Here is a 55,848-nt window from a genome sequence, read left to right on the forward strand (position 1 = left end):
TCCGCGAACCACAGTCCGTACGAGGCGAAGAAGCGTACCGGCAGCGGGACGCCGTGCCGGGCCTCCACCCCCTGGGTGGCGGCGTAGGCGGCCAGGCCGTAGGCGCCCCGCGGATCGGAGAGATTCGACGCCCAGGGTTCCGACTTCAGATACATCCCGGACGGCATGTTGTCCCGCCACGCGGCCATCGGTCTGCCGAACACCCGCAGATCGAGGCCGGCCGCGGCGGCGTGCGCGGCGATGGAGAGTCCATAGGGGCCGGCGCCCACCACTACCAGGTCGTACATCGTGTGTCCTGTCCGCTCTCTGTGTCGGGATCTACGGGATCTACGGGGTCGAAGGAATCGACGGGTCGACGGAATCGGCTCGATACGGGGGCAACATGGCGGCGCGGTCCAGGCCGCCCCACCGCCGCCGTACCGGAGAGGCGCGCGACCGTCCGGGCTCGGCCGTACGCGGGGCGGGCAGCGCATGTCTGAGCCGGCGCCACCCCCGGTGGGCCGCGTGCGGGATCCAGGCGACGGCCATGGCGTACGCGGGCAGCGGATCGTCCAGGGCGAACCACGCGGCCTCCCCGGACCGGGCCCGCACCCCGTCGGCCGGGACCGCCCCGATGTCGCGGCCCGCCCCGCCGCCCCGGCACCGGAAGGACGACAGCGTGGACAGGAAGGACAGCAGCGCGTAGTTCTCGACCACGAAGGTCCGGCCGTGCGCGGCGTCCGGCGCGGGGACGGTACGCCCGGTGAGATCCAGATGCAGCGCGCGGACGACATCGGTGCCCGACCGGTCGGTGAAGAGCCGGAACTGCGCGCCGGGCCGGGGGTTGAAGTCGAGCAGATGGTAGGCGCCGGTGGCGCTGTCCAGCCGGAAGTCCAGATCGAGGATGCCGCGGTAGCCGAGCGCCGAGACCAGTTGACGCGCCGTCCGCTCGACGGCCGGGTTCGGCAGCCATCTGCCCACCGCGGTCAGCCCGGCCCCCACCGGCCAGGACCGCTCCTTGCGCCCGGCCGCCCCGACCAGGCACTCACCGCCGCTGCCGCTGTAGCCGTGGAAGAACCAGTCGAGGTCACGGCCGGGCGGCAGGAACTCCTGGAGCAGCAGCCGGCTGCCGGCCTCGGCGCTGCGCCCGTACAGCTCACGGGCCTCCTGCGGGGAGCGGACGACGAGGGTGCTGCGCAGCCCGGCCCCCTCGGGCAGGAGCCACGGCCGGCTCCACTTCGCCACCACGGGCAGCCCGAGCGACCGGGCGGCCGCTGCGGCCTCCTCCGCGCCGCCGGGGATCACCGTCCTCGGATGGGGGATGCCGAGCGCCCCGCAGATCGCGACCAGTTCGGCCTTGTCCGCGACCCGCTCCGGCAGCCCTGACGGCTGTTCAGGCAGCAGATAGCGGCCGGCCAGCCGCTGCTGGAGCCGCCCCACGGTGATCGCGCTCAGATCGTCCATGGCGATGAGCACGGCCGGGGTGGCGAGCCGGTCCGAGATACCGAGCAGCAGCCGCTGAACGTCCGACAGATCCGTGCCCAGGCCCGGCCGTAGATGAGCCCCGCGCAGATAGCGGGAGCGCCCCACGGGGCTGCGCGTCGCCTCGATCACCGCGTGTACCTCGATCCCCGCCCGGCCGAGGGATCTGACGGCGCCCAGCGTGCCGTGGTGGAACGGGTTCCGGTCGAGCCGCACGAGTACGGCGGGAACGCGGGTGTCGAAGCTCGGCACGAGGGTGCCCTTCCTTTCGGTAACCCATGCGGGGGATGAAATGCACGGACGGACTACTGGGACGTCAGGCCGGACTCCCGGTCGGCGTATTAGAAATACTTTTGGATCAGCGTGATCACGACGATCATTGATCGCGGCCACGGAAAAGGGTCCAACTCATGAGGAGCGGACATGTCTCATCGACGTCGACGGCTGACGACCACCTGCCTGAGCGTGGTCGCGGCCGGCCTCCTTGCTTCAGGTGCGGCGCTGTCCGATCCGCATCACGCGCCGGATCCACAACACACACCAGACCCGAACCGCACGGCCAAAACCCCTCAGGCGCCGGAACCCGCGATGGGCGCCTATCTCGGTTATGGCCCGGACGGCGTGCGGCGCATCGCCGAAATGGAGAAATGGCTCGGCGGTACGGAGTTGCGGGTGGGGCACACCTATCTCCCCGGGGATGTCTGGCCCAACATCGAGGGCACCCCGGACTTCCTGAAGGACTGGGCCGAGTGGCGAAAGGCGCGGGACGACCGGATGTTCGTCCTCAACGTCCCCATGCTCGAAGACAATGAGGCGCACCTCCCGGACTTTCTCGTACGCTGGGAACTGCGCGAGGGCGCGCGAGGGGAATACGACAGCCACTTCAAGGCCCTGGCGGAGCGGCTCGTACGCCTCGGTGTGCCCGACACGGTGGTCGTGCTCGGCTGGGAGATGAACGGAACCACGTACACGCATCGCTGCGGGCCCGACCCCACGGCGTGGAAGCAGTACTGGAACCGCATTGTCACCACCATGCGTGCCGTGCCCGGGCAGAAGTTCCGTTTCGACTTCGCTCCGAGCCGCGGAAGGGACGCCATCCCCTGGACCGAGTGCTATCCCGGCGACGACGTCGTGGACATCATCGGCATGGATTCCTATGACCAGCCGCCGGGAGAGAATTTTGACGAACAGGTGAATCAGCCCTACGGGCTCCAAGAACACGTGGACTTCGCAGCCGCACACGGAAAGGCTATCTCTTATCCCGAGTGGGGCCTCTTCCGCAACGGCGATAATGCCGAATATATGCGCCGGATGCTGCAATGGATCGACACACACAAACCGCTCTACAACACCATCAGCGATTACTGCCCGCACGGCGTATGGCAGTGCACCGATAATCCGGAGTCGTCGAAGGTGTTCCACTCCACGCTGTACGGACGGCTCCCGGGGGCCGCGTCGACGGCGCCCGCGGCCCCCACGCCCTCCGCGTCCCCGTGAACTGACGGGAACGCCGACGCCTCAGACCCCGCGCGGGGGCGGCGGCAAGGTCAGCCCTTGTCGCCGCCCCCGTCTCCCTTCCGCCGGAGCCGCTTGACGAGCGCCGCCGCCCGGCCGCGGCCCGCCGCCCGCGCGACGAGCAGCTGCAACGACGGCGCCAGATAGGGCCTGGCCAGCAGAAACCGCTGATTGCAGACGGTCTCCGGGCGCCAGTGGTGCTTGTACGGCTCATTGCCACGCAGCATGCTCAGCGTGGCGCGGCCGCTCGTGCTGATCTGCTGCGCACCGCTCCGCAGCAGCATCGTGGCCACATCCACCTTCCTGGCGCGCAGCATCGGGTCGGCGCCGTACAGATAACCGCCCGCCAGCTGGCTGGACATCAGGGTGAGATCCGCGGCCACCACCTTCCCGGCCAGCCGGAATTCGGTCACCATCGCGTCGCCGCACACGACCATGGACCGCACCGACCGGGTCAGATGCTCCGAGAAACGCGCGCTGAGATGCTCGGGGGTCACCCCACGGCCCTGCCACTGGAGCCGGTGCAGCTCCAGCAGCCGTTCGACCGCTGCCGGGATCTCGTCCTCCGGCACCACCCGCTCGTCGATGCCGATCGAGTCCAGCTTGCGCAGCTTCGCGCGGGCGCGCTGGGCGCGCGCGGAGGGGAGCCGCCCCAGCAGTTCGTCCATGGGGACGGCGGGCAGTTCGAGGCAGGGCGAGTCCGCCAACCGCCGGCGCGGCCCCGCCCAGCAGGCGTGGACGCGTTCCGCCGCGGCTCCGGGCCGTACTTCCCGCAGGTCGATCACGGCGGTACGGGCCGCTCGCGCGAGGGCCTTCGCCAGCGCGGCGGCCGCGGCCTCGGCGCAGCCGTCGTCGAGCAGGACGTCGGAGAAGTCGGAGATGCTGCCGCCGAGCTGCACGAAGACGGGGAAGGGGCGGTGCACCAGCATCAGCGCGGCCGCCGCGACCAGGTCCTCGCCCCGGCGTACGAGCACGACCCGCAGCCGGCCGGGCCTGCCGTACGACAGCCACCAGGAGTGCAGCCAGCTGTGGCTCTGGAAGGGCGTGGCCGTTCGGGAGCGGCGGTACAGCGCGTCCCACGCGGGGGCGAGTTCGGCGAAGCGGCCGGCGTCCCGGCACAGCTCCGTGGTGAACACGGAGCCGGACACCGACGCGGCGAGGGGGGCGGAAGGGGAGGTCGAGAGGGGAGCGAAGGGGACCGCGGATCTCCGTGGTCCCGATCCGGCGGCCCTCACACCGTTTCCGAGTGTGGTTGGGAGGCCGTCGCCGGGCCGGGCACGGATACGTGGACCTGCTGGGGCCGCCGCCTCGGACGGACCAGCATGCCGAGCCCGCCGAGCAGCCCGCCCGCACAGCCGCCGACCAGGGCCGCGAGCGGCATCGAGGGCGAGGACGGGCTCGTCGGCCTGACCGCCCGCGAGAACTGGAGCACCCGTACGTTCGTGGTGCTCTGCATGTTCGTGCCATTGGCGATCAGCGACTCTGCGACGGCGTCCGCCATGTGCGCCGCGGTCGACGCGCGCGAGGCGGTCGCCTTCACGGAGATCATCGGGGCGTCCGGCGAGGTGGCCGTCTGCACGTTCTTCTTGAGGATCCGCGCCGAGACCCCGGCCTGGACCTGCGCGTCGGCGACCAGCGCGACCTGGGAGGCGACCCGGCCGTACGCCGTCGCGAATCCCAGCGCGGCGGCCGGGTCGGCCCCCTCCGCCGGTACGACGACGACATAGCTGGTGGCCGTGTACTGCGGGACGCGGACCGTCCCGTACGCACCGCCGGCCAGCGCGCCGACCAGGACGGCCACGGGAAGGATCGACCGGAAGGCCACCTTCCGCAGCAGGGACGGCGCCGGTGTGACCGGCGCGGCCTGACGCCACGAAGGATTCGCATGCTGGGTCATGTTCAACTCGCTTCTCGGGTGGGGGCCGGGCCGTGGACGGCTTTCTCGTAGACGGCCATCAGCTGTTCGGCACTGTGGGAGATGTCGTAATGGCGCGCGGCGGCGGGCACCGGCAGCCGGCGCGGCCCGGTCTCCTGGAACGCCCGGAGGGACATGTCCTGGAACTGCCGCAGCTCGGCGGTCAGTTCGGGTACGGAGCCGCTGATCCGCCGCGCTCCGGGCGCGGCCTCGGCGGGCAGGTCCTGTAGGGCGGGGCAGGTGACATGGAGCACCGGGAGCCCGGCCGCGAGAGCTTCGACGACGGCGAGCCCGAAGGCCTCGTCGGGAGAGGTCGACACGAAGACGTCCATGGCCGCGAGCAGCGCGGGCAGATCGGTCCCGCCGGAGGACCCGCCCGGCCGCCCGCCTGATGGCTCATCGGATGATCCGGACGTCACGCCGGATGCGCGCGGGAGCGGCGGCGGGTCCTGGCACGCGCCATGGAAGAGGATCCGGCCGGCCGCTCCCCGCTTCTCGGCCAGCCGCCGCAGCCGGCCCTGCTCGGGGCCGTCACCGATGAGGAGGAGGTGCGCGCCGGGCAGATCGGCGACGGCCCGGACGAGCGTGTCGAAGCGCTTGCCGGCGGCGAGCCGTCCGACGGCGCCCACCACAAAGGCGTTCCGCGGCAGTCCGAGCCGGCCGCGTGCGGCGCGGCGGGCGGTTTCGTCGAACGCGAAGCGCCCGACCTCGATGCCGTTGGGTACGACATGGATACGGTCGCGGCGCACCCCCCAGCGCTCCAGCCGCCGCGCAACAGTGGCGGAGACGGCGACCGTCGCGGTGCCCAGGCGCTCCCCGGCGAGATACAGGGCGCGGACGCCGGTGCTCAGCGGCCGCCCCTCGATCTGTACGGCTCCGAGGGAGTGCTCGGTCGCGACGATGGTCCGTACGCCGGCCAGCCGGGCCGCGAACCGCCCGTACAGACAGGCGCGGTAGAGGTGCGTGTGCACCAGGTCGTACTGTCCCTGCCGCACCAGCGTGGCCAGCCGGGGCAGCGCGCCGAAGTCCCGGTTCCCCGCCATGTCGAGATCCGTGACGGGCACTCCGTCGGCGACGATGCCTTCGGCGACCGCCCCGGGGTTGGTCAGGGTGATGACGGCGCTGTCGGTCGGCAGCTCCCGCAGCAGCAGCCGCAGTTGCTGTTCGGCCCCGCCGATGCCGAGCCCGGTGATGATGTGCAGCACCTTCACGGAGTGGTCCTCTCCGCGCGTGGCTCCGGCACCCCGGGATACGCGCCGGCCGGGACGGGCTCGCGGCGCCAGCGGTGCAGCCGCCGTTTGATGTGCAGCCGCAGGCTGGTGTCCCGCTCCCCGACATGGACGCGGGGCAGGGCGAGCATGCCGGTGAGCGGCCCGGGGCTGATGGCGCAGGCGTACGTGTAGCCCGCGGCGCGTACGGCCTCCATGGCGCGTGCGTCGACCGTGCCGTACGGATAGCAGAAGCCGGTCACCTCGGCGCCGGTGATGGCGCGCAGGAGTTCCCGGCTGCGTCCGGTCTCGCCGGCGAGCAGTCCGGCGGCGGCCCCGATGAGATCGGTGTGGCGCAGGCCGTGGGAGCCGATCTCCATGCCGGCCGCGGCGGCCCGCCGGATGCCGTCCTCGGTGAGGAGCGGTTTGCGCGGGCCGAGCCGGTCCCATTCGTTCGTACCGCCGAGGAGGCCCGGCAGGACGAAGACGGTGGCGCTGAACTCGTACCGGCACAGCAGCGGCACGGCCTCGTCGAGGAAGTCGGCGTACCCGTCGTCGAAGGTGAGCCCGACGAGGCCGGCGCCGCGTCCTTCGGCGCGGGCGCGCAGCAGCCGCTCCATGCCGACGCCGGTCAGCCCCCGGCGGCGCAGCCAGCGCAGCTGCCGGTCGAGCCGGCCCGGTGAGACGGTCACCTGATAGGGGTCGTCGGAGCAGTCGGCGACCGAGTGGTACATGACGGCCCACAGGGGGCCGGAGGACGTGCGCCGCGGCCCCCGCGATGCGGAGGGGGGGCTTGCGGACACCGTGTCAGCGGGCATGCGCGAGCTTTCGTGTGAGGGGGCGGAAGAGGATGTCGATCTCGGGAACCCGCAGGGCGCGGGCGATGACGAGGAACACCGCGGCGACCACGACGCAGGCCACCGCGGCGCCGACGACGGGTGAGGGGATGAGGGCTCCGCAGAGCCAGCCGGAGCCGGTGGCCGCGGCGGCGCCGGCGCTGAGTTTGACCAGGCCGCCGCAGACATGACGGAGCCGCACGGGCACGCTGTGGCGGCCGACGGCGCCCAGCATCAGGGCGGCGGTGACGGTGATGCCGAGCGCGTTGGCGGCGGCGATGCCGAGCACGCCCCAGACCTTCACCAGCAGGGCGCCCGCGCCGGTGGTCAGCGCGAGCCCGACGATCATGGCGAGCGCCGGGAACCACAGTGGGCGCGCGGCGGAGAAGTAGCAGCGTACGAGCGCCCCGACCAGGGTGTGGCCGAGCAGGCCGAGCGCGTAGACCCGGATGACGGAGGCGGTCGCCGCCGTGTCCCCCCGGTCGAACGCACCGCGCTGGAAGAGCACTTCGATGATCTGCGGCGCGCAGGCGACGACCGTGGCGGCCCCCGACAGCACGATGACGGCGGCCAGCGCGAGATCGTGCTCGACCCGCCGCCGCGCCCGGTCGGTCTCCCCCGCCGCCATGGCGCGGGCGACGACCGGGAAGGTGACGGTGCACAGCATCAGGGAGAGCGTCATCGGGATCTGCGCGACCTTCTGCGCGTAGTTCAGATGCGAGATGGCGCCGGCGGGCAGCGGCGCGGCCAGGAACCGTTCGATGAGGACCTGCGACTGCCGGGTGAGGGCGAACACGATGACGGGGGCGATCAGTCCGAGGGCGACGGGCGGCCCGCCGCCGGCCGCCTGCGGCTCCTGGCCGGTCACCGGCCGGCGCTCCTTCAGCCTGCGCCACAGGGTGGGGACCTGAACGAGCATCATCAGCACCCCGCCGAGGGCGACGCCGATGGCGGCGGCCCGTACCCCCCAGCGGTCCCGGAGGGCGAGCATCGTCGCGATGATGCCGGCGTTGTAGGCGGCGTAGATCATCGCGGGCGCCACGAAGCTGCCGTGCGCCCGTAGCGCGGCGCTGAAGTACCCGGCCATGCCGAAGGTGAAGGCGCTGGTGGCGGTCAGCCGGGTGCAGTCGACCGCCAGCCGCGGGTCTGCCAGGCCGGGGGCCAGCGCGGCCACCACCCAGGGCGCGGCGGCGATCAGCAGGGCCGCGCCCGCGCTGAGACCGAGGAACAGCCTCGGCAGCGTGGTCCGCATCAGGAGCCGTACGGGGTCCGGCGAGGGCTGGGTGGCCCGGCGGGCCAGCGCCAGGCTGAACGCCGGTACGAGGATCAGCGCCATGGCGTCCTCGATGAGGAGCGTGGCGGCCATCTCGGGCAGGGTCCAGGCGACCAGGAAGGCGTCGGTGTCGGGGCCCGCGCCGTAGAGATGCGCGATGGTCTGGTCGCGGAGGAGACCGAGCAGCGCGCCGACGGCGGTCAGCAGGGCGGTGAGGAACGCGGCGCGCGCCAGGAACCGGCCGGAGGAGCTGGAGGAGGAGGCGGAGGAGAGCGAGCCGGGGCCGCCGCCCGTACCGCCTTCGGCCGCTGCCTGCGCTCCCGGCGGTACGGACGGCGGCGGTACGGCGGGGCCCGGTGCGGGTACGGCGGGGCCCGGCGGCGGTACGGCGCGAGAGGGCGGGGGCACCGCGGGGGACGGCGCGGGCACCGCGGAAAGGGATTTCCTCGTGTCGGTCACGCCGGGGCAGCCCCGCCGTTCGCCCGCCGGTCCAGCGCCCACCAGGCCGCGAGGCCGAGCACTACGGCCGTCAGCACGGTCGAGGGCCCGCCGATGTCCGCGTACGTGAAGTCCACCAGCTGCCAGATCAGCAGCCCCGCGGCGGCGAGGGCGCAGTCGCTGCCTCTGCGGGAGCGGCGCGCGCCGGGCAGCCGGCGCAGCGCGCACACGAGCAGCGCGGCCCAACTGCTCGCCAGCGCGACGAGCCCCAGCAGTCCCTGCTCACTGAGGACGAGCAGGTACATGTTGTGGGGCGACAGCAGGGGCTGGCGCTGGAAGATCCTTCCGGCCCCCTCGGTGTCGCTGCCGGAGGAGAGCGCCAGCGAGGCGTGGCTGTCGCGGTGGGCGGGGAAGCCCTTCAGCCCCACGCCGGTGACCGGTTGTTCGCGCCACATGTCGGTGGCCGCGGCCCACATCGTGTACCGGTCGGTGACGGACTGGTCGGGCGCGTCGGCGACCCGGGTGATGCTGTCGAGGCGCTCGGTGATCATGTGCGAGCCGACCCCGAGACCGCCGACGAGCACGACGCCGAGCGCGCCGGCGGCGAGCATGATCCCGGCGGCCCTGCGCACTCCGGAGAGCGCCAGCTGAAGGACGAGCGCCACCGCAGTGGCGATCCAGGCGCCGCGGCTGAAAGACAGCGCGAGCGGGACGCAGAGCAGTCCCGCGCAGACGAGGGCGACGGCGCGCTGTCCGCGGGGCGCGTTCCACTCGTCGGCGAGCGCGAAGCCGACGGCGATGACCAGTCCGTACGAGACGACGGTGGCCATGCCCATCACATCGGTGGGGCCGAACGTACCGACCGCGCGGATGTCCTCGCCCATGTACGAGGCGCCGGTGCCGGTCAGATACTGCACGACCCCGACCGAGCCCTGCGCCAGCGCGAGGGCCACCACGGACCCGGCGACGAGCCGGAAGTCCGCGCGGTCGCGGACGAGCAGCAGCAGCGCGGCCGGCACCAGTACGAAGATCTGCAGATAGCGCGCCACCCCGGGCAGGCTGGACGCCGGGTCGTGGGAGGTGATCGCCGCGACGGTCACGCCCAGCACCGGAAGGCCGAGGACCAGCACGGCGGTTCGGGTCAACGGGCGGGCCCGCTCCCGCAGGACGCGTACGAGGCAGTACAGGACGAGCAGCGCCGAGGCCACGTCCGCGGCGTTCCCGGAACCGCCGGAGGCGTCGGCGGCCGAGACCGACGGTACGGCGAGCAGCGCGATCACCGCCACGGCGGGCAGCAGGGGCGCCGAGCGGCGCAGCACGGCCCGCCACCGGCCGGCGGGCCGGCCGTCGGACGGATATGGGTGACGGGACGTCAGATACGGGAGGCCCGTGGTGCCGGCGGCCATCAGCTGCCGGCCGGACGGACGAGGGAGGCGGCGGTCCGCAGAAGAATGCACACGTCCTGCCACAACGACCAATGGTCGATGTAGTGATTGTCGAAACGGGACCGATCCTCGATGGAGGTGTCTCCGCGCAGCCCGTGGACCTGCGCGAGACCGGTGATGCCGACGGGCATCCGGTGCCGGGCGGCGTAGCCGGGGAGGGTCTTGCTGAAGTTGGCGACGAAGAAGGGCCGTTCCGGCCGGGGGCCGACCAGGCTCATGTCGCCGCGCAGTACGTTCCACAGCTGCGGCAGCTCGTCCATCGACGTACGGCGCAGGAAGTTGCCCACGGCGCTCATCCGGAGGTCGTTGGCGATGTTCCAGCGGGTGGCGGCCTCGTGCTCGTCGACCGGGCGCAGGGTGCGGAACTTGAGCAGGGTGAAGGGGCGGCCGTTCTGGCCGACGCGTTCCTGGTGGAACAGCACATCGGGGCCGTCACAGAGCCGCACGGCGAGGGCGCAGGTCAGCAGGACCGGGGAGATGGCGAGCAGCACCGGGGCCGCGACGGCCACGTCCAGCAGGCGTTTGGCGACCGAGTCGTGGCGGCGCGGGGGCGGCGGCTCCAGGCGGCGGCAGGGGAATCCCCAGAGGTGCTGCGGCATGGCGCCGGGCGCGGCGGGGGTGTCCCAGGGGCCGGCGCCGACGAACCAGGTGGCGCAGCCGTACTCGTGGAACAGCGCGACGAGCGAGGCCGACCGGTCCGCGCCGTCGCCGGAGTCGATGAACACGGCTTCCCGGACGCCGTTCTGGATGACGGCGCGGTGGATCTCCTCGGTCGAGGTCAGCACCGGCAGGGCAGGGGCATTCGTACCGCTTGTGCCGCTGGTGACGTTCGGGCCACTGCCGTCCCGGCTGCCGCTGCCGTCTCGGGCGTCTCTGCCGTCCCTGGTGTCTCTGCTGTTTCTGGAGTCTCTGCTGTCTCTGCCGTCCCTTGTGCCTCTGCCGTCTCTGGCATCTCTGCCGCTGTGCGCTTCCCTGCCGCTGCCGCGCGTGTCCTCGCCCTGGGCGGCGGGGGCGGCGATCCCGACGGGCCGCAGGCCGTACTCGGGATGCTGGGCGAGCAGCGCGGTCATCCGACGCGCCGCCGTGCCCGTACCGACGACAAGGGCGGACCGCGGCTGCTCGCGCGTCACCGCGCGCCTGCGGGCATGGACGAGCGAGCGGCAGCAGCACGCGACGGCGAGCTGTACGGCGCCGCCGCCGAGCAGGGCCGCGAAGCCCAGGCCGTGTTCGGGGAAGAGCGCGGCGAGGACGGCCGCGGCCGCGCACCACGACACCGCGATCCGCGCGGCCAGCGCGGGGGCCCGGTCCAGGAAGGACAGGGTGACGCCGGGGCGGTAGAGCCCCGCGCACGCGTTCAGTACGGTCACGCAGGCGATGAGCTGGACGGCCAGGACCGCGCCGAGCCGCCCGTAGTTCAGGACGGCGGCGGACAGCAGGGCCGCGAGCCAGTCCGCCGCGATCAACGGCAGGCCGAAGCGCGGCGGGGCACCCGGCGTACGGCGCGGCTGCGGGGCGACGCGGTCGGAGGTGCGCCGGGGTGGGGCGATCGAGACGCGCCGCACGCGCTGTTCCGCTGTCCGCGCGCGCCCGGACGGCGGGGGCACGCTGGTGCTTTCCGTGCTCACTGGGGAATCGGCTCCCTGCGTTCGGGGCGCGGCACGACGGCGACTTCGCGGTACACGTCCGCGATGGCCCGCGCGGTCCTGCGCACGTCGTGGGTACTGAGTACGTGATGACGGCCCTGACGGCCGATAGCCTCGCGCAGCGGCCCGTCGCGGAGCAGCGCGCTCACGGCGGCCGCCAGCGCGGACGGGTCCTCGGGAGGGGTGAGACAGCGGGAAGCGCGGCCGGGCGGCAGGCTCTCCCGCGCGCCGTCCACATCGCTGAGGACGACGGCCTTCCCACTGGCCATGGCCTCCAGCGGGGCCACCGCCATGCCCTCCCAGCGGGACGGCAGGACGACGAGATCGGCCGCCCGGTACCAGGGCGCGGTGTCCGGTACGGCTCCGGCGAAGAGCACCGAGGGCGGGGCCTGGGCGCGCAGCGCGGCGGCGTCGGGACCGTCGCCGACGAGCACCAGCCGCGCCTGCGGCAGCTGCCGGACGACCGGCGACCAGGCGCGCAGCAGGATGTCCTGGCCCTTCTGCCTGCACAGCCGGCCGACGCAGACCACGACGGGGGCGGCCGCCGGCAGCGCCGCCAGCAGCGGAAGAGAGGCACGCGCGGCGGCGGCGTCGGCGGACATGGGGTACGCCGGCGCGAACCGGCTGACGTCCACTCCGTTGTGGACGACGGACCAGGAGGCGTCGATCCCGGCCCGCTCCCCGGTGCGCCGCTCCGCGTCGCTGACGCAGACGACGCGGTCGGTCCAGCGGATCGCCCGCCGCTCCCACTGCCTGGCCAGCCGGCCGGTCACTCCGCCGACCGCCTCGAACGACCAGGCGTGCGGCTGGAAGACGGTCGGCACCCGGCCCCGGACGGCCAGCCGGCCGGCGAGACCGGCCTTAGCGCTGTGGGCGTGGACCAGATCCGGGCCGATCAGCTCGACCAGCCGGGCGGCCCGCCGGATCTCATGGAGCAGACCGGGTCCTGGGCCGCGCGTCGCCCGCCACGCGTGGACCTCGGCCCCGCGCCCGGCCGCCGCCCCGGCGAGCGGTCCCTCCTCGGGGCAGGCGACGGCGACCCGTACTCCGGCGCCCACCTGTGCCCCGACCAGATCCAGCACCACCCGGGCCACTCCGCCATCGACCGGCTGGACGAGGTGGAGCGCCGTGAAGCCGGCGCCGGGCCGGGGCCGTTGTGGCTGCACGCGCAACTCTTTCCACTCGTGGACAACAGGAAAGCGATCTCTGGAGAGCGATCTCTCGAGCGGGGCCCGAGGCACACGGATCTCAGCGGATCGCGGTGGATCACGGTGGATCTCAGCGGATCATCAGTTCCGTACTTCTGCCTCTACGAAAAACGCACCGAGCCAGACGGGGTCACGCTTGGTGTTGAATCGAACGCTCAGCCGATCGCCGCCGGAGGCCAGCACACCCCGCAGATCGAACACATCTGAGTCATAGCCCAGCGTGTTCGAATAAGCAGGCTGTCGTTTAATAGGAGTAATTCCGGAATCCGTGATGCTGGAATTCAACACGTCACCGGCCGGATTGCCCTTATTGCCGAGCGCCATCCCATTGCCCCGGTTGGTTTTCACGGTGAGCGACTCTCCGGCGATTCCCCGGTCCCCGTCATACGCGACGACCCCCAGACGCCCGGCGGCTCGCGCGGGCATGCGCATGGACCCGAAATCGATTCCGACGGTCTGCCGGTTCTTGTCGAGCATGTCGAATCCGTCCCAGACCGAGAGATGACGCAGCGGGGCGCCCTTTTTCTCGTACGCGACGACGAGCGTCCAGCCGCCCCAGGCGCCCGCCGCGGACCGCCCCATCGCGACATTGATCTGCGCCACCGTGTACATCCCCGAGCCGCTCGCGCGGACGAGGCGTGTCACATTCGCCGACGCCTGGAAGGCATCCGCGCCGGACGCCGTACGGTGCCCGATCACCGTGTCCGCCAGGACTTCCCGGTACTTCCCGCGAGGCTCGGCGAGGAGGACACGGCCGTTGTCCCGCGGCGGTTTCTGCTCCCCGACCCGGAGGTTCCCGCCCCAGTAGAGCCGCGCGTAGCTCACCCGGGCGCCGGCCGGCACGCGGAGCTCGGCCCTCGTCGAGTTGTAGGTGTTCGGGTCCTTGTCGACGTCCGTGTAGAACATGTTGAATTCATTGTTGGACGCACCGGCGCCGGCGCGGGCGGACGCGCAGGCGGAATCCCCCTTCGGGGTGCGGCAGGTGATGGCCGAATTGGCCGCCCGTACGATCCCGCCGCGCTGCACCGCGTGATAGCGCTGCGCGAAGGGGATACGTGACTTTTCCTTCACCCCCGGCTTGGTATCGACGTGCGGAGCGGCCGACGAGGGAAAAGCCGCCGCCGACAGCACGAGAGAGGCCAGGGCGCACAGCAGGCCCCGCCCCACGGTAAGAACCGCTGAATTCCGCATATGTGTTCTCCGTCTCGAAGATCGAAACAAGAACGCACCTTTACAGAGCGCGGACTGAAAATCACGTCAGACGCGCTGAAACGCACTGAACGTACAAAACGATTCCTGTACAGGGTCACTGCCCGTACCCCCGCCGCGGGCCCGGCCGCGCGCCGGGGCGCTTCACTCATTCGGGTGCGCAACCGACCGGCGCCCCGGGCGTTGATGCATGAGTCGGGCAATCGCGTCCGTCAGTTATGTCGCCCCTTACGACCGAGGAGCCCTTCTCCATGTCGCGTATCGCGAAGGCTGTTGTTCTCTCCACCGCGGCGGCCGCCGCTGTCGTCGGCGCCTCCGGTGCCGCTTTCGCCGACAGCGGCGCGCACGGCGCGGCTGTCGGCTCCCCGGGCGTCATGTCCGGCAATGTCGTCCAGCTCCCCGTCCACACGCCGATGAACGTCTGCGGCAACACCGTCAACGCCGTTGCCCTGCTCAACCCGGCCTTCGGCGGCGCCTGCGTCAACGCCTGACGGCGTTCGGTGTCGGCATTCGCTGACGGCCTTCGCTGACGGCGACGCGGACGCCGTCGCAGAGCAGAGCCGCTCTTACCCTCGGGGGCAGGGCGGCTCTTCTGCTGCCCGGACACCGCCCTCATTCGGGTGGCCCGCTCAGAATTCCCTCCGCACGGAGTTTCCGCCGCGCCCGGGAATCGTTACAGATGTCGAGGCCACGCAAAGGAAACCTCCAAGAGGCCTGTGCGAAGCGAGAGTTGCCTCGCAACAGAGACGCTGAAAGAAGGATTCAAGAATGAAGCCCATGAAGGTTGCCGCGGTCGTCGCCGGTTCCATGATGGCGCTGGGTGCCGCCACCCCGGCCTTCGCCGCCGACGCCCTGACCCCCACCAGCCTGAACGGCGGCCTCGACACCGTGGCCGGCCAGGGTCTGCGCGACGCCAAGCCGCTGAACACCAACACACTGGACACCGAGCGGGAGGGCTCGCTCCTCAACGCGGTGAAGACCACCACGGACGGGGTGAGCAAGGCGCAGCAGGGCAAGAAGCTGCTGGGCGGGCTTCCGCTCGGCAAGTAGCCCCGTTCTTCCTTGAAGGGCGCCGCCCGGTCGTGACCGCGTCGTCATGATCGCCCCTCCTGGCGACAGGTCGTGAGGAGGGGCGGCGGCCGGGATCGGGGCTGTCGGGGCCGGGGTCGCGGTCAGCTGGTCCAGAAGTCCCACCAGCGGGTCAGGACAAGCATCCCGATGACGCCGATCCACAGCACCGGCGGAGCCCAGTGGAACTCACCCAGCGCGGCCCGGAAGCCGGCGGGGGCGGGCAGGATCCGGTGCTCGATGTTGTGGGCCGTGACGTAGCAGAACATCACGATGGTGGCGACCCAGGCCAAGCAGCACCACAGGCACAGCGAGTTGATGTTGTAGAGCGACTGATACTGGAGCCAGGTGCAGAACCCGACGCCGAAGAGCGTGCCGGCGTTCAGACCGAGCCAGAACCAGCGCCGGTGACGCGCCCCGGCCAGCAGCCCCATTCCGACGCAGATCACACCCCCGTACGCCACAAGTCCCAGCATCGGATTCGGAAAGCCGAAAACCGACGCCTGCTCGCTCTTCATGATGTTCCCGCAGGAGACCACCGGATTCAGGCTGCATCCCGGGATGAAATTCGGATCCTCCAGGAGCTTGAACTTGTCGAGGGTGATGACCCACGCGGCCAGCACTCCGGCCGCGCCCGTCATCACCAGCAACAGCGCGAATGCCCGACTGCCGCCCCATACGCCGCTCTTGCCGTCCGCGCTTTCGCCGGCGGATACCTTCTCGGCCAATACCGTTGCCATGACGCCCTCCCCCTCAGCCACGCAGGCTGCGTACCGGCAGCAGGCAGTGTGCGGCGGCGGAGAGCATTTCCTCGTCGCCGACGAAGGCACGCAACTGCTCCTCGCTGACCGGCTTTCCGGGCGTTCCCTCGGCCCACGGCCGGGTGGCGACCAGGAAATAGACCTGCCCGTTCTCCCGCGCGTCCTGCTCCCACTCCGGAGGGACGGCGCACTGCGCGTTCAGATACGGCATGGTCAGTACGGCCCGCCCCGCCTCCACCAGCAGCGTGATCGGCATGCCGCGCGCCTGCGAGGCATCGACCAGATCGCCGCCCGGATTCAGCCCGATCCCGCCGAGAACCGTACGCATCGCCTTTTCACCGGCCTCCGGACCGTCGTGCCCGTCACCGAGCGAATAGGCCAGCAGAAAAGGCGCTGTGCGTTCTCCGGTGGACGGCTCACTCGTCCAGGCGATCACCGAGAGGGTGCCCAGCAGGGAGGCGTACTGAACACGGCCCGACGCGGATTTGGTAGAGGTCATGCTTCGGCACAGTACTGGCCGCCAGGCAATTTCCGTGAGCTCGCATCACCCGATTGGGTTAGCCCGTTGGCTACTTCCGGCCGCCACTCACCCGATTTCGCTCCCCAGTGCGAGACTTGGCACAGGGCGCGCTGGCCGGTCGCGCCTTGTCCATCCGTGTTCCATGGGAAACTCCTTGACCACTCGCATCCCTGGGAGGAATCGAAATGGCGACATTCGCTCAACGGACAGCGCCACAGGGCGGACAGCGGGAAAGGCCGGATCTCGGAGACCCGTCGTTCTGGCAACTTCCCCATTCCGCACGCGTACAGGCATTCGCCGTCCTCCGCCAACTCGACGAACCCCAGTACTTCGTCGAACGTCCCAGAAGCCGTTGGCGGCCGGAGCGGGGATTCCACGCGCTCGTCAGACACGCCGATGTGGTGGAGGCGAGCCGTAACCCCCAGGTGTTCGCGAGCGCGCCGGGCGCCACGACACCCGAGCCGGCCCGCTGGGTGCGCGCCCTGTTCGGGGACTCCCTGGTCAATGTGGACGCCCCGCACCACACGCAGCTGCGCCGTATCGTCTCCCGCGCCTTCACCCCACGGATCCTGAGCCGCACGGAGGCGGACATCCAGGCGGTGGCGGCCCGCATCGTGGACGACGTCCTCACCCGGCGGCCGGACGACTTCGTCACCGCGGTGGCCTCGCGCATGCCCTTCGAGGTCATCTGCAATCTGATGGGCATCCCGGAGCGGGAGCGCCCCTCGATCCTCGCCCAGGTGAACCGCGCCTCGGGCGACATCGGCGTCGCCCGCAGCCGGCTCCGGATGCCGGGAAAGGGCCTGCGCGCCCTGGCCTCGATGCAGGGCATGGTCGCGGACCTCGGCCGCGAGCGCCGCAAGAACCCCACGGACGATCTCATCTCGGCGCTGGTCAGCGCCGACATCGACGGCCAGGCACTGACCGGACGCCAACTCGGCGCGTTCTTCTCCCTGCTGATGGTCGCCGGCGTGGAGACCACCCGTAACGCCATCGCCCACGGCCTGGACCTACTGACCCGCCACCCCGACCAACGCGCCCTGCTGCTCGACGATTTCGACCGCTTCTCGGAAGGCGCGATGGAGGAGATCGTGCGCCACTCGACGCCGATCATCCAGTTCCGCCGCACCCTCACCCAGGATCACCGTATGAACGGCCACGACTTCCGCCGCGGCGACAAGGTCGTGCTCTTCTACGCCTCCGCCAACCGCGACGAGACCGTCTTCCCCGCCCCGGACACCTTCGACATCACCCGCACCCCCAACCCCCACGTCGGCTACGGCGGCGGAGGCCCGCACTACTGCCTGGGCACCTACCTGGCCAAGCAGGAAATGAAGGCCCTCTTCCGCGAACTCCTCACCCGATCCCCCAACCTCACCCCAGGCCCCCCGGTCCTGGTCCCCTCCAACTTCGACAACCGAGTCCGCTCCATGCCCTGCGCATACACCACCCCCCAGCCGTAACGGCGTCGCCCCCGAGCCACCAACAGCCCAGAGCCACCACTCTGGCCGGCACGATCGACGTTGTCCCCCTCTCCCCCTGCACGGAGCAGCGGCTCACGGAAGATCAGTCCCACCAGAACTCCCAGCAGTGGATATCGACGAGCCGATCGGCGTACGCGGCCAGGGTGCAGGGGCGTGCGCGTTGCCAGATGTTGTCGGGGCAGAACGCGAAATGCTCGGCGGCGACGAGCAGGGCATCCTCCGTGCTTTTCGGAGGCGCGGCGATGCTCAGATGGAGGGTGTCGGAACCAAGCCCGACGACGCGCGCTCCGAAACGCCGTTCCCAGTCGCTCACGACGGCGGAAACGGTGGCGATGTCGTTGCCATAGTTGGCGGGTCCGTCCCAGCCCACAGCGGTAAGGGCGTCGGCGCCCGAACGAGCAACGACAAGTCCCAGACGCGACAGCGGCCGACCGGAGGCGAAGTACCCGGCGTACTCGGCGGCCAGCCGATCGGGATCCGTCGCCGGCTCACAACCAGGTGCGAGCCCTGGCCACACCTGCCCGAAAGGGGCAGTAACAGCCCGGCGCTCGTCCGGCGAGAGCATGTCGTCGTCCTCGTCGACTGCGGTGTACTCCGTCCACCACTTCGCAAGAAGCTCGGCCGGGTCATGGAGGTCCGGAGAAGACATCCGCTCGGGAAAGATCTCACCGGATCCCCAAGGGACGGAACTCGGCGTCACCAAGCTGCCTTGAGTCAAGCAGTAGGGGCCACAGCCCGGAGTCGGCGTGTTCGGCGTGGACCCGTGCCCACAGCTCCGCGGAGACCGGCCCGTCGCTCAGCCACAGGGCCTGCACATCTCCGTCTCCTTCATCGGACGTAATCATCCGGCCGGGCGGGACCGGCACATCGGCGGGCAGTAGCTTCTCGGGGTTCACGAGCGGGATGCTAGCCCTGAGGACAGACATCGCGGTGTGCACCAATGGTGCTTGATCGTTTCCCGATTTCGTGCGGCCGCCTGCCGAGAACGGGCCCGTTGACCTCCATGGCACCCGTCGGCCCGGCCCGAGATGCGGTGCCGACGGGCCGTGTCCTGGATCTGGACCGTGTTGGGCACCGAGGAACACCACCGCTGCGTAGTGATCGATGCCCACGGCGAACAGCAGTCGCGCCGGATGCCGGCGATGCGCTGTTAGAACAGGGGCTCCTCGGCGAACGCGCCGTTCCAGAGTGACTCGACCGGTTCGGGCCCGCGCTCCTCCAGCACGGCCAGGCGCTGCGCGGGCCTCTTCACGCCGGTCCTGCCCAGCAAGCCGCCGTGCCCGAGCTCGCGCGCAGAACCACTCCCCGCTGCGAGCCTGGAACTCCACCTCGTCGGTGTGGCCGAGCTCAAAAAGGCGGGACACCAGGTGCGGCGCCGGGTGGGGCTCTTCGTCGTTCCTGGAGCGTTGCGAATGTGAAGCCGTCGTACACGGGTTGTGAAGACGCCGCAGCGGCGCCCATTCTCCGGGACGGGCCTGGCCGGGCGAATGGTGGCTCCTGCGGCTACGATCATTACGGCCCCTCGAACGAGGCAAGTTGCTGGGGCAAATGCGGGAAGTCCGTCCATATGGGGGTATGTGTGACGTTCGACGAGGAGTGGGCCTCCGTGCGGTCCGCCGCGGTGGAGCAGCAGGAGACGCGTATGCGGCTCAACCAGCTCCCGGCCGACGGCGGCGGCGGATCGGGGAAGCGCCTCCACGTGGACTCGGCCGAGCTGCGCGGAAGGGCCGGCAAGGCGGACACCGTTCGCACGGACTTCATCAAGACCGACAACGCCGCCCGCAAGGAGACCGGGGAGGTCGGGGCCGGTCTGAAGGGCTTCCACTCGGCGCCCGCGTTCAAGACCTTTTCCACGCGCTGGGACGCGCAGATGAAGTACGTGGAAGGGCTGTTGCAGAACGCCGTGGCAGGAGGACTCCGGGAATCCGCCGCCGAGTTCGACGCCCGTGAGCGGACCGAGAAGGACCGGCACAGCAGGGGCGGCGACAAGGCCGGCAGCGGCTCCGACCGAAATCTCGCCTGAGCGATCGAGGGGATCCCGAATCGATGCTTGACTACAAGACTCTCATCGCCGCCGACCTCGCGCCGCTCTCCGAGGCGGTCGCGAAGTGGGCGAAGCTCCCCGAGGAGTTCGGCAAGGTCGGCAAGCTGTACGACACCACGGTCGAGAAGGGCCTTGCCGAGTCCGACTGGAAGGGCGAGGCGGCAGAGGCGGCGATGGACAACGTCTCGCTGGTCGGCAAGCAGATCCGCGCCGCCACGGACGAGGCCGCGGACGTACACCGCCTGCTGAGCGACGCGTACGACGTCTTCTCCCACACGCAGTCGAAGCTGAAGACGGTCAGGAGCGACATCGAGAAGGACAAGTACCTCTCGATCAAGCCCGACGGCGAGGTCTGGTTCGACGCGCCGGCGGACACGCCGACCGAGCATCTGGCGTCCCTGAACAAGGGCTACCAGGAGTCGATCCAGGCGTACCGGACCACCATCCGCAATCAGGTCACGGCGGCCGAGGAGGCCGACGACATCCTGTACTGGGCGCTGAGCCAGGACTACAACGGGCACAACAAGGGCTTCGACTCGAACACGTACGACAGCCTCAAGGGTGCGAAGGCGGGCAAGGAGCGGGCCGACAAGGACCGTGACGCCCTCACCGAGCTGGCCGGGGTCAAGCGTCCGTACACCCTGGACGAGATCAAGCTGATCAACACCACTCTCTCGAAGCACGAGGGCGATCCGTACTTCGCCGAGCAGTTCGCCACCGGTCTCGGACCGAAGAAAACGCTCGAGTTCTGGACCAGGATCGCCGACCGTACGCAGTACGGGGACGACATGACGAAGGAATCGGCGAAGATCCAGCAGAGCCTCGGCTACACCCTCGCCACCGCCTCGCACTCCACCAGCCCCGCGATGGAGAGCTGGAAGAAGGAGATGATCGAGCTCGGCGGCAAGCGGGTCGAGATGGTCGACATGAACATGGGGACCATGACCAAGGGGCCGTACGGCTTCCAGGTCATGAGCAGCCTCATGCGGAACGGCGACTACGAGAAGGACTTCCTCGGCGACTACGGCAAGGGCCTGATCGGCTTCGAGAAGTCCCACAAGGGAACGGACCCGAAGGAGCTCTGGCAGCCGGACGGCTACGAGACGTACCTGAACTTCGGGGCGGGGACGGACCACGGCCTGGATCCCATGGCCGGGTACATGGAGGCCCTGGGCCACAACCCCGATGCGGCGAAGGAGTTCTTCAGTTCCAAGGACTGGGATGCCTCGGGCAAGGATCTCAAGGCGATGGATCCGGAGCTCAAGTACCTGCTCGAGGACCGCAAGTGGCCCGACATGCCCAACAACACGAAGGGCAGCGATGACTTCGACGAGCTCGGACACGCCATCGAGGCGGCGACTCTGGGTGTCCCGTACGACCAGCCGGAACTGGGGTTGCGTCGCGACGATACGACGGCGAACGTCACCGAGCAGGTCATGAAGTACGTGGGAGGCCAGCCCAAGTTCCTGGACGACCACAAGGGCATGGGGGACAGTCTGGCCAAGATGGGCGCGGGCTATATCGACGATCTCAACTGGGCGTCGTCGAACTTCGGAAACGCCGTCACGGGTCAGGGACTGCGGGACTCCGCCTTCGGCCACAACGGGCCTGGGCACATCGAGCTGCTGGACACGACGGCGGCCTCGTTCCTCGCTGTGGCAGGCGGCGACGAGGACGGTTACAAGATTCTGTCCATGGCGCAGCAGGAGTACACGGCCAGTGCTCTGCGGGCGCATCCCGAGCCGAATGGCGAGGTCGCCCAGATCATCGCGACCGACGCCAAGATGCAGGGCATGTTCGACCAGGCACGGGCGAACGACATCCATGCGCACTACGGAGAGGCCACCAAGGAGGCGGAGCGAAAGCTCGCCGAGGCCACCGAGTGGAAGAAGTTCGGCGTCGGAGCCGCCGTGGCCGTGGGAGTCGGTGCCGTGGCACTTCCCTTCGCGGGGGTCGCCGCCGGCGGCGCCGCCGTGGCCGCGTTCGCGGTGCCCCAGGTGGCGGGTGCGGTTGGCGGCGCCGCTATGACGCAGTTCGGCATCGACCTCAACCGCGAGATGGAGAAGAACGGCCCGGACTTCTCGCAGAAGGAGCACATGGACCTGAAGACCTTCACGACGCTTGGAGCGGCCCGAGCGGTGACGCCGATGGACGCGTACATCGCGGCCAACGGCCTTGAGGGCACAGAGTGGGCGAGGCTGACCCACAGCGGCGTAGAGGGCAAGTACAACGACGGCTCGGCCGCCATCACGCGCGTCACTGCGGACCCGAAGGGATGACGATGAGGCGGATGGCGTGGCAGGTCCCGGGTGGCCTGGCAATGGTGTTGACACTCGTGGCGTGTGGGGGCGGCGGCGAGGAGCAGGAGTCGGCGCAGAAGAAGACAAAGCCGGCGACGGAGGTGTGCGGGGGGCTGTCGCCGAAAGCGGCGCAGGCGCTGGAGCGGATCTCGGAGACGAAGCAGTTCGAGGACCGCTGGTACAAGACGGCGGACAAGCTGAAGGGTCTCCTGCACAACCGCGACCTCGACGGCGGTGGGGAGCAGACCGACTGCGTGATCGAGCCGGACGTGGCCGACCCCGACGAGAGCCCGTCGAAGATGACCGTGCTGTACGAGGAGATCGAGACGCTCCCGGCGCCTCAGCCGCCGGGGGTCGCCCTGCTGAACCTTCCGGTGGGCCTGCGCGCGGAGGGCGGAGACGCGAGTGCCGACCTGTGGTTCGCGTGCGAGGTGGCGGGTGTCGGCAAGCCGATCGTCCACGCAAGGCTGGTCTACGGCTCCCGGCCACGAGAGGGAAGTACCAAGGAAGCGAACATCCGGGTCCTCCAGGACCTCTCGCGGCGGCATGCCCTCGCGATGGGCTGTCCCGATGCGGGGGGCATCCCGAATCCGAAGGGATGACGATGAGGTGGCAAGCGCGAAGGCACCGCGGCTCGGTGCTCGCGGGTGGGCTGGTGCTCGGGCTGACGCTCGCGGCATGTGGCGGCGGCGACAAGGAAGAGACGATCAAGAAGACGGTGCCGGCGACAGAGGTGTGCGGCGGCTTGTCGCCCAAGGCCGCGCAGGCATTGGAGCAGGTCTCGGAGACGCAGCGATTCGAGTATCGCTCCTACGGAACGGCGGAGATGCTGAAGGATCTCCTGCACGATCCCGACCTCGACGGCGGCGGGGAGCAGACCGACTGCGTGATCGAACCGGACGTGGCCGATCCCGACGAGAGTCCGTCGAAGATGACCGTGTTGTTCGAAGAGGTCGAGAGGCTTCCGCTCCCTCAACCCGAGGAAGTCGCACTGGCACGCCTTCCGGTCGGACTGCGGGCATACGGCGACTCCGGCAGTGCCGAGCTGTGGTTCGCCTGTGAGGTGCCGGGAGTCGGAAGGCCGATCGTCTACGCGCGCCTCGTCTATGGGCCCCGGCCGCGCGAGAAGAGCCCCAAAGAGGCGAACATCCGGGTCCTCCAGGACCTCTCGCGGCGGCAAGCCCTCGCGATGGGCTGTCCCGATGCGGGGGGCATCCCGAGTGTCTGACGTAAGTCGGGCAGCCCCTGAGCCGGCACGTTCCGAGTAACTGGAGATCGACACGTCGCGAGACCGCAGGAGCCTGCCTCCCCACGCCTGCGGTCCCCGCGGCTTCCCGGCGGCCGGGCGGGCTGACTTTCACACAAGCAGGATCTCGTGAGCCATTCCGGGCAAGGATCGCTTCCCGCTCTCTCAGGAGTGGCGGTGATAGGCCTTGTTGGCGATGCGCCAGCCGTCGTCGGTGCGGACCAGCAAGAAGACGTCAGTGAACATGTCCGCGCCGTGCGAGAGCGTCATGGTGGCGGTCGCGACGGTGCCGTGGACATCTATGGCGTCGATACGGCGGGTGCGGGTCGCTTCGTCCGGTGCCGGCCGGCCCTTAAAGAGGGTGCGGTACTCGTCCAGGCGCCAGGAGACGAATGCGCCGTCCCGGATCCCTTCGATGTGGGCGGTGGGAAGGAACGCGTCGCGGAAGTGGGCGGGGTCGCCGGTGGCGTGTCCGCGGATGTAAGCGCGGAGCGGTTCGAGCACGGCGTCCTCCACGGCGGGGACCGTGGCAGCGACGGCGATATCGGCCTCAAGGGCAGCAGGAGCGTCGGCCAAACCCGTTGCGCTGCGCAAGGGGGTGTCCGACGCGGCGGCCAGCAAAGCCATGTCCTTGTCCAGCGCACCGATCGTGAATTCGGCCGTGGCAGCGGTTGGCTCACCGAGGAGGAAGGGTCGCTTGCGGGCCACGAGCCCGCCGAGCTGGCCGAGTTCAAGGACGTCCAGCGTCTGGGCACGGGGCAGGCCGAGGGCGTGGGCCTGCCGCAGTGAGTCACGCAGCGCGAGGACGGCGCCTGCGAGGCTGTTGTTGGCGATCAGCTTCAGCGCGGCGGCGGTGGAGGCGTCGTCCACCTGCCGGACGGTGCCCAGCGTTTCCAGCACCGGTCGGACTCGGTCGAGTGCGTCCGGGTCGGCGGCGGCGAGGATCCGCAAGGCACCGGCGGCGGCGGCCGGCACCGAGCCGAGCACGGGCGCGTGAACGTAGGACGGGCCGAGTTGCCGGGCCAGATTGGACGCTTCCGCGGGGGCGATGGTGCTGGTGTTGAGCACGATCGTGCCCGTTCGCAGTGAGTCACGAATCTCGTCGAGGACCTGCTGGCAGGCCGGGCCGTCGAACAGTGCCAGGAGTACGAGGTCGGCCCGCGCCACGGCCTCGTTCGGGTCGTCGGTCATCTTGACGGTGCCTGATGTGCGCCCTGAGCGGGTCCAGCCGACGACGTCCCAGTCCTGGGCGGCCAGTCGTGTCGCGATGGCGCCGCCCATGCGCCCCAGACCGAGGACGGCGATCGTGTGCGGTGTGGTCATGCGCGCCATGGTGGTGCACCTCGACAGGTGCGACAAGCGCAGATCTCGCAAGCCGTCTCTGCGGAACTCGCATACCGTCCGGGCATACTGTCGCCATGGATTTGACTGTGTGGCGGGCCTTCGTGACCGTGTGCCGGGTCGGATCGCTGTCGGCGGCGGCAGCCGAGTTGAATCACACACAGTCGGCCGTCTCCCGGCAGATCGCCGGTCTGGAGCGGCAACTCGGCGTCTCTCTGGTGGAGCGCCATGCGCGTGGTGTGCGCCCGACGCCGGCCGGTGAGGTATTCCGGCACCATGCCCTGGCCACGCTCAACGAGGCCGACCGCGCCGTTCGCGCGGCACGAGAATTTCACGACGGGGTGTGTGATCGGCCCCTGGCCATCGGAGCGACGCCGTCTCTCGCCGCGGGGATCGTCCCTGAGGCCGTCCAGAGCCTGCTGAAACAGGGCGGATCCATCAGGTGGAGCCTGCTCCCCGGTCTCAGCGCACAACTCCACAGCCGTGTGAGCGCCGGCGATCTCGACATCGCTTTCGTCACCGACGCTCCGCCGGGGCTGGCGGTCGACCCGCGGGTCGAACGCCGGTTCCTCGGACTGGACGAGATGGTCGTCGTCCTGCCCGCCGGCCATCCGCAGGCCGGGCGCGGGCCGGTGCGCATTCAGGCGCTGGCCGACCAGACCTGGGCCGAGGACAACGACGGCTCTGCGGCGCTCCTGCACCAGCACGCCGCCCGCGCCGGAGTCAGCGCCCGCATCGACCTCACCGCGGCCGATCTACCCGGCAAGCTTGCCCTGGTCGCTACCGGTCACGCGATCGCGTTGATCCCCGGAGTGCTGACGTGCGCGCTGCGGGCCGATGTCACCACGGTCGGCCTTGTGGACCCCCCGACCCGCGGCATCTACGCGATCACACCGCGCCGTGACCCCCACCCCCGCGCAGCTCCCCTGCTCGAACTACTCGCCACAGCCTTCGCCTCGGTCCGTCCGGCCCGGGCTGCGCACCCAGACCTCCCAACGAGCCCCGGAAACGACGAAATCCCGCCTCTCGTTTACGGGCAGTGGTCGGTCAGCGGGCTCGGCCCACCAGGCCGCGCGGGCGGACGCTAGGGTCGTGAACGTGTTGAGCTCATCGGTGAGTAGGGACTTGGTCGTCGTCGGCGCCGGCATTGTCGGCGCATCGGTGGCTTATCACGCCGCCCGGGCGGGCGCCGCGGTGACGTTGGTCGACGCCGGGCGGCCTGGCGCCGGCGTGACGGCGGACTCGTTCGCCTGGGTCGGAGCTTCTGGCGTGCGTGAAGGTCCGGCCGCCGGGCTGCGGGCCACCACAACGGCGGAGTACCACCGACTCGGGGCCGAGTTGCCGGGACTCCCGGTGACCTGGTCCGGCTCGCTGATCTGGAACAGGGAGGACAGTGCGCCGGACGCCGGGCCCGGGCAGACGATCGTGGACGCGGCCACCGTGGCGACGCTCGAACCCAACCTTCGGCAGCCTCCGGAGTGGGCTGTCTGGGCGCCGGGGGACGGCGCTGTTGACTCGGTGGGCGTGACCGAGCGGCTGGTCGCGGGCGCTCGCACCCATGGAGCCCGGGTAAATCTGGACACGCCGGTTACCGCGGTCCGCCGGGATACAGCAGGCCGGATTGCCGGGGTTGAGACGACAGCGGGCCCCCTCTCCGGTGCGACGGTGGTGCTGGCGGCCGGAGTTGCCACGGCCGCGCTGGGCGCACCGCTCGGCGTGCGCGTCCCGGTCGAACCGTCGCCGTCGCCGCTGTTCCGGCTCAGCGCCCCGGCCGGTCTGGTCCGCACCGTGGTCAACACCGAGGACTTCGATCTTCGGCAGGTCGCCCCGGACCGGCTGATCGCCGCCGCGGACTCGCCCGAACGGACCCTTGCCGCCGTCCGGTCCACTTTCCATGGCGCCGGGAGCGTCGAGCTGCTCAGCACTCGACTCGGCGTGCGCCCAATGCCGGCCGACGGTGAGCCGATCGTCGGCCCGGTCGCCGAGGTCCCCGGCCTCTACTTGGCGGTGATGCACTCGGCGGTCACGCTCGCCCCGGCCGTGGGCCGCCTGGTCGCACGGGAGTTGGTCGACGGAACCGTTGAGCCGGCTCTGTCGGGTTGCCGCCCGGATCGCTTCTCGTGGTGAGGCACTCCTTGCGCTCGTGCGATGCCGCTCTTCTTTATGCCGTAGGTCCCACGGCCTTCACCTCCCGGCCCTGACCTGCAAGGGGGCTCCGTGAACTGGCTCACCGAACGGGCTGGCCCCGACGAACTCACCGACACCGACTTCGACGCCACCGGCCCACTGCCCCCGCTCAGCAACCCGGCCGTCGTGCTGCCGAAGGTAAGCACCGGGCGCCATCCTGCGCACCCAGACCTCCCGACCAGCCCAGAAACGACGAAATCCCGCCCGATCAAAGTGATCGGACGGGATTTCGTGATCCGTTTACGAGCTAACTCGTGAACGGCTTGTTGTGGACCTGAGGGGATTTGAACCCCTGACCCCCTCGATGCGAACGAGGTGCGCTACCAGTCTGCGCCACAGGCCCTTGCAACGAGTGAAACCTTAGCACTCCCGCCGCCGTGCTCGGAAATCCGTTAGGGCTGGTCACTCGTTGGCGGCGCGGGGGCGGTCGCCTTCGTCGTACTGGTCGAAGAGGGGGGTTCTGCCGTGGTCGCGGGTGCGGCGGGGTGGGGGGGTGCGCTGGGGTGGGGGGGCTTCGGCGGTGGGCTCGGCCGTGGAGGAGCGGGCCGCGCTCCAGGTTTCCGGGTCGCCGACCTCGACGCCGCTGGTGGCGCGGGGGGCGACCGGGGCGGTGACGTACGTCGGCAGCGGGACCGGGACCGGTTCCCAGCTGTCGCCGCGTGCCGGGCCGCGCTGGCGCTGCTGGTCCACCCACTCCGCGTGGTCGGTCTGCTCGACCAGGGCGCGCCGGCCGGCCTCCTGGGGGGAGACCGTGGGGGCCGGCTCCGGCTCGGGGCAGGGTTCGGGCTCCTCGTCCGGCTCGCCGGCGGGGGCCGAAGCGGGCTGGTGGCGGCGCGGGCGGTTCTCGCGGAGGCGCTGGGCGGCGGCCTCGGCCCTGCGCCGGTCCATGGTGAACGCGAAGCGCCGTCGCTCCTGGGCGCGCAGATGCACGATGTACACGCTGAGGAGGACAGCCGGGGCCGCCGGCGCCCAGAGGAGGCCGAGGCCGCCGACCGCCGCGACGACCGCGCCGAGCGTGAAGGCGAGGAAGAGGACCACGGTGGTACGCCGCCGGCGCGCGAGGACCTGCGAGCGCTGCGCGCGCCGGGCGCGTTCCGCCGCGGCGTTCGACGCCGCGCGCGCCGCCGCGCCCGACGGGCGCGCGCGCCGCTCGGGCTCGGGGCGGGCCGGGGCCGGGGCCGGGGCCGGACGGGGCACGCGACGGGACGGCGCGGACGCGGGCCTGGCCGGTGCCGGAACGTCGGCGCGGATGTCCATCCGGGCTTCCGTACGGGCCGGGGGCGCGGCGAAGGACCGGACGTCGACGGAGCTCATCGACTCCGTGCCGGCGTCCGGTGCGACGTCGGACCCCGCCTCCTCGGTGACGCGCCCCTGAAGCTCCTTGGCGTAACGGCGCTCCATGGCCGCCCTTCCGGACAGCAGCCGGATGGCGGTGCTGAAGCGTTCCGTCGGACGTGCCTCGTTGAGCTCGTCCTGCCTGCGGAGCCACATCGGCACCAAGTAGGCGGCCCAGGCCCCGACGATGACTGCGTAGATGAGGCCGCTGCTGCTCACGGTTCACACCGTAGAGGGGTTCGCGCGAGGGCATCCGCCAATTGAGTCGGTGTGTCGCACGATCGGGCTGATATCCCGGACTTTTTTTGTGATTGTTCAGATCAGTTCATGGCTATATGCCGATCAATATCGAACACATATTTCATTTTCTTGTTCCGGGTCTCGCCCGGCGCCAGCGGCGGAGCAGTCCGTCCGGCACCTCTTCGGCCGTGAGCACGAAGACGAGATGGTCCCGCCACGCTCCGTCGATGTGGAGATAGCGGGGGCGCAGCCCCTCCTCGCGGAATCCGAGTTTCTCGACGACCCGGCGGCTGGGCCCGTTCTCCGGGCGGATACAGATCTCGACGCGGTGCAGACCGACCATCCGGAAGCAGTGATCGACGGCGAGGGCGACGGCGGTCGGCATGACGCCGCGGCCGGCGACCTCACGGTCCACCCAGTAGCCGACATGCCCCGAGCACATCGAGCCCCAGGTGATCCCCGCGACCGTCAGCTGGCCGACGAGCCGCCCCCGGTACTCGATGACGAAGGGCAGCATCCGGCCGGCGTTGGCCTCGGCGCGCAGATGGCGGACCATCTGCCGGTAGGTGGGGCGCTGGGCGACCGGGCCGCCCGGGGCCGCCGGCGGAATCGTCGCCTCCCAGGGGCGCAGCCAGTCGCGGTTGCGCCGGTTCACCTCACGCCACGCGCGCTGGTCGCGCAGCCTTATGGGGCGGAGGGTGACATCGCCGTCCACCAGCATCACGGGCCAGGCCGGGTTCATCCGGAGGTACGGGCGTGATCGCCGCCGTGGATCTGGTCCACGGCATGGACGAGCAGCCGGCCGAGCACGGCGAGACCGTCGCGTACCCCGCCGGTCGAGCCCGGCAGATTCACGATCAGGGTCCGCCCCGACACACCCGCCAGGCCCCGGGAGAGCGCGGCGGTGGGGACCTTTACGAGGCCTCCGGCGCGGATCGCCTCCGGAATGCCCGGGATCTCGTAGTCGAGAACGCGCCGGGTGGCGTCCGGGGTGCGGTCCGTGGGCGAGATGCCCGTGCCGCCGGTGGTGAGGATGACGTCGTAGGCGTCGGCGACGCCCTCGCGCAGTGCCTGCTCGACCGGGTCTCCGTCGGGGACGACCTTCGGTCCTTCGACCGTGAAGCCGAGCGCGGTGAGGCCGTCGACCAGGATCGGACCGCCCGTGTCGGCGTAGACACCGGCGGCGGCGCGGTTGGACGCGGTGACGACCAGGGCGCGGTACGGCTCCGAGCCGCCCCCGGGTCGAGCACTCACGGGCCGACCACCCTCGGGCAGACCACCCCCGGGCCGATCACCCCCTGGCCGACCGCTCGCGGCCCCGTCGCTCGTGGGAGCGCTCATGCGGCACCCCCGTCCGGCGCGGGCGTCTGCGGCGTACGGGCCCCCGGCGCAGGAACCTCCGGCCGTGACCAGTCTCCCGACGCGCCGCCGGTCTTCTCCTCGACCCGTACGTCCGTGATGACCGCGGCCTTGTCGACCGCCTTCACCATGTCGATGACGGTGAGCGCGGCCACCGAGACGGCGGTCAGTGCCTCCATCTCGACGCCCGTACGGTCCGTGGTCTTCACCGTCGCCAGGATCTCGACGGCGTCGTCCGCGACCGAGAGGTCGAGAGTGACGCCCGAGACGGCGAGCGGATGGCAGAGCGGAATCAGGTCGGGGGTCCGCTTGGCGCCCATGATGCCCGCGATACGGGCGGTGGCGAGGGCGTCCCCCTTGGGCACTCCCCCGCCCCTGAGCAGTTCGACGACGCGCGGTGAGACCAGCACCCGGCCACTGGCGCGGGCGGTGCGCGCGGTGACGTCCTTCGCCGAGACGTCGACCATACGGGCCGCACCCGCCTCGTCGATATGCGTCAGGCCGCCTTGCTGAGGGGGTGGTGGTCCGGGGGTCTCCCCCCGGGAAAACACAGTCATTCGCTGTGGCGCTCCCAATCCGGGCCCGACAGGGCCTGTGTGGGCAGACACGGTACCGCCACCGCACGGCGATCAGCCGATCAGGACCACGTCGAGTTCCGTGCCGGGGTCGACCGAGGTGGACTCCTCGGGGATGACGATCAGCGCGTCGGCGTGGGCGAGGGCGGCCACGAGATGGGAGCCGGAGCCGCCGACCGGGGTGATGGCGCCCGCCTCCGCGTCATACGTACCGCGCAGGAACTGGCGGCGGCCGGCTGGGGACGACAGCGGTTTGTCCGCCACCAGCGTGGCGCGGACGGTCGGGCGGTGGACGTCCTCCAGACCCATCAGGGTGCGGATCGCGGGCCGGACGAACAGCTCGAAAGAGACGTACGACGAGACCGGATTGCCCGGGAGGGCGAGCAGCGGAGTGTGTTCCCGGCCGATCGAGCCGAAGCCCTGCGGCTTGCCGGGCTGCATCGCGAGCTTGCGGAAGTCGATACCGCTGCCAGCCTCGTCCTCGTCGCCGACGGAGGAGAGCGCCTCCTTGACGACGTCGTACGCCCCGACGCTGACGCCGCCCGTGGTGACGACCATGTCGGCGCGGATCAGCTGGTCCTCGATGGTGGCGCGCAGCGTGTCCGCGTCATCGGTGACAGCGCCGACCCGGTAGGCGATGGCGCCCGCGTCCCGGGCCGCCGCGGTGAGCGCGAAGCTGTTGGAGTCGTAGATCTGGCCCTCGCCCAGCTGCTCGCCGGGCTGGACCAGTTCGCTGCCGGTGGACAGGACGACCACGCGGGGGCGCGGGTGCACCCGTACCGTGCCGCGGCCGATGGCGGCCAGCAGCCCGATCTGCGGCGGCCCCAGGACCGTACCCGCCTCCAGCGCGAGGTCACCGGCCTGCACATCGCTGCCGCGCGCGCGGACATGGCCGCGGGCCTCGACCGAGCGGTACACCCGCACCTCGCCGCTCGCGCCGTCGGGACCTTCGCCGGCCGGGCGCATGGTGGTGGCCGCGCCGCCGCCCGTACCGCCGTCGGTCCACTCGACCGGGACGACGGCCTCGGCACCGGGCGGCAGCGGGGCGCCGGTCATGATCCTGGCGGCCTCGCCGGGGCCGACGCGGGGCAGCGAGCCGCTGCCCGCGGCGACATCACCGACGACGGTCAGCGAGGCGGGGAACTCCTCGGTGGCGCCCGCGACATCGGCCGTACGGACCGCGTAACCGTCCATGGAACTGTTGTCGAACGGCGGCAGCGCCACCGGCACCGTGACGTCCTCGACGAGGACGCAGCCCTGGGCGTCCGGCAGTTGCAGCTCGATGGGGTCGAGCGGCCGGACCGCGGCCAGGATGTCCGCGAGATGCTCATCCACCGACCAGAGCTGCTCCTGGCCGGTGGCCGGTGCCGATTCTGCCGTACCGCTCAAGGCGCTACATCTCCTCGCTGACGTAACTGCGGAGCCAGGCCCGGAAGTCCGGGCCCAGGTCTTCACGTTCGCATGCGAGTCTGACAATGGCACGCAGATAGTCGCCGCGGTCGCCTGTGTCATAGCGGCGGCCCTTGAAAACGACGCCGTGGACGGGTCCGCCGACCTCCTCGTCCGCCGACAGCTGCTGAAGGGCGTCGGTGAGCTGGATCTCACCTCCGCGGCCCGGCTCGGTCTTGCGCAGTATCTCGAAGACGGCCGGGTCCAGGACATAGCGGCCGATGATCGCGTAGTTGCTGGGCGCGTCGGCGGCGTCGGGCTTCTCGACCAGGTCGTGCACCTTGACCACGTCGGCGTCGCCGGTGGGCTCGACCGCGGCGCAGCCGTAGAGATGGATCTGCGCGGGGTCGACCTCCATCAGCGCGACGACGCTGCCGCCCTCACGCTCCTGGATCTCGACCATGCGGGCCAGCAGGGGATCGCGCGGGTCGATCAGGTCGTCGCCCAGCAGGACCGCGAACGGCTGGTCGCCGACGTGCGGTGCGGCGCAGAGGACGGCGTGGCCGAGCCCTCTGGGGTCTCCCTGACGCACGTAGTGCATGGTGGCGAGGTCGCTGGACTCCTGGACCTTCGCGAGGCGTTCGGTGTCTCCCTTGCGGGTGAGCGCCTCTTCGAGCTCGTAGTTCCGGTCGAAGTGGTCCTCAAGAGGGCGCTTGTTGCGGCCGGTGACCATGAGGACGTCGGAGAGCCCGGCGGTCACCGCCTCTTCGACCACGTACTGGATCGCGGGCTTGTCCACGACCGGCAGCATCTCTTTGGGCGTGGCCTTGGTGGCGGGCAGGAACCGGGTGCCGAGGCCTGCGGCGGGGATGACAGCCTTGGTGATCCTGGGGGGCGACTGAGTCATGCGGAGCACAATATCGGTCTCGTATGGGCGGAAGATGATGCTCCGGTTAACTTTCGACTCATACAAACACATACGAGAGGTTTGTGATGTCCGGTGAGTGAGGACATGCGCGGAAAAGCAGCCGTACGAAGTGAACTCCTCGCCGCGAGACGCCTGCTGTCCAGTGAAGACGCGCGGAAGGCCGCCGCGGTTCTGGCGCGACGCGCATTGGATCTTCCGGAACTGGCCCGGGCCCGTACCGTCGCCGCCTACGTCTCCGTAGGAAGCGAGCCCGGCACGCGCGCGTTGCTCGACACCCTGCGCGCGCGGGGCGTACGGGTACTGCTGCCGGTGCTGATGGCGGACAACGATCTCGACTGGGCGGTGTACGCGGGGGCGGAACGTCTGGTGCGCGCGGGACGGGGCCTGCTGGAGCCCGACGGTACGCGGCTCGGCGCGGACGCCGTGCTGGACGCGGAGGTCGTGCTGCTGCCCGGCCTCGCGGTGGACGGGCGCGGGATGCGGCTGGGCCGGGGCGGTGGCTCGTACGACCGGGTCCTCGGCCGGCTGGCCCGCGCCGGGGCGGCGCCCGCGCTGGCCGTCCTGCTGTACGAGAACGAGGTGGTCGCGCGGGTTCCTGAGGAGCCGCACGACCACCCCGTACAGGCAGTGGTGACACCGGAGGGCGTCAGGCGCTTCGACGCCCCGGCCGGACGCCGTCAGCACCAGGGCTGACGGCGTCCGCAGCCGGGACGGACGCGGCGCGGCGCCGTCAGCGTGTTTACGGTGTGAGCGTCAGGGTGTCGGTCGTGCCGCGTTCCACCACGTTGACGCTGTAGGACCAGTCGAGCAGCTCGCCCTTGGCCCACTTGTCCGTCTGGTCGGTGTAGTGCGCGCTGTACGCGTGCCCCGAGGCGCCCGTCAGGTTGATCCACCGGGACTTGTCCCAGTCACCCACATTGACGACCATGCGCATCGACGGAACCCAGATGACCTCGTAGCCGCCCGCGGCGTTCCAGCCCGTCGCGTCGACCGTGGCCTCGCCGCCGCCCAGATTCCACGGGCCGCGGTTGAGCATGAACTGCAGGAAGCCGGGTCCTTCGGTACCGAGGGTCTGGTTCTTCAGCGTCAGCTGGTGCAGCCGGCCCCAGTTCCAGCTGGAGATGTCCTTGCCGAGCTTGGCGGTCAGCTCCCAGCGGGCGTCCACCATGGCGCGCTCGAGCAGCCCGTCACGGGTCTTGATGTCGTCGTCACCGCCCTTGCCCGGGGTGCTCCACCACGCGTTGTCCTCGTCCTTGATGATCTTCCGTACGACCTCGTACCAGCGGTCACCGCCGTCCGGCTGGGCCGAATCCGGGTCGCGCTGACCGCACTCGCGCACCACCTTGTCGAGATCGTCCACCGGCCCGGTGCTGTCGGCGGTGAGGACATTGAGGCACTCGCCCTTGACCCGCACCTCCTTGGGCAGCTTGTTGCCGAAGGCGAGCTTGAGGACATTGCGCCAGACCGCGTTGAAGTAGGCGGCGGCCGCCGAGTCGGGTTCCTGCGTGCCGTCCCAGCCTTCGAGGAGCTTCTGCGCCTCGCGGATGGCGGGGTCCGAGACATCGATCTTGAGCAGATAGGGCATCAGGACCGTGGCGATCTGGCTGCTGTTGTCCATCTGCATGGTCTGCATGTCGTCGGTCGAGATCTTCCCGCCGTCCTTGATCTTCGACTCGATCAGGTCGTTGATCCGCTGGCTGCGGGCGCCGTAGCCCCAGTCCTCGGTCAGCGGGTACGGGTAGGTGTCGGCGTCTATGACGGCCTGGTTGGCGGTGACGATGTAGCCGCGCTTCGGGTTGTACTCGTACGGCAGCTCATCGAAGGGGATGTACCCCTTCCACTTGTACTTCGGATCCCAGCCGGGAGCCGGCATCCTGCCGTCGAACCCGTCGGCGCGGACCGGGATCTTCCCCGGCGCCTGGTAGCCGATGTTGCCCTTGGTGTCGGCGTAGATGAGGTTCTGCGAGGGGACCTCGAAGTGCTCGGCGGCCTTGCGGAAGCCGGTGAAGTCCTTGGCCTTGTTGAGCTCGAAGACCGCGTCCATGGACTTGCCGGGCTGTAGCGCGGTCCACTGGAGCGAGACGGCGTAGCCGTCGCCGCGGTCGGGCGCGACATCGCCGACCGGGGCCTTGTCGCCGACCTTCTCCAGCTCGCCGTCGCGGTCGGAGACCACAGGGCCGCGGTCGGTGGAGCGGACGGTGATCTTCCTGGCGGGCGCCCCCGCGATCTTGATGGTCTCCTCGCGGGTCTTGAACCGCTTCTGGCCGTCGCCGTACTGGTAGGAGTCGCCGTCGACCTTCTCCAGATAGAGATCGGTCACATCGGCGCCGAGGTTGGTGAAGCCCCAGGCGATGTCCTGGTTGTGGCCGATGATCACGCCCGGCATCCCGGAGAAGGTGTAGCCGGCGACGTCGTACTGGCAGGTCGCCGAGACGCTGCGGCAGTGCAGACCCATCTGGTACCAGAGCGAGGGCAGCTGGGGCGCGAGATGCGGGTCATTGGCGAGCAGCGGCTTGTTCGTGGTCGTGTACTTGCCGGAGACGACCCAGGAATTGGAGCCGATGCCGTTGCCGCTCGGGCCGAGCAGCGCGGGGATGTCGTCGAGGGTGTCGGAGAGGGCGTCGAGCCGGGAGTCCAGGCTCTCGGCGGCGCCGGCCGGGCTGTTCGTGCCTATGGCGTTACCGATGCCGGTTCCGCCGGTCCCGGTGCCCGTGTTTCCGGTGCCGGTGCCGGTACCCGTACCCAGACCGGTCCCGGCGCCCGTGCCGTCCACCGCCTGGCCGCCGGGCTCGGCGTCGGGGTCGTACTTCCCGGTGATGGGGTCGATGCCGCCCTCGGCGACGATCGGCTTGTTCCTGTCGTACGGATACGACGGGTACAGGTCCTCGATCTGGTTCTTGCTCAGCCGGCTGGTCAGCAGCGAGCGGTCGATCTCGTCCTGCATGTTGCCGCGCAGGTCCCAGGCCATGGCCTTGAGCCAGGCCACCGAGTCGACGGGGGTCCACTTCGCGGGCTTGTAGTCGTTCGTGAAGTTCAGCGCGGCGTACTCGACCGAGAGGTCCTTGCCGTCCTTGCCCTGGAGATAGGCGTTGACGCCGTCCGCGTACGACTGGAGGTTCTTCTTGGTCTCCGCCGACAGCATCGTGTCGTACTCGCGCTGAGCCACCCCGCGCCAGTCGAGGGTGCGCAGGAAGGCGTCGGTCTTGACCTGGCCGGGACCGAACATCTCGGAGAGCCGGCCGGAGGTCATATGGCGCCGGACATCCATCTCCCAGAAACGGTCCTGCGCCTGGACATAGCCCTGGGCGCGGAACAGGTCCTGGTCGCTGTTGGCGTAGATCTGGGGGACGCCGTAGCTGTCGCGTCTGACGTCCACGCGGCCTGAAAGGCCCTTGAGCTCGATCGTCCCGGTGGTCTGGGGCAAGGAGGCACGGACCGTGCTGACGCCCCAGTACGTGCCGTAGCCGATACCCGCGACAAGCGCCAGCACCAGGACGATCACGATCAGACGGGCGCGTCGCCCCTTCTTTTTGGTGGAAGGGGGGGCTGTGTTGGCGGGCATCGCTGTCCTTCGAGGGGCAGGGTGGTCCTGGGAATGCTGGAGCAACCATAGGCGCAGCCGTTCCCCGCCCCCGACGCGGTGTCATGTTGTGCGACTCATCGGACGATCACACAGGGCTCGTACTGGCACTCGACGGCGTCAAGAAAACGTTAAAGATTAGGTAAGGTAACGAAAGTACCGGCCGCCGGAGGAACGATCCGGCGCGCGCGAGGGGAAGGATCGGCCGCTGACTGTCCACCAGCTCAATGAACTCCTGCTCATCAGCTCGCTCGTGCTGCTGATCGCGGTCGCCGCAGTACGGATCTCGTCCCGGAGCGGGCTCCCCAGCCTGCTGCTCTACCTCGGGATCGGGATCGCCATAGGGCAGGACGGCATCTTCAACGTCAAGTTCGACAACGCCGGACTGACGCAGGTATTCGGCTATGCCGCGCTCGTGGTGATCCTGGCCGAGGGCGGCCTCGGCACCAAGTGGAAAGAGGTCAAACAGGCGCTGCCCGCCGCGGTCGCCCTGTCGACCGTCGGGGTCGCGGTGAGCGTGGGGGTCACAGCGGCCGCCGCGCACTATCTGGTCGGTCTGGAGTGGCGGCAGGCGCTGATCATCGCCGCTGTCGTCTCCTCGACGGACGCGGCCGCGGTCTTCTCCGTGCTGCGCAAGGTGCCACTGCCGTCCCGGGTGACCGGGGCGCTGGAGGCGGAGTCGGGTTTCAATGACGCCCCCGTGGTGATCATTGTGGTCGCGCTCTCCGCCGCGGGCCCGGTGGAGCACTGGTACGTCCTGGTCGGCGAGATCGCGCTGGAACTGGCGATCGGCGCGTGCGTCGGACTCGCGGTGGGCTGGGTGGGCGCCTTCGGCCTGCGGCATGTGGCCCTGCCCGCGTCCGGCCTCTACCCGATCGCCGTCATGGCCATCGCGGTCTCGGCGTACGCGGTCGGCGCCACGGCGCACGGCAGCGGCTTCCTCGCCGTCTATCTCGCCTCGGTGATCCTCGGGAATTCCAAGCTGCCACACGCGCCGGCCAACCGCGGCTTCGCGGAGGGCCTCGGCTGGATCGCGCAGATCGGCATGTTCGTCCTGCTCGGACTGCTGGTGACGCCGCACGAGCTGGGCGACGACTTCTGGCCCGCGGTGATCGTCGGACTCGTGCTGACCGCGGTGGCACGACCGCTGGCGGTCCTGATCAGCCTGCTGCCGTTCCGTATCCCATGGCAGGAGCAGACGCTCATGTCCTGGGCCGGGCTGCGCGGCGCGGTGCCCATCATCCTGGCGACCATCCCGATGGTGTCGGGCATCGAGGGCAACCGCCGGATCTTCAACATCGTCTTCGTACTGGTCGTGGTGTACACGCTGGTGCAGGGGCCGACGCTGCCCTGGCTGGCGAAGGCGCTGCGGCTCGGCGGCTCCTCGGACGCGGCCGATCTGGGCATCGAATCGGCGCCGCTGGAGCGGCTGCGCGGCCATCTGCTCTCCGTGGCGATCCCCAGGGGGTCGAAGATGCACGGCGTGGAGGTCGGCGAGCTGCGGCTGCCGTCGGGGTCCGCGGTGACCCTGGTCGTACGGGACGGAAAGAGCTTCGTACCGCTGCCGGCGACCGTGCTGCGCCGGGGCGACGAGCTGCTCGTGGTGGCCACGGATCCGGTGCGGGACGCGGCGGAGCGGCGGCTGCGGGCGGTCGGACAGGGCGGAAAGCTGGCCGGATGGCTGGGAACGGGCGCGGGTGCCGGTACGGGTGCGGGGACGGGCGCGGGCCTCGGCGGAAGACCCGGGTGAGCCAGGAAGATCCGGGCGCGGGCCTCGGCGGAAGACCCGGGCGAGCACATCGCGTAATCGCAGGTCTACCGGGATGACGCCCAAACCTTTCCCAGGTGGCATGAGATTCGTACCTGTACGATGAAGGCACATTTGATCGACCAACTCTGCCTGACGCAGTGCTGGCGCGACCGTATGGCGGCCGTGGCGTTTCCCGTAGTGGGCCCTGGTATCTACCGCAGTTCCGCGCAAGAGGACAGCTCTCGGCCGCGCCCGCACATCCGGGGGCTCGCTACCAGGTGGCAGAAAGGCAAGGGCCGTGTCCCGCAACACGGTCGATTTCGTCGAGGGCACCGAGGCGGCCTCAGGCGCTGACGGGTTCTCCCGCACCGGGAAGATCCCGGGCGCCGAGGGGGCCGCGGTGCCCCGCCCGGGTTACGGGCGGCTGCTGCGCACCCCCGGCGTCTGGACGTTCCTGCTGCCCGGCTTCGCCGCCCGGCAGCCCTTCGCGATGCTGACGATCGGCATCGTCCTGCTCGTCCAGCACACCACCGGCTCGTACGGCAGCGCCGGGGCCGTCGCCGCCGTCACCGGCGTGTCCATGGCGCTCTTCGCACCGCAGGGCGGCAAGTTCGCGGACCGGTTCGGACAGCGCGCGGTACTGGTACCTGGCGTGCTGCTGCACACGGTGTCCGTGGCCGCGCTGATCGGGCTCGCGCTGGCCGGCGCCCCCCTGTGGGCGCTGTTCGTCGCGGCCGTCCCGACAGGGGCCTCCGTCCCGCAGGTCGGACCCATGGTGCGGGCCCGCTGGGCCGCCGTACTGGGCGGCGCCTCGCCCACCTCCCCCGGTTCTCGGGCCTATGGGTCCACAGGGGCTTCGGCGCTGCTGCCGACGGCGGCCGCCTTCGAATCCGTGACGGACGAATTCACCTTCGTCATCGGTCCTGTGCTCGCGACCGCGCTGTGCACCGGGGTCCACCCGGCGGCCGGGCTGATCGCGGAAGCCGTGCTGACGCTGGCCGGCGGGCTGCTCTTCGCCGCTCAGCGGCATACGCAGCCGCAGCCCAACGGGCGCGGGGCGGGTGCCTCGGCGGCGGCGCGCACGTCCGCGCTGTCCGTGCCGGGGGTACGGGTACTGGTCGTGGCGTTCCTGGGGATCGGTTCGGTCTTCGGCGGGATGCAGGTCTCGCTCACGGCCTTCGCCGCGGAGATCGGCGACCCCGGCGCGAACGGTGTGCTGTACGGGATCTTCGCGGCGGGCAACATGCTCGCGGGGATCGTGTGCGGCGCCGTCGCCTGGAAGGTCGGGCCGCGCCGCAGGCTGATGGTCGGGTACGCGGGGCTGACGCTGGCCGCCTCCACGCTGTGGGCGGTGGACTCCGTGCCACTGCTCGCCGGACTCGGGCTGCTGGTCGGACTCTGCATCGCGCCCGCGCTGATCACGGGCTACACGCTGGTGGAATCGCTGGTGCCCGCCTCGGCCCGCACCGAGGCCTTCACCTGGCTGACCGGCGCGGTCGCGCTGGGGCAGGCCGCGGCGGTCACGCTCGCCGGACAGCTCGCGGACGCGCACGGGGCGAGCGCGGGATTCGTGGTGCCGCTGCTGGGCACGGCGCTGGCGCTGGCCACCCTGGTCATGCTGCGATCACGGCTGGCTCCGACGGTCCCAGGGCTCGTCGCGATGCGTGTGATGAGTCACCGCGCGCCGGTGACAGTGGACTGATCGCGCGGAATACGTCACTATGGAGCGTCGTTAGCACTCATTGAGTGAGAGTGCCAGGAGGAGCAAGTGCCGACCTATCAGTACCAGTGCACCGAGTGTGGCGAGGGCCTCGAGGCGGTGCAGAAGTTCACCGATGACGCCCTTACCGTGTGCCCCAATTGCGAGGGACGCCTGAAGAAGGTTTTCTCCGCGGTCGGCATCGTCTTCAAGGGCTCCGGGTTCTACCGCAACGACAGCCGTGGCTCGTCGTCGAGCAGCGCGCCGGCTTCGGCGGGCGCCGCGGGCTCGGCCTCTTCGGGCACCAAGTCGTCGGAGTCCAAGACCGCTGCCGCGGCCTCGGCCTCCTCGTCGTCCTCCGGTTCTTCGGGCGGCTCCGGGTCGGGATCGGGCTCCAGCTCGTCCAGCTCGGGCTCTTCCAGCTCCGGATCGTCGAGCAGCTCCAGCGGTTCCTCGGCCGCCTGACGGCCGTCGGATCCCGCTCCACCAGGACCTCGCCGTTTCGTATGGGCGGGGTCCTTGGCGTATGTCCGTGCGGCTAATGTGATCGCCATGGCGAACGCAGAAATCGGCGTGATCGGTGGCTCGGGCTTCTACTCCTTCCTGGAGGACGTGACCGAGGTCCAGGTAGACACCCCGTACGGACCGCCCAGTGACTCCCTCTTCCTCGGCGAGATCGCCGGCCGTCGGGTCGCGTTCCTGCCCCGGCACGGGCGCTCCCACGACCTCGCACCGCACCGCATCAACTACCGCGCCAATCTGTGGGCGCTGCGGTCCGTCGGTGTGAAGCAGGTGCTGGGGCCGTGCGCGGTGGGCGGGCTGCGGCCGGAGTACGGGCCGGGCACGCTGCTCGTACCCGATCAGCTGGTGGACCGTACGAAGGCACGCACGCAGACCTACTACGACGGGGTGCCGCTGCCGGACGGAAGCGCCTCCAAGGTCGTCCACGTCTCGCTCGCCGACCCCTACTGCCCCGAGGGGCGCAAGGCGACGCTCGCGGCGGCGCGAGGTCGCGACTGGGAGCCGGTGGACGGCGGGACGCTCGTGGTCATTGAGGGACCGCGCTTCTCCACGCGGGCGGAATCGCGGTGGCACGCGTCGATGGGCTGGTCGGTGGTCGGGATGACCGGGCACCCCGAAGCCGTACTCGCTCGTGAACTGGGCCTCTGCTACACCTCCATGACGCTCGTGACGGACCTGGACGCGGGGGCGGAGACCGGCGAGGGGGTCTCCCACGAGGAGGTCCTCGAAGTCTTCGCCGCCAATGTCGACCGGCTGCGCACGGTGCTCTTCGACGCGGTGGGCGGACTGCAGGCGAGCGAGACGCGGGACTGTCTGTGCACGCACGCCCTGGACGGGATCGACACGGGGCTCAAGCTCCCCTGAACCCACGCTCCCCTGATCACGCGTGAACCATGCGCGAGGGCAGCGGAATTGCCCCGGCACCTGCGGGAACCACTCGCGCGGGTGAGGGACTTGTCCACAACCGGCAACTGATCCACAGGCCGCGGCGGGATCGTGGCGGACCGTGGATCGTGAGGACCGATCGCAGAAACTCCTCACGGCAGGCGGTGGTTGCCATGTCCCGTCCCTTCGCGGACGATCCGTCGTTTTCTCCTCCCTTCACCCGCTCCCCCTCGGATCCGACCCACTCGTCGGTCTCGTCGCTCTCCTCCGGCCCGTTGATCTCGTCCGGCCCGTCCGGTTCGTCGGTCTCGTCGTCCGGCCCGTCCGGCTCGTCGGCGCCGGAGCCGCGCGGCGTGCCGCCGTTCGATCCGCTGCGGGTGCGCGGCTCCGGGCAACGGCTGCGCCGGGCGGTGCTCAGGCGGCGGCGCGCGATGGCGGCCGGGCTGGCCATGACGGCTGCCGCGCTGGCCGCCGGCGGAGCGGGCGGCGGGGTCGGTGCGGCGGCCGACGCCGATGCCCGTGCGGAGGCCGCGGCCGGTGCCATCGGCGCGGGGCCGCCGCCCGAGCGGCAGTCCGCTCAGCGGCCCGCGAGGATGAGGTTGGTGTCCGCGCCGGTACGGATCGCCGACGCGGCGACCGTCCGGCTGCTGCGCCCGGGAGACCGGGTCGATGTGATCTCGGCCGCGGTGTCCCCGCTGGGCTCGGCAGGAGCGGCGGAGTCAGAGCCCGAGGCGCGGGTGGTGGCGACGGGCGTCCGGGTGGCCGAGATTCCCACGGTGGACGCGACCGCTTCGGACGGCGGAGCACTGGTGGTGCTGTCCGTGCCGCGTGCGGTCGCGGCGGCGCTGGCCGGCGCGAGCGCCACATCACGCCTGGCGGTGACGTTGTGCTGAGCAGAGCGGCGCTGGGTCGAGCGGTGCTGAGCCGAGTGGTGCTGAGAGCGAGGGGTCGCGCAGGCGAGCTGTGGCGTCGCCTCGTCGCGTGTGCGGATTGGACAGCGCGGGCAGGCGCTGCCGTAGGTTGCGGGACAGCTTGTCATCCCTACCGCACATGTGAAGAAAGGCTCACTCGTGAGCAAGGAGAAGGAGAGCGTGCTGGCGGGCTTCAAGGCCTTCCTGATGCGCGGCAACGTGATCGACCTCGCGGTCGCGGTGGTCATCGGCGCCGCGTTCACCAACGTCGTGAACTCTCTCGTCAAGGGCATCATCAACCCGGTCGTCGGCGCGTTCGGCACGCAGGACCTGGACCAGTACAGCTCGTGTCTCGAGGCGCCGTGCGCGACGAACGCCGCCGGCGAGGTCGTCAAGGGCATTCCGATCATGTGGGGAACGGTGCTGAGCGCGGTCCTCACGTTCCTGATCACGGCAGCCGTCGTGTACTTCCTGATGGTGCTGCCCATGTCCAAGTACCTCGCCAGGCGGGCCAGGCAGCAGGCCGCCAAGGAAGAGGTCCAGGAGGTCATGGACGTCAGCGAGCTGGAGGTGCTGAAGGAGATCAGGGACGCCCTCATCGCGCAGCGCGTCCCGGGACAGGCCGCCGCTCCAGGACAGAACCCGCAGAGCCACCCGTAGCGGCCCGCTCCCCCGCCGGGGCTCAGATGTGGTGGGGCGGCTTCTCGTCGAGGAAGCGGGCCAGGTCGGCGGCGCTGTCGCCGCTCCCGGTGGACCGGTCTCCCCAGCCACGGTCCGTGTCGTCCGAGGACTGCTGGTCCAGCGGATCGTCGAAGATCAACGCCGGATTCGGACGGGGCGGCCGTGACTGCTCCGCGCCTCGCGGCTCGGGAGTGGGGGCGGTGCTCATACCCCCAGCGTACGGGGGCGTGTACGGGGCGGGGTGCGCGCGCTCGCCGCTTCCGGTGCGCACGCTCGCCGCTGCCGCCGATACGCGTGGTACGGATGGGCTCCATGGCACCCAATGACGCACTGACCGATGTGGCCGGCCTCAGGGTCGGGCACGCCCGCGTGGCCGGGGAGCGTGCCCTCACCGGCACCACCGTCGTCCTCGCCCCGGAGGGCGGCGTGGTGGCCGCCGTGGACGTACGGGGCGGGGGTCCTGCCACCCGGGAGACCGACGCCCTCGACCCGCGCAATATCGTCCAGCGCGTCGAGGCGATTGTGCTGACTGGCGGCAGCGCGTACGGACTCGACTCCGCGTCCGGCGTGGTGGCGTGGCTGGAGGAGCGCGGACGCGGCGTCCGGGTCGGTCCCGATCCCGCCCAGGTGGTGCCGGTCGTCCCGGCCGCCGGAGTCTTCGACCTCGGGCGCGGCGGCGACTGGACGGTCCGCCCGGACGCGGAGACGGGCCGCGCGGCGGTGGAGGCGGCGGCCCGTACGGAGAGCGGGGCGCCGGTCCCGGAGGGCGGGGTGGGCGCCGGGACGGGCGCGCTCGTCGGCCCGCTCAAGGGCGGGATCGGTACGGCGAGTACGGTCCTGGACTCCGGGATCACCGTCGCCGCCCTGGTCGTGGCCAACGCGGCGGGCTCCGCGGTCGATCCGCTGACGGGCGTGCTGTACGGGCGGTATTTCAGCGGCCGGGTGGAGTATCCGGCGCCCGAGGTCCATGAGGCGGCGCGGCGGCGCCTGGCCGAGCTGCGCGAGCGGAACGGTCCCGCACCGCTCAATACCACGCTCGCCGTGGTCGCCACCGACGCCGAACTGACCCGCGCCCAGGCGCAGAAGCTCGCGGGTACGGCGCACGACGGCATCGCGCGCGCCGTCCGTCCCGTACATCTGCTCAATGACGGGGACACCGTCTTCGCCCTGTCGACGGGCCGGCGGGCCCTCACCGAGGAGGATCCGCTCGCGCTGAACGAGGTGCTCGCGGCGGGCGCGGACGTTGTGACCAGGGCGATCGTGCGGGCCGTACTCTCGGCGGAGAGCGTTGAAGGGCCGGGGGGCGCATTTCCTTCGTACCGCGAGCTGTACGGCGCGACCGAGGGGATCGACTCTCTTACGGGCGGCGCGAGTTGAGGGGGCGCGCGGGAACTTTACGTACGCCCTTATCGTTTTCTCAAACTTGGGACACGATGTCACCCCTAGGGGCTACGTTATGCAATCACCAAGTGACATGCGGCGACGGCCTGGAGACCCACCTTGAACGATCCGTACGAGACAACCGAGACGCACCTCGAGCGACTCCTGGGTCGGGCACTCAACTCCTTCGACCTGCCTGACGCGTTGGTCGAGCGGCTCGACAATGCGCTGGCGCACGCCAGCTCGCTGTGTTCCGCGCACCACAGTGCGGGGCGGCACCGCGAGACCTACCGGCACGCCTATCTCCTGGCGGACGGCAGCGCGCTCACCCTCTGGGAGCTGGTGCACAACACCGGCCGGGACGGCACCCGGCTCCACGAGCTGTACATGGACGAGTCCGACGTCCAGCTCGCGGCGGCCCGGCTCGACCGCCCCGGCGGCCCGGAGGCGCAGCGGACCTCCGCCACCGGGTCAGAGGGACAGGAAGGGCTGGACGGACCCGAGGCGCGGCCTCATTCGTCCGGGCCGCCGCTGGACGATGTCGCGGCCGGTCTGCTCGCGGAGCTGGAATGCGAGCGCACGGCCGAGATCGACGCGCATCTCGCCCTGATCCGCGGCCTGCGTGCCTTGCCCTCGACCCCGGCCCCGCGCCACCGGATGTACTCCGCGGACAACTCCCCCGACCACGCCCGCCGGGTGCTGCGCCGCGCGGAGAACGCCGACCGGCCGGGCGAGGACACGGCGCGACTGCTGCGGACGGCATTCGCGCACCACATCACGCAGGTCTTCGGCCGTCAGTGCCAGGTCGACGGCAAGGACGCGGGGTTCATGCTCTACGAGCACGCGTTCCTGCTGATCGACGGCAGCGAGACGAGCCTGTGGGAGGTGGAGCACACGGCCACGCCGGACGGCCGCCATATGTGCGAGGTGTACACGGAGGAACGCACGGCGCGCGAAGCGATGATGCTGCGCGCACAGGTGCAATGAGCTGAGGCCCGGTGAGGCGCCGGGCCGCGCCGTGCGGTGCGGCGCCGTGTGGTGCGGAGCGGCCAGGGTGAGGCCGTACGCCGGCGGGGTGCGCGGCGTACGGCCGTGAGGGCCGGGCTCAGGCGGCCACCGGCACCTTGGCTTCCGCCGCCGCTCCCCCGTCCCCGGCCGCGCCCGCCGCCGCGCCCTGCTCCGGACGGCCCGTCTTCCGGGCTCCCTTGAGCAGGATGACAAGTCCGGTGCTGACCGCCGTACCCGCCGCGATGGCGACCAGGTAGAGCACCGGGTTGCCGATCAGCGGGATCACGAAGATGCCGCCGTGCGGGGCCCGCAGGGTGCACTCGAAGGCCATCGACAGCGCACCGGTCACGGCGCCGCCCACCATCGCCGACGGGATCACCCGCAGCGGGTCGGCCGCGGCGAAGGGGATCGCGCCCTCGGTGATGAAGGACGCGCCCAGCACCCAGGCGGCCTTGCCGTTCTCCCGCTCGGTGCGGGTGAACAGCTTGCCGCGCACGGTCGTGGCGAGCGCCATCGCGAGCGGCGGGACCATGCCCGCGGCCATCACGGCGGCCATGACCTTGAGGCTGCCCTCGTTGGGGTTGGCGAGACCGCCGACCGCGAAGGCGTACGCCACCTTGTTCAGCGGCCCGCCCAGGTCGAAGCACATCATCAGGCCGAGCACGACGCCGAGGATGATCGCGTTGGCCCCTGAGAGTCCGGACAGCCAGTCGGTCAGTGCCTTCTGGAGCGAGGCGATGGGTTTGCCGACCACCAGGAACATCAGGAAGCCGACGATCGCGGAGGAGAGCAGCGGGATCACGACGACCGGCATGATGCCGCGCAGCGGGGCCGGCACCTTCAGCCGCTGGATGGCCATCACGGTGCCACCCGCGATCAGGCCGGCGGCCAGACCCCCGAGGAAGCCCGCGTTGATGGTGAGGGCGATGGAGCCGCCGACGAAGCCGGGCACCAGACCTGGGCGGTCGGCCATCCCGTACGCGATATAGCCCGCGAGGACGGGCACCAGGAAGCTGAACGCCAGACCGCCGATCTGGAACAGCAGAGCGGCCCAGCTGGTGTGCTCCGTCCAGATGAAGTGCTCGGCGACGGACGGCGCCTTGTTGATGGTGTAGCCGCCGATGGCGAAGCCGAGAGCTATCAGGAGCCCGCCCGCGGCCACGAACGGGACCATGTAGCTCACGCCGGACATCAGCCACGTGCGCAGCTTGCTGCCGTAGCCCTCGCCGGGCTCGCCGGCGTTGTCCACGGGCGAGGCGTGGCCGGTTCCGGCCGCGGCTCCGGTGATCTCGCCGCGTTCGGCCTTGCCGCGCACCTCGGCGATCAGTTCGGCGGCCCGGTTGATGCCGGCCTTGACGCCGACGTCGACGGTGGGCTTCCCGGCGAACCGCTCCTTCTCCCGTACGGGCACGTCGTGCGCGAAGATCACGCCGTCGGCGGCGGCGATGACGGCGGGGTCGAGCCGGTTGAACCCGGCGGATCCCTGGGGCTCCACGACCACCTCGACGCCCGCGACCTGGCCGGCCTGTTCCAGGGACTCGGCGGCCATGTAGGTGTGCGCGATCCCGGTGGGACAGGAGGTCACGGCGACGATCCGGAAGACATGACCGCCACCGGACGAGTCGCCGGACGGGTCGCCTGACGCGGTGGCGACCGTTCCGTCGCCCACACCCGCCTCTACGCCCGCGTCCGTACCCGCCTCCGCGCCTGCCTCCGCGCCTGCCTCCGCGCCTGCGCCCGTCTCGGTGGCCGTGGGCGGCGCCGTGGCGGCGGCATCGGCCTCCGCGCCCGTCTGCGGCTCCTCACCGCTGATCAGGGAGGCTGTCGCCGTCGCGTCCGTCGCCGTCCGCAGGGCGGCGGTGAAGTCCGCGTCCATCAGGCGGCGGGCCAGGGCCGACAGGATCGTCAGATGGGCGTCGTCGGCGCCGGCCGGGGCCGCGATCAGGAAGATCAGGTCCGCCGGGCCGTCCGGGGCTCCGAAGTCGATGCCCCGCGCCGAGCGGCCGAAGGCCAGCGTCGGTTCGCTGACATGAGCGCTGCGGCAGTGCGGGATGCCGATGCCGCCGTCGAGGCCGGTCGGCATCTGCGCCTCGCGCGCCGCCACATCGGCCAGGAAGCCGTCCAGGTCGGTGACCCGGCCCAGGGTCACCATCCGCTCGGCCAGCGAGCGGGCCGCGGCTTCCTTTGTCTCGGCGGCCAGGTCGAGGTCGACCAGGTCCGCGGTGATCATGCCGCTCATCGCGGACTCCTTTGCTCGCATATCGCGCAGGTCAGGTTCAGAAGGGTCGGATTCAGGCGGGTTGGATTCAGCGGGAGGCAGAAAGAAAGCGAACGGGCAGAACTCATGAGGCGGGCTCCGTGAGGGGACGGTCCAGCGGGACATCCGCGGTCACCGTGACCGCCGACGGGTCCAGGTCCGCGGGCGACGGCATCACGCTGCCCGGCAGCTGCACCGCCGCCGCGCCGTGCGCGACGGCGGACGCCAGGGCGTCCGGGCCTTCGCCGCCCGCCGCCAGGAAGCCGGCCAGGGAGGCATCGCCCGCACCGACATTACTTCGGACGGCGGCGACCGCGGCGAAGCCGAAGTACGTCCCCGCGTCCGAGACCAGCAGCTGACCGTCCGCGCCGAGGCTGGCGAGGACGGACCCGGCGCCGTACGTCCGCAGCTCTTCCGCCGCCTTGACCGCGTCGCCCACCGTGACGAGGGGGCGGCCGACGGCCCGGGCGAGTTCCTCGGCGTTCGGCTTGACCACATCGGGCCGCTCCCGGAGCGCGGCCAGCAGCGAAGGACCTGAGGTGTCCAGCGCGATCCTGGCCCCGGCGTGATGGGCGCGGGCGACCAGCTCGGCGTACCACTCGGGGGCGAGCCCGCGCGGCAGGCTGCCGCAGCAGGCGATCCAGGCCACGGAGTCCGCGTGCGTACGGACCTGGGCGTGGACCTGGGCGTGGATCTGCGTACGGACCGTGGAGAGCAGCGACTCCGACTCGGCGGCGGTCAGCTCGGGCCCCGGCGCGTTGATCTTCGTCAAGGTGCCGTCGGGCTCGGCGAGCGCGATGTTGGAGCGGGTGGCGCCGGCGACCGGCACCGGAGCGACCTCGATGCCCTGCCCCGCGAGGAGCTCGGCCACGAGCGCGCCCGGCGCACCGCCGAGCGGCAGTACGGCGACCGTGCGCCGTCCGGCCGCGGCGAGGGCCCGCGAGACGTTGACGCCCTTGCCGCCGGGGTCCATGCGCTCTGCGGTGGCCCGCAGCACTTCGCCGCGGTCGAGGGCCGGGACCTCGTACGTACGGTCCAGGCTCGGGTTCGGGGTGACGGTGAGGATCATGCGGCGCGTGCTCCTAAACACTCAGCACTTCGGCGCCCGCGGCCTCGACCGACGCGGCGTCCGAGGGGCTGAGCCCGCTGTCGGTGATGAGCAGATCGACATCGGCCAGCGTGCCGAAGCGGGCGAAGTGCTCCTGACCGTGCTTGGCCGAGTCGGCGAGCAGCACCACCCGCCGGGCGGCCCCGATGAGCGCGCGCTTGACGGCGGCCTCGGCGAGGTCCGGGGTGGTGAGACCGCCCTCGGGCGAGAACCCGTTGGTGCCGAGGAAGACGACATCGGCGCGGATCTCCCCGTACGCCCGCAGCGCCCAGGCGTCGACGGCCGCGCGCGTGCGGTGCCTGACCCTGCCGCCGACGAGATGGAGGTCGATGCCAGGGTGGTCGGCGAGGCGGGCCGCGACGGGCAGCGCGTGGGTGACGACAGTGAGCCCGCAGTCCAGCGGAAGGGCCGCCGCGAGCCGGGCCACAGTCGACCCCGCGTCGAGGATCACACTCCCGTCCTGCGGCAGCTCGGCGAGCGCCGCGTGCGCGATGCGGTCCTTCTCGTCGGCGGCGGTGGACTCGCGCTCCGCGAGGTCGGGCTCGAAGTCCAGCCGCCCGGCCGGTATGGCCCCGCCGTGCACCCGCCGTACGAGCCCGGCGCGGTCGAGGGCCTTGAGATCCCGCCGTACGGTCTCGGCGGTGACCTGGAACTCCTCGGCGAGCGACAGCACGTCGACACGGCCGCCCTCACGGGCCAGGCGCAGGATCTCCTGCTGACGCTCCGGTGCGTACATGTGGGTTTACGTCCGTTCCGTGCCCGAACCTGTGGTTTCGCGGACACGCTACGCCCGGATTTCCAGAAAGTAAACAGATCTGGGCGCGGTACGGACACGATCGGGCATCGCAACCCGCACCCGCGCCCCCACCCCGCGTCCCGAACACACCACCACCGCAGGCACGTCGAAGCCCCGGCAGGCCCAGAGGCCGCCGGGGCTGGTCCGACACGTATCGGGCGTACGGCCGACGCGCGGCTGACGCGCCGAGCCATTACGCCGCGACGCCCGCCTCCTCCACATGCGCGCTCGGCCGGGCCGGCAGCGCGAACATCACCGCGAAGATCGCCACGAGCACCGCCACGACCCACCACAGCGCGTTCTGGAACCCGTCGGCGAAGGCCGAGCCCAGCGCACCCGCCGCGCCCGGCTGTCCGGCGGCGGCCATCCGGTCGTCGACCACCCCGAAGAACACCACCGACACCAGCCCGAGCCCCAGCGCGTTGCCCATCTGCTGCGTGGTGTTGATCAGGCCGGACGCCGAGCCCGAGTGCTCGCGCGGCACCCCCGACAGCACCGCGTCCGTCAGCGGCGCCACGATCAGCCCCATCCCGAGGCCCATGACCACCAGCGGCAGCGCCATCTGCCAGGAGTGGATCCCCATCCCGTACCGCCCGGCCTCCCAGATGTAGAGCAGCAGGCCCACCACCATCGTCAGCGCGCCCGCCTGGAGCACCTTCCGGCCGAAGCGCGGCACCAGCTTCTGTACGGACAGCCCGGCCGCGACCGACACCGCGATCGAGAACGGCACTCCCGTCAGGCCTGCCCGCAGCGGGCTCCAGCCGAGACCGACCTGCATGTAGAGCGTCCAGACCAGGAAGAAGATGCCCAGCGCGACACCGAAGGTGAGCTGTACGGCGATGCCCGCGGCGAAGCTCCGCACCTTGAACAGCGACAGCTCCACCAGCGGCGACCCGTCCTTGCGCGCCTTCCTCTTCTCATACGCGACGAAGCCCGCGAAGACGGCCAGGCTGCTGATCATGCACACATGGCCCCACAGCGGCCAGCCCAGCTCACGCCCGCGCGTCAGCGGATAGATCAGCATCAGCAGCGAGCCCGTCACCAGCACCACCCCGACCAGGTCGAGCCGGAGCGCCTGGGGAGCCTTGGACTCGGTGATGAACTTCCTGCCGAGCAGCACACCCGCGATCCCGACCGGCAGATTGATCAGGAAGATCGGGCGCCATTCGAGACCGAAGAGGTTCCACTGCGTGAGCAGCGCGCCGAGCAGCGGGCCCGAGACGGCGCCGAGGCCGATGATCGCGCCGAACATCCCGAAGACCTTGCCGCGTTCGTGCGCGGGGAAGGTGACATGAATGATCGCCAGCACCTGAGGCACCATCATCGCGGCCATCGCGCCCTGGAACAGCCGGGAGCCCACCAGCATCTCCGGGCTCGCCGCGAAGCCGCAGAGCGCGGAGGCGATCGTGAAGCCGGTGATACCTATCAGGAAGAGCCGCTTACGGCCGTAGATGTCACCGAGCCGGCCACCCGTGATCAGCCCGGCGGCGAAGGCCAGCGCGTATCCGGCGGTGATCCACTGGATCGCTCCGAACGTGGCCCCCAGATCCCGCTCGATGCTCGGGATGGCGATATTGACGATGGTGACGTCGACCAGGTCCATGAAGGCCGCGGTCATGACGACGGCCAGCGCCAGCCAGCGACGGCGGTCGGCTGACCCGGAACCGGACTCGGAACCGGACCCGGAAGCAGCACCGGCGCCAGAAGAGGCGCCGGCGCCGGACGCTGCGGAATGGGAGGCCGTATCCAGTACGGCAGGCGAGGAGGAGGAGCTCATGCGGAGCAAGCTAGTGGCCATCTAGGTCAGGTGATGTCCTAGATGGCGCGCACCATGGATCCCATGACCGACACCCCGGCACGGCTCCTCAGTCTGCTCTCCCTCCTCCAGACCCCGCGCGAGTGGCCGGGCAGCGAGCTGGCCGAGCGTCTCGATGTCAGCCCGCGCACCATCCGCCGCGACATCGACCGGCTGCGCGACCTCGGCTACCCCGTCGAGGCCACCAGGGGCGCGATCGGCGGCTACCGGCTGGTCGCCGGTACGGCCATGCCGCCGCTGCTCCTCGACGACGAGGAGGCCGTCGCCATCGCGGTCGGACTGCGGGCCGGGGCCGGCCATGCCATCGAGGGCGTCGACGAGGCTTCCGTACGCGCTCTCGCCAAGTTGGAACAGGTGCTGCCGTCCCGGCTGCGGCACCGCGTCTCCACCCTCCAGACCGCGACGATCCCGCTCACCCGGGGCGACGGCGCGACCATCGACCCGCGCACGCTGACCGTGATGGCCGCCGCCGTCACCGGCACCGAGCGGCTGCGCTTCGCCTATCGCTCCAGGGACAGTACGGAGACCAGACGGCAGGTCGAGCCGTACCGGCTGGTCTCCACCGGCCGGCGCTGGTACCTGGTGGCGTACGACCTCGGCCGCGACGACTGGCGTACGTTCCGCGTCGACCGGGTCAGCGACCCGTTCGCGACCGGCGCGCGCTTCAGCCCGCGCGAGCTGCCGAGCGGGGACGCGGCGGAGTTCCTGAGCCGGTCCATGTCCCGGATGCAGCCGCGGATCGAGGTGGATGTGACCTTCGCGGCACCCGCCGAGTTCGTGGCGGGGCGGCTGCCCGCCGTCCTCGGCACACCGGAGCCGACCGGCCAGGACTCCTGCCGGCTGCGCACCACGGCGAGCGACTCCCTGGAGTGGCTGGCGGTCCGACTGGCCTTGGTGGACTGCGAGTTCACCGTCCATGGGCCGGCCCAGCTGACCGACCATCTGAGCGAACTGGGGGCCAGGCTCACCCGGGCGGCAGCCCCAGGCCGCAAGACGAGCGATGCCACCCCGGGCGCTGACACCGGAAGGACCACGAGCCCCGGAAGGACCACGGGACAGAGGTGAGCCCCGGCACCTGGGGGGGGTTGGTGCCGGGGCTCGTCTGAGGGGGCCGACGAATCGGCCAGCTCGTACAGAGAAACAGTACGAGTAAGGGGGACACTACGGCTACAGGACGGCGACGTCACGCCGCCGCGTCGAAACCTGTGTCCCGAGCCATTTTCTTCAGCTCCAGGAGCGCGTGCTTCTCTATCTGCCGGATCCGCTCCCGGGTCAGGCCGTGCTGCTTGCCGACCTCGGTCAGCGTCCGCTCCCGGCCGTCCTCGATGCCGTACCGCATCTTGATGATCGAGGCCGTACGGTCGTCGAGCTTGCCGATCAGGTCTTCGAGCTCCTCGCTGCGCAGCAGCGTGAGCACGGACTGCTCCGGCGAGATGGCGGAGGTGTCCTCCAGGAGATCACCGAACTGCGTGTCCCCGTCGTCGTCCACCGACATGTTCAGGCTGACCGGGTCACGGGCCCAGTCCAGCACATCGTTGACCCGGGACGGGTTCGAACCCAGCTCGGCGGCGACCTCGGCGGGCTCGGGATCCCGTCCGTTCTCCCGGTTGAACTCGCGCTGCACACGGCGGATCCTGCCCAGCTCCTCCACCAGATGGACCGGCAGCCGGATCGTGCGGGACTGGTCCGCTATGGAGCGGGTGATGGCCTGGCGGATCCACCAGGTCGCGTACGTCGAGAACTTGAAGCCCTTGGCGTAGTCGAACTTCTCCACCGCGCGCACCAGGCCCGCGTTGCCCTCCTGGATCAGGTCGAGCAGGGGCAGACCACTGCGCGGGTAGCGGCGCGCCACCGCTACCACCAGGCGGAGGTTCGAGCGTATGAAGACGTCCTTCGCGCGCTCACCCTCGGCGACGAGCGCCTCGAGCTCCTCCTGCGAAGCGCCATCCGCCTCGCTCTCGACCTCTCCGTCGAGGATCTGCCGGGCGTAGACTCCGGCCTCGATGGTCTGGGACAGGTCGACTTCCTTTGCTGCGTCGAGCAGCGGCGTACGCGCGATCTCGTCGAGGTACATGCCGACCAGGTCGCGGTCGGCGATCTCCCCGCCTACAGCGCGAACACTGCTTGCCGCTTTCGTCCCGCCGGTGGCGGTACGACGGGCGACGGCACGGGTTGCCATGCGAGCTCCCTTACTGAACTGAGTAGGTCGCGACACCCTTCCGGGTGCCCTGCATCCGAAGGAAACAACGACTGGAATCCGGACAGAATTCCCAAGCCGTACAGGATTTTCTGTGATCATGCAGTACCCTGTGCCGCCACCGGGGAGGACAGATGGTGCAGGGGGCGACGGAAGTGCAGGTCAGGGCCGGAGCGGCGGCCGACCTCGGCGCGCTCACGGACATCTACAACCACTACGTCCACGAGACCGCCATTACGTTCGACACCGTTGCCTTCACCCCCGAGGAGCGTCTGCCCTGGCTGCGTTCCCACCCTGAAGACGGACCGCACCGGCTTTTGGTTGCTCAGGATGTCCCGTCTGCCCGCATTCTGGGGTACGTAACCAGCAGTCCTTTCCGGCCCAAGCCCGCGTACTCGACGTCGGTCGAGGTCAGCGTCTACTGCGCGCCGGACGCGGCGGGGCGCGGTATCGGCACACTGCTCTACAAGGCGCTCTTCGAGGCCCTGGAGGGCGAGGACCTGCACCGCGCCTACGCGGGGATCGCCCAGCCGAACGAGGCCTCGGCCCGGCTTCACCTGCGTTTCGGCTTCCGGCACGTCGGGACGTACGAGGAGGTCGGCCGGAAGTTCGGCCGGTACTGGGACGTCGCCTGGTACGAGAAGCCACTCGGCCCCGAGGCCTAGTCCCTGCCCGGCGGATCTTCGCGGGCCCGCCCTAGGTCCAGGCCGTCCCTGGCTGGGTCCACGGCCCGATACGCGCCGCGCGCAACCGGCCTAGCGTGAAGAGTATGGACACCACGGGCATTCTCGACGAATCGCTGGAGCGGCTGCACGTCTCCGGGCCTGAGCGGGACGGCTGGCTGAGCAACCACGGCCCGATGGCCGTGGAGGCGCTGGTACGGCACGGTCAGGCGCCGGTCGTCCATCGCTGGCTGGACTATTACAGCGCGAAGCTGGAGGACATGCCGCCCACCGACACCCCGGTGACGGCGGCGAACTGGCAGGCGGCCCTCGGGGATCCGCGGCGGATCGCGGACTGGACGGTGTACTTCGCGCGCGAGACCGCCGAGCGCCCCTGGCGCGACGTGCTCGCGGAGTGGTGGCCGCGGCTGCTTCCCGGCATCGCGGCCGGGGCGACGCATCCGGCGATCCGGGTGGGGCATGCCGTACGGACGCTGCTGACCACGGACGAGACCGCGCCGCGCGTCATGGAGCTGGCGCACGCGCTCGGCTACTGGGCCGCCCGGCATCAGCCCCTGCCGGCGCTCGGACTACTGGCCCCGGTGCCGGACGCCGCCGCAGCCCTGGACGCCGTACCACGGGTGCCGGACCAGACGGGCGGGATCGTGGAACGGTTCGCCGGGCTCACCGCCTTCCCGGACTGGCCGCCGGCGCGGGGCCTGCCGCTCGCTCCTGATGACGTACGGGACCGGCTGGCCGAGCTGGTGGCGGCAGCGGTGCACCGGTACGCGAGCCATGGTCACGGCGCGCCGATCATGCTGGTGCATGCCGCGACCGCGCCGAACGCCGTGCTGCGTACCCTGCCCGCGCTCCCCCGCGAGCTGTGGGCGCCGAGCCTGGAGGCGGCCTGGGCGGCGAGCGCCGCGGTCACCGCCGCGTACTCACCGGCCACCCCGGCGCCGTACGCACCGACCCGTCTGACCTCGGAGGAGGTCTTCGAGCGGGCCGCGGCGCACGGCGATGACCATACGATCAAGTTCACCGACACCGCGCTGGATGTCGGGGACGGTACGGCGCTGGCGGCGGCGGTCCGGTCCATCGACCTGAACGAGCCGGCGCTGTAGGGCGACGCTGTACGGCCCCGGCTCGTACGACGCTGGCTCGGGCAGCCCCGGGACGCTCAGCCGAACTGCACCGACCGCTTCGCCAGCCCCATCCAGAAGCCATCGATCACGCTCCGGCCCGTATCCAGCTCGCCTTCCGCCGCCCCCAGCGTCACGAACAGCGGCGCGAAGTGCTCGGTGCGCGGGTGGGCCAGCCGGCCGGCCGGGGCCTTGTGCTCGAAGTCCAGCAGCGCGTCGACGTCCTGCGCCAGCAGCGCCCGTGTCCCCCAGTCGTCGAACTCCGCCGACCAGCCGGGCACCCCGCCGCCCGCCTGCCGCAGCGCGGCCAGGTTGTGGGTGAAGAAGCCGCTGCCGACGATCAGCACACCCTCGTCCCGCAGCGGCGCCAGCCTGCGGCCGATCTCCAGCAGCTTCCGCGGGTCGAGCGTGGGCATGGACACCTGGAGCACCGGAATGTCGGCCTCCGGGAACATCTCCACCAGCGGCACATACGCCCCGTGATCGAGCCCGCGGTCCGGCACGTCCTGTACGGGCACGCCGGGGC

The 55,848-nt window shown here is 70.8% G+C and carries 52 protein-coding genes and 1 tRNA gene (2 of these 53 cut by a window edge); 23 read left to right on the forward strand and 30 right to left on the reverse strand.

Annotation, left to right across the window (positions count from 1 at the left end; genetic code table 11):
• Together ACFVWW_RS17130 and ACFVWW_RS17135 are read right to left on the reverse strand one after the other, a co-directional pair.
• On the reverse strand, nt 1-287 hold the 5' end (the start) of the coding sequence (locus ACFVWW_RS17130; protein WP_384335910.1) for an NAD(P)-binding domain-containing protein. 1,018 nt of this gene lie to the left of the window's left edge; the window shows 287 of its 1,305 coding nt (coding positions 1-287); it begins with the start codon at nt 285-287; its stop codon lies beyond the left edge, outside the window.
• Between the two features lie 40 nt (nt 288-327).
• Nucleotides 328-1,713 carry an ATP-grasp domain-containing protein gene (locus ACFVWW_RS17135; RefSeq protein ID WP_384179053.1) on the reverse strand — a complete coding sequence of 462 codons (1,386 nt, stop codon included), beginning with the start codon at nt 1,711-1,713 and terminating at the stop codon, nt 328-330.
• A gap of 171 nt (nt 1,714-1,884) precedes the next feature.
• Here ACFVWW_RS17135 and ACFVWW_RS17140 point away from each other — a divergent pair, with 171 nt between their 5' ends.
• Nucleotides 1,885-2,958, forward strand: a complete 1,074-nt coding sequence (locus ACFVWW_RS17140) for a glycoside hydrolase family 26 protein (RefSeq protein ID WP_384179051.1) — start codon at nt 1,885-1,887, stop codon at nt 2,956-2,958.
• Nucleotides 2,959-3,008: 50 nt separating this feature from the next.
• On the opposite strand, the gene ACFVWW_RS17145 is transcribed toward ACFVWW_RS17140, so the two are convergent.
• The 9 genes from ACFVWW_RS17145 to ACFVWW_RS17185 form a co-directional block, all read right to left on the reverse strand.
• Nucleotides 3,009-4,112, reverse strand: a complete 1,104-nt coding sequence (locus tag ACFVWW_RS17145) for a GNAT family N-acetyltransferase (RefSeq protein WP_384179049.1) — start codon at nt 4,110-4,112, stop codon at nt 3,009-3,011.
• 95 nt (nt 4,113-4,207) lie between these two features.
• The gene (locus tag ACFVWW_RS17150; protein ID WP_383914582.1) at nt 4,208-4,873 is read right to left on the reverse strand and encodes a lipopolysaccharide biosynthesis protein; all 666 of its coding nucleotides are present in this window, start codon (nt 4,871-4,873) and stop codon (nt 4,208-4,210) included.
• Nucleotides 4,874-4,875: 2 nt separating this feature from the next.
• Complete coding sequence (locus ACFVWW_RS17155) at nt 4,876-6,102, reverse strand: glycosyltransferase (protein ID WP_386878701.1); 1,227 nt, start codon at nt 6,100-6,102, stop codon at nt 4,876-4,878.
• Entirely contained in the window at nt 6,099-6,833 is a 735-nt protein-coding gene (locus tag ACFVWW_RS17160) for a polysaccharide deacetylase family protein (RefSeq protein ID WP_386878700.1), read from the reverse strand. The genes ACFVWW_RS17155 and ACFVWW_RS17160 overlap by 4 nt, the downstream gene beginning before the upstream one ends.
• A 73-nt stretch (nt 6,834-6,906) precedes the next feature.
• The gene (locus ACFVWW_RS17165; RefSeq protein WP_386878699.1) at nt 6,907-8,637 is read right to left on the reverse strand and encodes a lipid II flippase MurJ; all 1,731 of its coding nucleotides are present in this window, start codon (nt 8,635-8,637) and stop codon (nt 6,907-6,909) included.
• Nucleotides 8,638-8,663: 26 nt separating this feature from the next.
• Nucleotides 8,664-10,052: an O-antigen ligase family protein gene (locus ACFVWW_RS17170; RefSeq protein WP_386878713.1), complete on the reverse strand. Its 1,389-nt coding sequence runs from the start codon at nt 10,050-10,052 to the stop codon at nt 8,664-8,666.
• Nucleotides 10,052-11,716, reverse strand: a complete 1,665-nt coding sequence (locus ACFVWW_RS17175) for a sugar transferase (protein ID WP_386878698.1) — start codon at nt 11,714-11,716, stop codon at nt 10,052-10,054. Before ACFVWW_RS17175 ends, ACFVWW_RS17170 begins: the two co-directional genes overlap by 1 nt.
• Complete coding sequence (locus ACFVWW_RS17180) at nt 11,713-12,900, reverse strand: glycosyltransferase (RefSeq protein WP_384179038.1); 1,188 nt, start codon at nt 12,898-12,900, stop codon at nt 11,713-11,715. The genes ACFVWW_RS17175 and ACFVWW_RS17180 overlap by 4 nt, the downstream gene beginning before the upstream one ends.
• A 123-nt stretch (nt 12,901-13,023) precedes the next feature.
• Nucleotides 13,024-14,133, reverse strand: coding sequence for a DUF3344 domain-containing protein (locus ACFVWW_RS17185; RefSeq protein WP_386878697.1), 1,110 nt, complete (start codon nt 14,131-14,133; stop codon nt 13,024-13,026).
• 269 nt (nt 14,134-14,402) lie between these two features.
• Here ACFVWW_RS17185 and ACFVWW_RS17190 point away from each other — a divergent pair, with 269 nt between their 5' ends.
• Nucleotides 14,403-14,642, forward strand: coding sequence for a chaplin (locus ACFVWW_RS17190; protein WP_384179034.1), 240 nt, complete (start codon nt 14,403-14,405; stop codon nt 14,640-14,642).
• Between the two features lie 277 nt (nt 14,643-14,919).
• Entirely contained in the window at nt 14,920-15,201 is a 282-nt protein-coding gene (locus ACFVWW_RS17195) for a hypothetical protein (RefSeq protein WP_384179032.1), read from the forward strand.
• Nucleotides 15,202-15,323: 122 nt separating this feature from the next.
• Here ACFVWW_RS17195 and ACFVWW_RS17200 read toward each other — a convergent pair whose 3' ends face one another.
• Both ACFVWW_RS17200 and ACFVWW_RS17205 read right to left on the reverse strand, forming a co-directional pair.
• Nucleotides 15,324-15,959 carry a vitamin K epoxide reductase family protein gene (locus ACFVWW_RS17200; RefSeq protein ID WP_386878696.1) on the reverse strand — a complete coding sequence of 212 codons (636 nt, stop codon included), beginning with the start codon at nt 15,957-15,959 and terminating at the stop codon, nt 15,324-15,326.
• 13 nt (nt 15,960-15,972) lie between these two features.
• Nucleotides 15,973-16,479 carry a DUF5949 family protein gene (locus tag ACFVWW_RS17205; RefSeq protein WP_386878695.1) on the reverse strand — a complete coding sequence of 169 codons (507 nt, stop codon included), beginning with the start codon at nt 16,477-16,479 and terminating at the stop codon, nt 15,973-15,975.
• A 206-nt stretch (nt 16,480-16,685) separates the two neighbouring features.
• Here ACFVWW_RS17205 and ACFVWW_RS17210 point away from each other — a divergent pair, with 206 nt between their 5' ends.
• Nucleotides 16,686-17,963 carry a cytochrome P450 gene (locus tag ACFVWW_RS17210; RefSeq protein WP_386878694.1) on the forward strand — a complete coding sequence of 426 codons (1,278 nt, stop codon included), beginning with the start codon at nt 16,686-16,688 and terminating at the stop codon, nt 17,961-17,963.
• A gap of 103 nt (nt 17,964-18,066) precedes the next feature.
• On the opposite strand, the gene ACFVWW_RS17215 is transcribed toward ACFVWW_RS17210, so the two are convergent.
• A complete protein-coding gene (locus ACFVWW_RS17215) occupies nt 18,067-18,633 on the reverse strand; it encodes a DUF4253 domain-containing protein (RefSeq protein WP_386878693.1) in 567 nt (188 codons plus the stop codon).
• A gap of 930 nt (nt 18,634-19,563) precedes the next feature.
• On the opposite strand from ACFVWW_RS17215, the gene ACFVWW_RS17220 reads away from it, so the two are divergent.
• The 4 genes from ACFVWW_RS17220 to ACFVWW_RS17235 are packed head-to-tail and all read left to right on the forward strand — an operon-like array spanning nt 19,564 to nt 23,556.
• Nucleotides 19,564-20,007 (forward strand): hypothetical protein, encoded by a 444-nt coding sequence (locus ACFVWW_RS17220; protein ID WP_383913950.1) that lies wholly within the window; start codon nt 19,564-19,566, stop codon nt 20,005-20,007.
• Between the two features lie 23 nt (nt 20,008-20,030).
• Nucleotides 20,031-22,307 (forward strand): DUF6571 family protein, encoded by a 2,277-nt coding sequence (locus ACFVWW_RS17225; protein ID WP_386878692.1) that lies wholly within the window; start codon nt 20,031-20,033, stop codon nt 22,305-22,307.
• Nucleotides 22,308-22,348: 41 nt separating this feature from the next.
• Entirely contained in the window at nt 22,349-22,930 is a 582-nt protein-coding gene (locus tag ACFVWW_RS17230) for a hypothetical protein (protein ID WP_386878691.1), read from the forward strand.
• Between the two features lie 53 nt (nt 22,931-22,983).
• On the forward strand, nt 22,984-23,556 hold the full coding sequence (locus ACFVWW_RS17235) for a hypothetical protein (RefSeq protein WP_386878690.1): 573 nt from the start codon (nt 22,984-22,986) through the stop codon (nt 23,554-23,556).
• Nucleotides 23,557-23,739: 183 nt separating this feature from the next.
• Here the strand turns inward: ACFVWW_RS17235 and ACFVWW_RS17240 are convergent, their stop codons facing one another.
• Nucleotides 23,740-24,906, reverse strand: coding sequence for a nuclear transport factor 2 family protein (locus ACFVWW_RS17240; RefSeq protein WP_386878689.1), 1,167 nt, complete (start codon nt 24,904-24,906; stop codon nt 23,740-23,742).
• Nucleotides 24,907-24,992: 86 nt separating this feature from the next.
• Here ACFVWW_RS17240 and ACFVWW_RS17245 point away from each other — a divergent pair, with 86 nt between their 5' ends.
• The 3 genes from ACFVWW_RS17245 to ACFVWW_RS17255 all read left to right on the forward strand — a co-directional run bounded on the left by ACFVWW_RS17245 (nt 24,993) and on the right by ACFVWW_RS17255 (nt 27,360).
• A complete protein-coding gene (locus tag ACFVWW_RS17245) occupies nt 24,993-26,003 on the forward strand; it encodes a LysR family transcriptional regulator (RefSeq protein WP_386878688.1) in 1,011 nt (336 codons plus the stop codon).
• A 37-nt stretch (nt 26,004-26,040) separates the two neighbouring features.
• Entirely contained in the window at nt 26,041-27,042 is a 1,002-nt protein-coding gene (locus tag ACFVWW_RS17250; protein ID WP_386878687.1) for an NAD(P)/FAD-dependent oxidoreductase, read from the forward strand.
• A 90-nt stretch (nt 27,043-27,132) separates the two neighbouring features.
• Entirely contained in the window at nt 27,133-27,360 is a 228-nt protein-coding gene (locus ACFVWW_RS17255) for a hypothetical protein (RefSeq protein ID WP_386878686.1), read from the forward strand.
• Between the two features lie 11 nt (nt 27,361-27,371).
• Here the strand turns inward: ACFVWW_RS17255 and ACFVWW_RS17260 are convergent.
• The 7 genes from ACFVWW_RS17260 to galU all read right to left on the reverse strand — a co-directional run bounded on the left by ACFVWW_RS17260 (nt 27,372) and on the right by galU (nt 32,907).
• Nucleotides 27,372-27,445: transfer RNA gene (locus tag ACFVWW_RS17260), tRNA-Ala, on the reverse strand.
• 59 nt (nt 27,446-27,504) lie between these two features.
• The gene (gene glpR / locus ACFVWW_RS17265; protein ID WP_386878685.1) at nt 27,505-28,656 is read right to left on the reverse strand and encodes a gephyrin-like molybdotransferase receptor GlpR; all 1,152 of its coding nucleotides are present in this window, start codon (nt 28,654-28,656) and stop codon (nt 27,505-27,507) included.
• Nucleotides 28,657-28,798: 142 nt separating this feature from the next.
• Nucleotides 28,799-29,419: a GNAT family N-acetyltransferase gene (locus ACFVWW_RS17270; RefSeq protein ID WP_384179004.1), complete on the reverse strand. Its 621-nt coding sequence runs from the start codon at nt 29,417-29,419 to the stop codon at nt 28,799-28,801.
• Entirely contained in the window at nt 29,416-30,018 is a 603-nt protein-coding gene (locus ACFVWW_RS17275) for a molybdenum cofactor biosynthesis protein B (RefSeq protein ID WP_386878684.1), read from the reverse strand. Before ACFVWW_RS17275 ends, ACFVWW_RS17270 begins: the two co-directional genes overlap by 4 nt.
• On the reverse strand, nt 30,015-30,593 hold the full coding sequence (gene moaC / locus ACFVWW_RS17280; RefSeq protein ID WP_386878683.1) for a cyclic pyranopterin monophosphate synthase MoaC: 579 nt from the start codon (nt 30,591-30,593) through the stop codon (nt 30,015-30,017). The genes ACFVWW_RS17275 and moaC overlap by 4 nt, the downstream gene beginning before the upstream one ends.
• Before the next feature lie 72 nt (nt 30,594-30,665).
• Nucleotides 30,666-32,000: a gephyrin-like molybdotransferase Glp gene (gene glp / locus ACFVWW_RS17285; RefSeq protein ID WP_386878682.1), complete on the reverse strand. Its 1,335-nt coding sequence runs from the start codon at nt 31,998-32,000 to the stop codon at nt 30,666-30,668.
• A gap of 4 nt (nt 32,001-32,004) precedes the next feature.
• A complete protein-coding gene (galU, locus tag ACFVWW_RS17290) occupies nt 32,005-32,907 on the reverse strand; it encodes a UTP--glucose-1-phosphate uridylyltransferase GalU (RefSeq protein ID WP_384178996.1) in 903 nt (300 codons plus the stop codon).
• A gap of 105 nt (nt 32,908-33,012) precedes the next feature.
• On the opposite strand from galU, the gene ACFVWW_RS17295 reads away from it, so the two are divergent.
• Nucleotides 33,013-33,621 (forward strand): 5-formyltetrahydrofolate cyclo-ligase, encoded by a 609-nt coding sequence (locus ACFVWW_RS17295; RefSeq protein ID WP_386878681.1) that lies wholly within the window; start codon nt 33,013-33,015, stop codon nt 33,619-33,621.
• A 46-nt stretch (nt 33,622-33,667) separates the two neighbouring features.
• On the opposite strand, the gene ACFVWW_RS17300 is transcribed toward ACFVWW_RS17295, so the two are convergent.
• Nucleotides 33,668-36,490: a penicillin acylase family protein gene (locus ACFVWW_RS17300; RefSeq protein ID WP_386878680.1), complete on the reverse strand. Its 2,823-nt coding sequence runs from the start codon at nt 36,488-36,490 to the stop codon at nt 33,668-33,670.
• Nucleotides 36,491-36,716: 226 nt separating this feature from the next.
• On the opposite strand from ACFVWW_RS17300, the gene ACFVWW_RS17305 reads away from it, so the two are divergent.
• The 6 genes from ACFVWW_RS17305 to mscL all read left to right on the forward strand — a co-directional run bounded on the left by ACFVWW_RS17305 (nt 36,717) and on the right by mscL (nt 42,935).
• Nucleotides 36,717-38,258 carry a potassium/proton antiporter gene (locus ACFVWW_RS17305; protein ID WP_384179085.1) on the forward strand — a complete coding sequence of 514 codons (1,542 nt, stop codon included), beginning with the start codon at nt 36,717-36,719 and terminating at the stop codon, nt 38,256-38,258.
• 376 nt (nt 38,259-38,634) lie between these two features.
• Nucleotides 38,635-39,960 carry an MFS transporter gene (locus ACFVWW_RS17310; RefSeq protein WP_386878712.1) on the forward strand — a complete coding sequence of 442 codons (1,326 nt, stop codon included), beginning with the start codon at nt 38,635-38,637 and terminating at the stop codon, nt 39,958-39,960.
• A 66-nt stretch (nt 39,961-40,026) separates the two neighbouring features.
• A complete protein-coding gene (locus ACFVWW_RS17315; protein WP_384335854.1) occupies nt 40,027-40,422 on the forward strand; it encodes an FmdB family zinc ribbon protein in 396 nt (131 codons plus the stop codon).
• Nucleotides 40,423-40,509: 87 nt separating this feature from the next.
• Nucleotides 40,510-41,343 (forward strand): S-methyl-5'-thioadenosine phosphorylase, encoded by an 834-nt coding sequence (locus ACFVWW_RS17320; RefSeq protein WP_384335851.1) that lies wholly within the window; start codon nt 40,510-40,512, stop codon nt 41,341-41,343.
• A 194-nt stretch (nt 41,344-41,537) separates the two neighbouring features.
• Complete coding sequence (locus ACFVWW_RS17325) at nt 41,538-42,257, forward strand: RcpC/CpaB family pilus assembly protein (protein WP_386878679.1); 720 nt, start codon at nt 41,538-41,540, stop codon at nt 42,255-42,257.
• 177 nt (nt 42,258-42,434) lie between these two features.
• Nucleotides 42,435-42,935, forward strand: coding sequence for a large conductance mechanosensitive channel protein MscL (gene mscL, locus ACFVWW_RS17330; RefSeq protein WP_386878678.1), 501 nt, complete (start codon nt 42,435-42,437; stop codon nt 42,933-42,935).
• Nucleotides 42,936-42,957: 22 nt separating this feature from the next.
• Here the strand turns inward: mscL and ACFVWW_RS17335 are convergent, their stop codons facing one another.
• Complete coding sequence (locus ACFVWW_RS17335; RefSeq protein ID WP_383914511.1) at nt 42,958-43,164, reverse strand: hypothetical protein; 207 nt, start codon at nt 43,162-43,164, stop codon at nt 42,958-42,960.
• A gap of 104 nt (nt 43,165-43,268) precedes the next feature.
• Here ACFVWW_RS17335 and ACFVWW_RS17340 point away from each other — a divergent pair, with 104 nt between their 5' ends.
• Both ACFVWW_RS17340 and ACFVWW_RS17345 read left to right on the forward strand, forming a co-directional pair.
• Nucleotides 43,269-44,333, forward strand: coding sequence for a P1 family peptidase (locus ACFVWW_RS17340; RefSeq protein ID WP_386878677.1), 1,065 nt, complete (start codon nt 43,269-43,271; stop codon nt 44,331-44,333).
• Nucleotides 44,334-44,456: 123 nt separating this feature from the next.
• Complete coding sequence (locus tag ACFVWW_RS17345) at nt 44,457-45,323, forward strand: DUF6227 family protein (RefSeq protein ID WP_384178980.1); 867 nt, start codon at nt 44,457-44,459, stop codon at nt 45,321-45,323.
• A gap of 118 nt (nt 45,324-45,441) precedes the next feature.
• Here the strand turns inward: ACFVWW_RS17345 and ACFVWW_RS17350 are convergent, their stop codons facing one another.
• The 4 genes from ACFVWW_RS17350 to ACFVWW_RS17365 all read right to left on the reverse strand — a co-directional run bounded on the left by ACFVWW_RS17350 (nt 45,442) and on the right by ACFVWW_RS17365 (nt 51,123).
• Nucleotides 45,442-47,583 (reverse strand): fructose-specific PTS transporter subunit EIIC, encoded by a 2,142-nt coding sequence (locus ACFVWW_RS17350; RefSeq protein ID WP_386878676.1) that lies wholly within the window; start codon nt 47,581-47,583, stop codon nt 45,442-45,444.
• Nucleotides 47,584-47,686: 103 nt separating this feature from the next.
• The gene (gene pfkB / locus ACFVWW_RS17355) at nt 47,687-48,670 is read right to left on the reverse strand and encodes a 1-phosphofructokinase (RefSeq protein WP_386878675.1); all 984 of its coding nucleotides are present in this window, start codon (nt 48,668-48,670) and stop codon (nt 47,687-47,689) included.
• Nucleotides 48,671-48,683: 13 nt separating this feature from the next.
• On the reverse strand, nt 48,684-49,445 hold the full coding sequence (locus tag ACFVWW_RS17360; RefSeq protein WP_386878674.1) for a DeoR/GlpR family DNA-binding transcription regulator: 762 nt from the start codon (nt 49,443-49,445) through the stop codon (nt 48,684-48,686).
• 253 nt (nt 49,446-49,698) lie between these two features.
• On the reverse strand, nt 49,699-51,123 hold the full coding sequence (locus ACFVWW_RS17365; protein ID WP_384335912.1) for an MFS transporter: 1,425 nt from the start codon (nt 51,121-51,123) through the stop codon (nt 49,699-49,701).
• A 222-nt stretch (nt 51,124-51,345) separates the two neighbouring features.
• Between ACFVWW_RS17365 and ACFVWW_RS17370 the strand changes: the two genes are divergently transcribed.
• Nucleotides 51,346-52,386, forward strand: a complete 1,041-nt coding sequence (locus ACFVWW_RS17370) for a helix-turn-helix transcriptional regulator (RefSeq protein ID WP_384178969.1) — start codon at nt 51,346-51,348, stop codon at nt 52,384-52,386.
• 118 nt (nt 52,387-52,504) lie between these two features.
• Here ACFVWW_RS17370 and ACFVWW_RS17375 read toward each other — a convergent pair whose 3' ends face one another.
• Nucleotides 52,505-53,500 (reverse strand): RNA polymerase sigma factor RpoD/SigA, encoded by a 996-nt coding sequence (locus ACFVWW_RS17375; protein ID WP_384178967.1) that lies wholly within the window; start codon nt 53,498-53,500, stop codon nt 52,505-52,507.
• Nucleotides 53,501-53,652: 152 nt separating this feature from the next.
• On the opposite strand from ACFVWW_RS17375, the gene ACFVWW_RS17380 reads away from it, so the two are divergent.
• Together ACFVWW_RS17380 and ACFVWW_RS17385 are read left to right on the forward strand one after the other, a co-directional pair.
• Nucleotides 53,653-54,183 (forward strand): GNAT family N-acetyltransferase, encoded by a 531-nt coding sequence (locus ACFVWW_RS17380; RefSeq protein ID WP_386878673.1) that lies wholly within the window; start codon nt 53,653-53,655, stop codon nt 54,181-54,183.
• Nucleotides 54,184-54,287: 104 nt separating this feature from the next.
• Entirely contained in the window at nt 54,288-55,304 is a 1,017-nt protein-coding gene (locus ACFVWW_RS17385; RefSeq protein WP_384335827.1) for a questin oxidase family protein, read from the forward strand.
• Between the two features lie 56 nt (nt 55,305-55,360).
• Here the strand turns inward: ACFVWW_RS17385 and ACFVWW_RS17390 are convergent, their stop codons facing one another.
• A protein-coding gene (locus ACFVWW_RS17390; protein ID WP_386878672.1) for a dioxygenase crosses the window boundary here: on the reverse strand, nt 55,361-55,848 show its 3' portion. Its footprint extends 295 nt past the window's final position; the window shows 488 of its 783 coding nt (coding positions 296-783); its start codon lies off the right edge, out of view — the gene reads right to left on this strand; the stop codon is at nt 55,361-55,363.

The sequence above is a fragment of the Streptomyces sp. NPDC058198 genome (genome assembly GCF_042882605.1).
Lineage (GTDB): Bacteria > Actinomycetota > Actinomycetes > Streptomycetales > Streptomycetaceae > Streptomyces.

Bases quoted from the DNA above. Each gene is read 5' to 3' on its own strand.
- ACFVWW_RS17140 (WP_384179051.1), top strand. From the start codon at position 1,885: ATGTCTCATCGACGTCGACGGCTGACGACCACCTGCCTGAGCGTGGTC.
- ACFVWW_RS17150 (WP_383914582.1), bottom strand. From the start codon at position 4,873: ATGACCCAGCATGCGAATCCTTCGTGGCGTCAGGCCGCGCCGGTCACA.
- ACFVWW_RS17160 (WP_386878700.1), bottom strand. From the start codon at position 6,833: ATGTACCACTCGGTCGCCGACTGCTCCGACGACCCCTATCAGGTGACC.
- ACFVWW_RS17170 (WP_386878713.1), bottom strand. From the start codon at position 10,052: ATGGCCGCCGGCACCACGGGCCTCCCGTATCTGACGTCCCGTCACCCA.
- ACFVWW_RS17185 (WP_386878697.1), bottom strand. From the start codon at position 14,133: ATGCGGAATTCAGCGGTTCTTACCGTGGGGCGGGGCCTGCTGTGCGCC.
- ACFVWW_RS17190 (WP_384179034.1), top strand. From the start codon at position 14,403: ATGTCGCGTATCGCGAAGGCTGTTGTTCTCTCCACCGCGGCGGCCGCC.
- ACFVWW_RS17195 (WP_384179032.1), top strand. From the start codon at position 14,920: ATGAAGCCCATGAAGGTTGCCGCGGTCGTCGCCGGTTCCATGATGGCG.
- ACFVWW_RS17200 (WP_386878696.1), bottom strand. From the start codon at position 15,959: ATGGCAACGGTATTGGCCGAGAAGGTATCCGCCGGCGAAAGCGCGGAC.
- ACFVWW_RS17205 (WP_386878695.1), bottom strand. From the start codon at position 16,479: ATGACCTCTACCAAATCCGCGTCGGGCCGTGTTCAGTACGCCTCCCTG.
- ACFVWW_RS17210 (WP_386878694.1), top strand. From the start codon at position 16,686: ATGGCGACATTCGCTCAACGGACAGCGCCACAGGGCGGACAGCGGGAA.
- ACFVWW_RS17215 (WP_386878693.1), bottom strand. From the start codon at position 18,633: ATGTCTTCTCCGGACCTCCATGACCCGGCCGAGCTTCTTGCGAAGTGG.
- ACFVWW_RS17225 (WP_386878692.1), top strand. From the start codon at position 20,031: ATGCTTGACTACAAGACTCTCATCGCCGCCGACCTCGCGCCGCTCTCC.
- ACFVWW_RS17230 (WP_386878691.1), top strand. From the start codon at position 22,349: ATGGTGTTGACACTCGTGGCGTGTGGGGGCGGCGGCGAGGAGCAGGAG.
- ACFVWW_RS17240 (WP_386878689.1), bottom strand. From the start codon at position 24,906: ATGGCGCGCATGACCACACCGCACACGATCGCCGTCCTCGGTCTGGGG.
- ACFVWW_RS17245 (WP_386878688.1), top strand. From the start codon at position 24,993: ATGGATTTGACTGTGTGGCGGGCCTTCGTGACCGTGTGCCGGGTCGGA.
- ACFVWW_RS17270 (WP_384179004.1), bottom strand. From the start codon at position 29,419: ATGAACCCGGCCTGGCCCGTGATGCTGGTGGACGGCGATGTCACCCTC.
- ACFVWW_RS17275 (WP_386878684.1), bottom strand. From the start codon at position 30,018: ATGAGCGCTCCCACGAGCGACGGGGCCGCGAGCGGTCGGCCAGGGGGT.
- moaC (WP_386878683.1), bottom strand. From the start codon at position 30,593: ATGACTGTGTTTTCCCGGGGGGAGACCCCCGGACCACCACCCCCTCAG.
- galU (WP_384178996.1), bottom strand. From the start codon at position 32,907: ATGACTCAGTCGCCCCCCAGGATCACCAAGGCTGTCATCCCCGCCGCA.
- ACFVWW_RS17295 (WP_386878681.1), top strand. From the start codon at position 33,013: ATGCGCGGAAAAGCAGCCGTACGAAGTGAACTCCTCGCCGCGAGACGC.
- ACFVWW_RS17300 (WP_386878680.1), bottom strand. From the start codon at position 36,490: ATGCCCGCCAACACAGCCCCCCCTTCCACCAAAAAGAAGGGGCGACGC.
- ACFVWW_RS17320 (WP_384335851.1), top strand. From the start codon at position 40,510: ATGGCGAACGCAGAAATCGGCGTGATCGGTGGCTCGGGCTTCTACTCC.
- ACFVWW_RS17325 (WP_386878679.1), top strand. From the start codon at position 41,538: ATGTCCCGTCCCTTCGCGGACGATCCGTCGTTTTCTCCTCCCTTCACC.
- ACFVWW_RS17335 (WP_383914511.1), bottom strand. From the start codon at position 43,164: ATGAGCACCGCCCCCACTCCCGAGCCGCGAGGCGCGGAGCAGTCACGG.
- ACFVWW_RS17340 (WP_386878677.1), top strand. From the start codon at position 43,269: ATGGCACCCAATGACGCACTGACCGATGTGGCCGGCCTCAGGGTCGGG.
- ACFVWW_RS17350 (WP_386878676.1), bottom strand. From the start codon at position 47,583: ATGAGCGGCATGATCACCGCGGACCTGGTCGACCTCGACCTGGCCGCC.
- pfkB (WP_386878675.1), bottom strand. From the start codon at position 48,670: ATGATCCTCACCGTCACCCCGAACCCGAGCCTGGACCGTACGTACGAG.
- ACFVWW_RS17360 (WP_386878674.1), bottom strand. From the start codon at position 49,445: ATGTACGCACCGGAGCGTCAGCAGGAGATCCTGCGCCTGGCCCGTGAG.
- ACFVWW_RS17365 (WP_384335912.1), bottom strand. From the start codon at position 51,123: ATGACCGCGGCCTTCATGGACCTGGTCGACGTCACCATCGTCAATATC.
- ACFVWW_RS17370 (WP_384178969.1), top strand. From the start codon at position 51,346: ATGACCGACACCCCGGCACGGCTCCTCAGTCTGCTCTCCCTCCTCCAG.
- ACFVWW_RS17375 (WP_384178967.1), bottom strand. From the start codon at position 53,500: ATGGCAACCCGTGCCGTCGCCCGTCGTACCGCCACCGGCGGGACGAAA.
- ACFVWW_RS17380 (WP_386878673.1), top strand. From the start codon at position 53,653: ATGGTGCAGGGGGCGACGGAAGTGCAGGTCAGGGCCGGAGCGGCGGCC.
- ACFVWW_RS17385 (WP_384335827.1), top strand. From the start codon at position 54,288: ATGGACACCACGGGCATTCTCGACGAATCGCTGGAGCGGCTGCACGTC.